This is a genomic window from Ancylomarina euxina (assembly GCF_003863355.1).
GTDB lineage: Bacteria > Bacteroidota > Bacteroidia > Bacteroidales > Marinifilaceae > Ancylomarina > Ancylomarina euxinus.
In genome coordinates this window covers 1-57,671 of sequence record NZ_QQWG01000016.1, presented here as the reverse complement: position 1 = coordinate 57,671, position 57,671 = coordinate 1, and the positions used below count along the sequence as shown (strand labels likewise).

Genomic DNA, 57,671 nt, shown 5'->3' with positions numbered 1-57,671 from the left:
AGTAGCTGAAGGAGAGTATTTTATTCGACTAGCACGTCTTGCAGGCTTTTGCTTGAGTCAGAGAGTCGAGGTTCTCCCTAATCCGGGCAAACCTGCCAAACGACTGCTCATAGAACTCAAATTAGAAAACACCGAAACAATTGAAAGCAAACTTTGTGTAGAAAATGGGCAGCGACATGTTTATAGCCCGGAGTATATTGACCTGTGCAAGGATTTTTATTTGAAGATGTAAACTGGTGCTTCTGCTTCGACTTCGCTCAGCAACCGACACATCTACATATCATCCAATCAACTCATCATTTAATCATCTGTTGCCAAACCAAAATTAATCCATTTCTCAACCAATTCTTGACGATTAGGGTCATCACCCGCCTTCAATCGGTTTAATCTTTTATTAATCACTTCTTTGCTAGAAAGGGATGAAAGATAAGCTTCTGTAGCCATAGTTGTACTAAAAAGACTAATACCAATTTTTTCTTTGCCCGATATTTTAAAATCAGATCCCATTAGTTTCTTTAGGCTGATTCTAATATGGTATGAAAACAGAATTTGATCATTGGAATTCAAGCGAACCTGACAAGCTTCATCCTGATCTAAAGTAGAAACACGTATATTTTCTCTCAAACGAACATCTTCATACTCATATTTCTGAAAGCGATCGAATAATTCCTCTTGTAGTTGATTCGAATCTAATCGGCTAATATAATTTTGAAAGGCAGTTCGTGAATAAGGTTTTTCAACGGGTAGTGGAAAATTAACGCCAAATATTTGTTTATTCTTACCCTGCGGGTCCAACCAAACACTAAGTCCCAAATTATAGATCTTATTTAGAGTCAACGGCGAGTTACTTGCAATAATAATATCGAGATAGTTCGCATCATTAGACAATTTTAGAGTCAACTTATCTTCATGGAAAAACACATTCGCTTCTTTCTCATCCAAAGAATTATTAATAGACGAAGTACGATTCCACGATGATTGAAGTGCAGGCAAACTGCTACATGATGACACCAAAATTAAAAGCCCTAAGAGGGAAAACAGAATAATATTTCTCATGAAGTTAATCGCTGATTGATCTACAAACTTAAGAAAATCAGAATAAGATTACTCACAATCTTCTATCGTCTCGGTGAAATAAACACCAAGTCTTTCTAATTCCTTTAAAACAGGTTCATAAATTTGTGCTGCGATTGGTATCTGCACACCGGTCAAATTAATTTTCGATTGTAAAATTAATTTAGCGACAATAGCCATAGGCAAACCAACCGTATAAGCCATAGCCGTATGTTGCTGATCTTTACCTTCATAACTCATCGAAGATGTAATTCTCTTTTGCTGACCATTCAAGGTATAAACAAACTGATGCTGCATCACCAACAAGTCCTTATCATCAGGATCAAGCGTCCATTTTTCCTCCAATATCTTTTGAAGAATTAAGGCCGGGGTTCCCTCCTTTACACCCACTTTCTTGTCAGAGAATAAATCCAACCATCGAAATTTTTCCAAGATTGGATCAGAAACCGAAACACCTATACAATCAGCAAATCGCTCTTCAACTGATCGTTCGTTATGAGGTAAAAAGCTCTCAATATATTCCACATAGGTCAGATTTTCAGAATCGCGCATCACATAAGATTCATCGGTACAGCCCAAGCTAACAAAGGCATTCCACGCCTGACAAAATCCTGGTCGACGCATCGTTCCTCTCAAAATACTTGGAATCGATTCTATATGGTACAAGTTTCTATACGAGAGAGAATCTCTGTTTGGATAAACCTCGAAATCGCCATATTCCGGCATACTTGTCTCTAGAGGATGTGCAAAAACTTGCTGATAAGGACGGTATTTATATTGCCCTTTCTCTTTATATGTAGCCACCCCTTTTCCTGCTGTAACGACATTTCTAGGATTCCATGTAAATTTATACTGCCAAATATTAGTTGAGCAAGATGGTGCTAGAATACCCCCACAATAGGATTTAAAACTCAACAATTCACCACCCTTTGCCTTAATTTCGTCAATAATTTTCATGGCTGACATATGGTCAATTCCAGGATCAACACCCAACTCATTCATTAAAAGAACACCTTTAGTCTTCGCCTTCTTGTGCAAAATCTGCATTTCTGGAGTGATGTATGAAGGACTTATAAAATGCTTAGTCTGTTTCACACACTCACGAGCAAGCATGGGATGCATAGGTGGTGGCAACATGGAAATCACCAAGTCAGCCTTTTCGACTTCATTAGCTCGCTCTTCCTTATCAAACACGTCAAACTTAAAAGCATAACCATGGGCATGCTGCTTAATTTTACTTTCCGCAAGCTCCAATGACATATCAGCTAAACGAACTTGCCACAGGTTTTCTTCTGCATGTTTTAAAAGGTATTCTATCAGGCTAGTGGATGAAAGGCCTGCGCCAACGATCAGAATAGTATTCATAGTATAAGGAAATTCAAATTGGGTTTTGGGGTTTTTATTGATCATTAAATATTGCAAGAAAAGATCAATATAAAAAGACATTGAGGTACTTTTTGCAAAATAATCATCTATTTAAAACGAAATTCACGTAAAGAGCACTAAGCTTTTCACCATAACACAAAGTTTATTTCACTTTACCAGTAAAGCTTTGCAATTTTGCATTTCATCTGCCTTCTCCGCGAAGAATTAGAAATTAAAAGCTTTTTTGTATCAATAAACCATCATGCTCTTTTTAATAAGTCTCAGCCAAAGCTTATATTTGTTCTAAATTTATTTTACCTTCCCTGATTCATTTTTCAGGTCGAAAAAGAAATTATTTGACATTCGCCCAAACTGTTGATTATAACAAATAAAGTGGAGATTGTCGGCAAGCATACAGTTAATAGAAGCAGTTCATTAGCCAGTTGAATTGTGATGAATTTCGCAAAGAAACAGGCCTTAAAATATCATTCCTTGGCAAAGCAAAGAAAAGCAGTTGAGACCCCTTTAATGAAACAGTATTACGACATAAAAGATAAGCATCCTGATGCCATCTTATTGTTTCGTGTGGGCGATTTTTATGAAACTTTCTCTGATGATGCCATTCGCACAGCTGAGATATGTGGAATTACTCTAACAAAAAGAGCCAATGGCTCTGCCTCCTATGTTGAACTGGCTGGATTCCCTCATCATGCTATTGATACCTATCTACCCAAATTGGTAAGAGCGGGTATGCGCGTAGCTATTTGCGAGCAACTGGAAGATCCAAAAAAGACCAAAACCCTTGTCAAGCGTGGCATTGTGGAATTGGTAACACCAGGAGTATCCTACAACGACAATATACTCGAGCATAAAGAAAATAATTTCTTAGCCTGCGTGCATCTCGAAAAGAAATCGGCAGGAATTGCCTTCCTTGATGTGTCAACAGGTGAATTCTTAACCGCTGAAGGGAGTTTTGAGTATATCGACAAACTGATGGGCAATTTCCAACCTAAGGAAGTACTTTATCAGAAAGGGAAAGAGAAACTATTCCATGAATTATTTGGTGGCAAGTTCTACACCTTCACCATGGACGATTGGGTGTTTACAGAAACCGCTGCTAAAGACCGATTATTACGACATTTCGAAACCAATTCCCTAAAAGGATTTGGTGTACATAGCTTGAGGGATGGAATTATTGCCTCGGGAGCTATTCTACAATATTTAGATTTCACCAAGCATTCGCAGGCTGGTCACGTCACACAAATTGCACGAATTGAAGAAGATCGCTATGTGTGGTTGGATAAGTTTACACTTCGCAATCTGGAGCTTTTTGGCGCACTCAACGAAGGGGCTCAAACCCTATCGCAAGTGATGGATAAAACCCTTTCACCCATGGGATCGCGTTTGTTAAAACGATGGATTTCCCTTCCATTGAAAGACCCTGCTCGCATTAACAACCGCTTGGATGTAGTAAAATACTTCCATACGAATGAAGAAAAATCCTGGGAAATAGAAGATGAAATTAAACAGATAGGTGATTTAGAGCGTATCATATCCAAAGTGGCAGTCGGTCGAATCTCACCTCGTGAGGTGGTACAGCTCAAGAATGCCCTTATTGCCATTGAACCTATTCAGGCCAACTGTTTGCAATCTGGCAACGAAAATCTGGTTAAGATTGGAGAACAGCTGAATCCATGTCAAAGCATTCGTGAGAAAATTGAGAATGAAATTAAGATCGATCCTCCGGCAATGGTAAGCAAGGGTGGTGTTATAGCCGATGGGATATCTGATGTTCTTGATGATTTGAGAAAGATTGCTTTTTCGGGTAAGGATTATTTATTGCAGATGCAAGTTCGTGAAAGCCAACGCACGGGGATTCCGTCCTTAAAAATTGGCTTTAATAATGTGTTTGGTTACTATATCGAAATTCGAAATACCCATAAAGATAAAGTGCCTGAGGAATGGATACGTAAGCAAACCCTTGTGAGTGCTGAGCGTTACATCACTCAGGAACTAAAAGATTACGAAGAGAAAATTTTAGGCGCTGAAGAAAAAATTCTGGCTCTTGAAACTCGATTATACAACGATTTAGTGATTAGCATCACCGATTACATCAGCTCCATTCAGCTGAATGCCTCGATGATTGCCCGACTGGATTGCTTACTTTCTTTTGCCAAACTGGCCAAGGAGAATCATTACAATTGTCCTGAAATAAACGACACGCAGGTGATTGATATCAAACAGGGACGACATCCTGTGATTGAAAAACAGCTTCCACTTGGAGAAAGCTATATTGCCAACGATGTGTATCTGGATAATGACAAGCAACAGGTCATCATCATTACGGGGCCCAATATGGCTGGGAAATCCGCCCTACTGCGTCAAACGGCTCTTATTGTGCTCATGGCTCAGATGGGTAGTTTCGTACCAGCTGAAGAGGCTAAAATCGGTTATGTGGATAAAATTTTCACACGTGTGGGAGCGTCCGATAATATCTCATTGGGCGAATCGACCTTTATGGTAGAAATGAACGAGGCAGCCAGTATTCTGAACAATCTCTCGTCTCGCTCTCTGATTCTGTTAGACGAGTTAGGACGAGGCACGAGTACCTACGATGGCATTTCCATTGCCTGGTCAATTGTGGAGTACATTCATGAACATCCGAAGTTTAAGGGCAAAACACTTTTTGCCACCCATTATCACGAACTAAATGAAATGGAGCATTCTTTCAATAGAGTGAAAAATTTCAATGTATCGGTTAAGGAGGTCAATAATAAGGTGATTTTCCTACGTAAATTGGTTCCTGGCGGCTCCAATCACAGTTTCGGGATTCATGTAGCCCGAATGGCTGGCATGCCCAAATCGGTAGTTAAACGTGCCGACGATATCCTGCTGCAGCTAGAGGGAAACAAAAATGGTGAAGCTTTGGCCAAACCCGTTGGTGAAATTGCTCAACAGCGCGAGGGTTTCCAAATGAGCTTTTTTCAGATGGACGATCCCGTTCTACAACAAATTCGTGATGAAATTCGTGGCATGGACCTCAATAATCTGACGCCATTGGAAGCTTTAAATAAGCTTAGCGAGATAAAAAAGATATCAGGATTGTAATCTTTCAAGGATTTGATTGGGCTGAGAAAAAGTTTTTCAAAAAAAAATATTTTTTTTTCAGCCTACTCATTTCAATAGTGATTCTCTGACTTTCAGCAAGTCACGAACCCTGCGGTTTTATTAGCATTCCGCGAAAGTGAAAAAAAAGAAGCTATTTTCATTTTTTCTTTTGCAGAATCAAAAAAAGCGCATATATTTGCAACGTCAAAACGAAAAAACAACGGCTACAAAGCCTTGTTGATTCACTAGAAGGGAGCAAAAAAGCATTATGCGAGAATAGCTCAGTTGGTAGAGCACAACCTTGCCAAGGTTGGGGTCGCGAGTTCGAGTCTCGTTTCTCGCTCAATCCGTTAAGGATGCCCGGATGGTGGAATTGGTAGACACGCTGGACTTAAAATCCAGTGGCTTCACGGCCGTGCGGGTTCAAGTCCCGCTCCGGGTACAAAAAGCCTCATAAACAGCAATGTTTATGAGGCTTTTGTCTTTTCAGGGGAACGGAATGGGGAACGCTAGAACATTATTTAAATTCCAATCTTTCGTTACTGGTTAATCTCAAAAAGCATTCTTTTTCATCTTTTAAAGAAACTTTTTCATGAAGCTTGCAACCTCTACCAAGTTAATACAAGACACAAAACAGAATAGTAGATCTAAATAAAGGGTTTTTAAGGGGTATTTATCTAGTTTCTAACTCGATCACCTATCCCGCTTCTATATCGATTATTTATCCTACATAATCGATCTTTCTGATAGCAAGGCAAATCAATTTAATGAAAACACCCATTTTACTAGGAAAATAAGCAATACAGGGAATAAAACGGAATATTCGAGCTATTACAAAGGGGGTATTAAGGGGTATTTATCCAGTTCGTATCTAGATCATATCCCGCTTCTATCTCGATCCAATACCGATTACTAGTATAATTAATTGGTTTTCTTTGAAATGCTATAATTCACAATGAGTTGCGGCATTTTTCTTTTGTGTTAGGCCGCAAATTAAAAGAAAGATGAACTAAAAATTAATGAAAATACCCATTTCACAAGGGGATAAGCCAATACAGGGAATAAAATCTAATAATGGAGCTATTGTAAAGGGTACTTAAGAGATATTTATCCCGATCGTATCTCGATTCTATCCCGATCACTTATCCTACTCAATCGGTCTTTCTGTACTCAATTATTTTTTAACTATAAAAACGAATCCCCGTAAGAAACTTACGAGGATTACATGTGCCCCCAACAGATCTTAAGTTAAAAAAAACTTAAGATTAACAGGCTGAAAATATTATTTAACTAATATGGGGCATAATTATCTATCTGAATGGTTAATGGTGTATCTGCTGAAACTTTAAAATAGCCTAAAGCTCCATTATTTATATTCCCTGGTGCCGAAGCTGGAGCAGGCTTATAGGCTCCTCCATCCTGTCCCAGAGATTCAGAAAGCTGTTTATAATAGTTGTAAGCATTCTCAGAGAGAGACGAAATCTTAACATCGAAAAAGCCAGTATATTTCCCATCCTTAAACTCATAACGAGGATCATAATTATCCGACCACCAATCTTTCGGGTAGCCATCTTCTAAAAAAACACCATTAACATACTCATTAAAATATTCCGTATCAAAAACGGAATAATACCACTGAGTTAAGTGGAACAAATTCATCAAATCATTTCTAGAATCTATATTAGAAAGGTAATATTGATGAATATCTGAAGGGTTCTTAAAATACAACAAAGGAACATAATGTCCATCTTTACCAGGTAAGCCTTTTTCATATCTATATGATGTTGAATCAATAACTAAACATGGAGGCATTTTTTCTTCAGCCTTATAAGTCTTATCCTTCCATTTTATCTGAATCGTGTAGGTATTTCCTGGTAAGCCTTCAATCTTACTAGTTTGGTATATTGAATTTTTATTCAAATCATATGAATCAGGAAATATAAAAACAGTATCGACACTGCCATTAGTTTGCTCAATTGTATAATAATATTTTTTTCCAAACTCAGTATCTTTATAGCTATTGAAAAAAGTATTATCGAGTTTTTTTAATGTGTCAACAACACCATTATTATCTTTTACAATTACTAAAGCATCATCAACAGGTTCGTCTACAGAATCTTCAGAACTTCCCCCCTTAAAATTGCCATTTTCAATTTTAGAATAACTTTTAGACAATCGAACAAAATGTGGTCCTTTTGAATTATTCACGCTAGCATCAACAACTAAAATTGGATCATTCTTTTCTAAGTTTAAAGGGTATTCTTCTTTACACGAAAATAAACTTGTAAAAAGAACACAAATCAATACATATCTATACATAAGAACAATGATTAAAATTTGATTTTATAAGTTAAAGAAGGGACCATTCTGTATAAGTACATCTTAAAAGCTTTCACTTCTCCACGGTCAACTGTAGCATAAAAGCTAAAAATATTTGCTCTACTATAGATATTGAATGCGCTTAATATCCATTCGCTTTTTAACCTTCTAGTTTTATTTTTTCGACTCTTATATGACAAAGAAAAATCAAGTTGATGAAAATTATCAAGTTTGAAACCATTTCGTTCAGTATAATATGGGAATGAACTGCCTTGATAAGTATAAAATCCTTGTGGAATTGTTACATATCCTCCCGACTTAAATTTAAAATTTGAAGACAGTGAAAATCTATCATCTAAATTGAATAATGCAACTAAAGCTAGATTGTGCCTCACATTATATTTGGCATTATACCATTCACTATTACTAACTCCCATTACTTTTTGTTTCACATCAGCCAGTGTGTAACTTAACCAACCTTGAAACCTACCAGAATTCTTTTTAAGATAAAATTCAAAACCCTTAGCCTTCGCTTTTCCTCTTAACAACTGTGTTTCGATATGTTCATTTACAAAAAGATTCGCATTATCCTTATAGTCAACAACATCACGAATATTCTTATAATACACCTCAGCAGAAACCTCTAATTGCTTACCCCAGATCTTTTTGTAAATGCCAAAGGAATATTGTTCTGAAGTTTGAGGTTTCAGGTTTTTACTCGATGGCAACCAAACATCGGTAGGAAGACCTGCCGACGAATTTGATATCAAATGCACATATTGTTTGGTCTTATTGTAAGAGAATTTTATAGAAGTTTTGTCATTTAATAAATAATCAACAGCTACTCTTGGCTCGATACCTGAATACGTGTTTATAATCTCACCTGCTTTATAATTTTTAACGGATATGACTTTATCGGTGCCTGGATTATAAGTATTAATATCCGCCTTTCCCAGATTAGTAAATAAAGTATATCTTAAGCCAGCATTCAATAAAAATTTATCGGTTATTTTTAGTTTGTCTTCAAGATAGATTGAGTAATCTGCGGTATTCCTTTTTTGAAGCTCAAGACTTTTAGTATTTGACAAGCTATTCCTTGGTTCAATCTTCCCTGGATGATAAATATGGCGATTAATCTCCAAACCAAAATTTAAACGATGTTTAGAGTTTAATATATAATCGTAATCAGATTTTAGTCCTAGCTGATTAATAGACGAGCTCCATGTAAAATTCAAGCTATTTTCAAGCAACACATATTCATAATTGTACTTACTATAAATTAGTGATGTATTGGAAAATAATTTTGTGTTATAAATATGGTTCCACCTTAGTGTTGATGTTCGATTTCCCCAATCCATCTGATTTTCAGAATTAATTGCGCCACTATAAAAATGATCTGAACCTGAATAAAGCGACCAATACAATCTATTTTTTGTATTTAAATTATAGTTCATTTTTAAATTGTAGTCATAGAAATTGATGTCGTTATCACTCAATGAGCCATTTTTGATATTAGGATCAGAGGCTCCAAATATACCCGAGTCAGAAAAAGCATTAACCAATGCTCCTAGGTAACTATACCGTCCCGAAATTAAGAAGGATCCTTTGCCCTTTAGAACAGGACCTTCGAGACATACTTTAGCTGCTGCAATACCTAAACTTCCACTTCCGCTTAAAGTTTGACTATTACCTTCTTTCATTTTAATATCGATAACAGAAGATAGACGTCCACCATATTTAGCTGGAAATATTGATTTATAAAAATCAATATTCCTAATAGCATCCGTATTAAATACAGAGAAAAAACCAAGTGCGTGTGATGGATTATAGACTGGTGCTTCGTCTAGAAGAAATAAATTTTGATCAAAGTTACCTCCTCTAACATGCAAATTTGTAGAACCTTCATTGGCTGACTGTACTCCTGGTAAAAGTTGGATACTTTTCAGAACATCAGATTCACCAGCTAACGAAGGCATCGATTTCACATAGTTTGTTTGGAGCGATTGTTGCCCTGGTAGAGAAGTCAGAATATTATTCACTTGACTCTCGGCAACCACCTTTACCTCATTGATCTCGGTCTGCTTAACTACAAGAAATATGTCAAAATTCAAATTTTCATGAGAATTAATATCTTTCTCGAAATTTTTAAAACCAACAAATGAACAAACCAGTTTACAATTTGTAGAAGGTAGTCTTAAAGAGTAAAAGCCATATGCATTAGAAACACAACCATTTTGGGTTCCTTTTATAAAAACGGTTGCATAAGGAATAACTTCTCCTGTTTCCTTTTCTTTGATAATGCCGTAAACATTGTGACTTTGTGCATGGCTAAGGTTATTAAAAGATAAAATTAATAATGCAATTAGTATAAATCTTAGACACTTAAAAATTGAAAGGCTAAATAAACAAACAATGGTATTTTTCACGTATTTAATATTATATGATAGTGAAATCTTATTACTATAAGATTATTGATTTTTGATTGCTTCTTTAATCAAATAATCTAAACCCGTTAAACTAACTTCTTTTGTAATTATTTTGTTATTCATTATAAATGTTGGAGTTCCATAAATACTCCTTTGAGAGATTTTTTTGAAATTTTCTTTAATATCTTTTTCAAGGTCTGGGCTATTCATATCTTTTTTTAATATGTCTAAGTCAATACCTGTTTGAGAAAGAAGATTATAATAATAAGTTGTATCACTAGAAATTGGATTTTCCATAATCAATTGATGGCATTCCCAAAACCGATCTTGTCTACTTGCAGCCTCTTGAACCAAACCTAACAAACTAATGTTATCAGAAAAATAAGAGTACCCAATTTGCATTTCATCCTTATTATTATCTACAATCTTTTTAATATCATTATATGTTTCTCTACAAGCTGTACAATTAGGATCTGATATAATTAAGAAGGTTGTATTTCTTTAAGGAAGAAATTAACGCTCATCGAAATAGTTTATGTTACGAAGTAAAGATATAAAAAAGGGAACGATGGGGAACGTTTTGGGGAACGTTTAAGTTACTTCAAGTGTGTTTTTTTATGAAACGCACTTCAAACACCCTATAAAACCTACCATTTTTACTGGCACTTCAAAAATTAGCATAAAAATGCATAGTCCCGCTCCGGGTACGGAAGAAAGCTTCAATCGAAAGATTGGAGCTTTTTTTATGCCCCAAACTTTCTACTTTTCCTTAAAATTGATGATGGCTTTAAAATCACAATTTCGGCATCGAATCGTTACTTCCTTAATAGGCCTCGACCTTAGCACCTCAAAAGCCAGGTACGTGAAAGCAAAGCCCGCTAAAAACGTGCCCCAGAAAAATGATTCATCTTCAATATAGATAATAGTTGAGAGTGAATCGTAAAAGCAGGTTATGGCTAAGATCGATAAAATAAGACCGATGCCATTCCTTATAATGGGACGAATACCAATACAGCATTCATTTGTGTGCTCCCAGTCTGATTCTTTCCCCTCTTCACATCTACACTTCGGATATATTACAGGTCGGTTAGTTTTTTTCATTATATCCAATTAACACACCAATTTACAAAAAAGCGAGATGCATTGACTCAGATATTTGATGAATGGTTTTTAGCCCCTACACTTTTATCTTTCATTTTTTTTATCAGAGCCTAATATATAAAACACTTAAAACTCTATATATTAACTCTCTGCACATGTAAACATAGCAACTTCAAGCAAGTCCTTCCATTTGTTTTGTATGTTGTTTCTCCTCCTTAGTTTAAGGAGAAGTACTCGAACTTGTTCGAGGGAGGTGGTCAGAAAGAAGCTATGTTTTTTTTGTTTTCGAGGTGAAATATTTTGTGCAATCTAATTGCTTCAATAATCTCTTCAAGAAATTCATAAACATATCTGTTTTCAAATCTTATGATAGTGCAATTGTGCTCCTCCAGTTTTCTATCACGAATTGGATCTTTCTCCTCAGATAGGTAGTTGTCGTGTGAAGCGCCATCTAATTCTATTATTAATCTAATTTCAGGACAGTAAAAATCGACAATATAATTTCCGATAGAATGTTGCCTTTGGAATTTCAGATTTTCAACTTGTTTATTTTTGATACTTTTCCATAAAGTAGACTCAGCAGCAGTAGAACGTCTTCTGAGTTTTTTTCTATATTCAAGAAGATTGGGTTTGTTGTGAATCTTTTTCATTTTGGTGTATTTGAGCAATACAATTTACATAAAATATTGATTAGATTTTAAACCACCCCGTCTTGCTTCGCAAGCCACCCCTCCTTAAAAATAAGGAGGGGAAATAGTTGGTTGGTAGAATTGGACTTGCTAGATTTTTGTTGCAAGTCCAAACACACAACTCCAGACTCACCATTGAAATAAAAATGAGAAAGTAATAGGTTATAATAAAAAGATGAGACCCCCAGTATGATCATCTGGAAATCTCATCACTCAACTGATGACTCAAACATAGTCGAGAAGTTTATTGGAATGCCGTGATTTAAACCACAGCACCAAGTTCAATTTTTATAATATTAGAACGCTTACCCACGATTTTATCCTTTATCACATAATAGGCGTAATATTCCCGTGTTTCAGGCTTAGAAGGGTCGATACGAGCTCGTGTATCCTTAAATTTGGTTTGGGTAATAATTTGCCCATTATCAAAATTCGCCTCATCGCCCACTCGTGTAAAAATTCGTATCCCATCGAAAACACTTTTGTCGTAACGAATTTGAGGAACACCAACAACTTGAGAATCTTTTAAAGTAGGCGATTGTTTATCGGTATCAATATATTTCACACGTGGTTTTAATCAATAGAAAATAGTAAAGCTAATTTATAATTTGAAAATGAGACTTTTCAATCAAATCTTCAAACAATTGATTATAACTTTGATAAAATATTAGCTGAAATTATAGTCCTTTTTTATTCAAATGAAATAAGTTCTGAAAATACAGTTGCCAAATTCACTAAAAAAGTATCAATAAGAAATTCGATTGGTTATAACCTTGCCATTAATTCTAAGATGTATGAATTAATAGTTAAGAAATTTTTAACTGATTACGCTTTGGGTATGCGTGCAGCTGAAGTTTGGACTCGCAATTATCAAGCAACTGGCGGATATTTAATTGTCAAAGATGATGGAGACTTAATTTGTTATCATTTCTATTTTCAAAGAATTTTGAGGATTATTTGTTTCAAAATACCAAACTGGAAACCCCTTCCGTGACAAAGCATAGGTTTGGTAAAGTTTATACAGAAAATGGAGTTCAGAAAATGAAACTTAACCTACAAATAAGATTTATAAAATAGTCATCCTTTCGCAACCATACAGGTGGACTACTGAGAATAAAGCACGAAGACCTAACAATAGATACAAGTCATTGGGCGGATAGTGCTAAATTTGGAATGAGTCCGAGAAATAAAACCTATAGTAGTTTGAAAAGGGATGGTTCTTCAAATCGCCCAAGCAACTTAGCAAGACCGTTAAAAAACCAAACCAATATAAGAACAATGAAAAACACACTAAGCATCCTAGCATTCTTCATGCTATTCACATTCTCGTCATTTGCGCAAAGTGATAAGGCTTATGAAAATACACTGTCTGAAATGTTTGACGTTTCAGGATCGGAAGCCACCTTCCAAGCAGCCATCAACCAAATGTTAGCAGCCTATAAGGGCCAATACCCACAGGTTTCTGCTGATGTATGGAAAGAGTTTGAGGCAGAGTTTCAAAAAACATCTATGAATGAGCTTGTGGTGATGTTGGCTCCTGCCTACAAAAAACATTTAAGCCAAACCGATTTGCAAGAGCTAATCAAGTTTTACAAAACACCTATAGGAATTAAATTTGCGGAGAAAACACCCCTACTCACTCGCGAGGCCATGCAGGTTGGTCAGCAGTGGGGCATGAAAATTGGGCAGAATTTTGCGGCGAAGATGAAGGCAAAAGGTTATTAATTCCATTCAACACCTTATGCAATTTGCTGCTTAGTTTCGTTACTTTGCAGCAAATTCTTTTTTAACACAAATCAAACTCATTTATATCCTCTCAAAACTATGAGCATTATTCGATTAATGACCTGTGAAACAGCTATTGAGGCAAACCTCATAAAAGGTCGTCTGAAAAATGAAGGTATCGAAGTTTTTATTACCAATGAGAATTTCTCAAATTTAATGCCGCATTACAATCACATTCTAAATTCTGGCATACAAATTATGCTGCATGAGACTGACTACGATAATGCCCGTACCCTTTTAGGGTTAAATGCTAAGACCGAGTTGATTTGCCCCAACTGTCAATCAAAAAACATAAAGATGGGATTGGGAAAAAATAAAATAAGGAAGATCATCGCAATTATCATGTCACTTCTCATTTTTACGCCATTCAATAATCTAAACAGTGTATATTATTGCAAGGATTGCAAATCTGAATTTTAAAAAATAGCAGGTTAAGATCCTTCACATAGCATGCAAATAGAAATTATGGAAACAAAAATCACCATACTTTGCGAAAACGACACAAGCAAAAGAGCCGCTCGATTTTGTCGATCGGAATGGGGCTTTTCAGCTTTTGTGGAAACAAATCAGGTCAAAATTCTCTTCGACACAGGACATACCAGCTTATACAAGCAGAATGCTAATGCCCTGGACATCGATCTAAATCAAACTGATTTTGTTGTCCTATCACATCACCATTGGGATCATACCAGTGGTATGCTTAGTCATGAGTTTAAGGAGAAGAAAAAATTGATTCTACACCCGCATATTCTTGAGAAAGTTTCGGAAGAGAAGGCACATTTATTTAATCGCGACTTTGAGCTTATTGCCTCAGAAACAAGTCTGGAATTCGCTCCTGGTATTTTCTATTTGGGCCAGATACCAAGAGTAATGAGTTTCGAAAAGGGAGAGCACAAGGGTGACAGCATGCTCGACGATTCGGCCATAGCCATAAAAACCGCCAAAGGCGTAATTGTATTAACGGGTTGTTCGCATGCTGGCATTTGCAATATATGCGAGTATGCCAAAGAAGTAACAGATCAAGATCTTTATGCTGTGGTGGGTGGTTTTCATCTCACACAAAAAATTCAAGCTACTGTAAGAAAAACCATTGAGTATTTTAAAGCGGAAAATGTAGAACACATCTACCCTATGCATTGTGTCGATTTCCCGACTCTGGTTCGTTTTTACGATGAGTTTAAGACCATTAAGTATGCCACGGGCGATGTCATTAATCTATAGATAAACTTATATCGAATACTTATATAACCGTTAGCAGACTTGCTAGCGGTTTTTTTTATTCTTTCGCTCAAGCCGCTGGGCTCATGAGCGCATTTGAAAATTTAGTTCGCGAATCAAAAATCAAGCCAGTCTGATCCTTGCCTCTTCCTCTTTCTACAAGAGTAGCAAGCCTCACGGCAGACTGACAAAGTGCGCTCAGAAGCACATCATTAAAATAAATGGCCTCTTTTTAAAGATATTTCGCTTAACGAAAGCTTTAGAAAGACCGGGAAGTTGAGAACTTTGTTCGAAAATCACCCGGCCGCACTTAAGCTTAAGGCAAATAAGAAAAATCTTTTAAAAGCAGCCTTGATCTTTTTTGCTTCGTTTTTTGGATCAAGCCAAAAAATGAAGTTTAATTTATACCAAGCTCGAATTCCACGCAAAGGTTTCAACCCATCTCTTTGCGCCCCGAAAACTTTCGGGGATTGCGCTTAAATTCTCTGCGCACTTTGCGTGAAATAGTCAGTTTTCCTAACTTCGCTTCATCAGATTGAAAAACGATTATGGGCAAGACGATTAAGACAAACGCATTACGAATACTGGATAAAAACAAGATTAGCTACGAGGCTAAAGACTCAATTGACTTGAGTGATTCAAATAATCCCGATGTAGATGCCTCACTCATTCACAAAACACTTGTGGCTCGTGGTGTAAGCAACGAACTCTACGTCTTTATTATTCCCCTTAACAACGAACTGGATCTCAAAAAAGCTGCAAGTGCAGCCCAAGAAAAAAAGATTTTGATGCTTCCTGAAAAGGAACTATTGCCAAACACGGGTTATATCAAAGGGGGCTGTTCGCCTATCGGCATGAAGAAACTCTACAAAACTTTTCTTGAACTTAGCTCAAGCAAAATGGAACAAGTCATTGTGAGTGGAGGGAAAGTCAAATTCAGAGTTAAACTAAAGCCTGGTGACCTCATGCAGGTTGTGAATGCAGAAGCTGTTGATCTTATAAAGTAGTTCCTTGATTCCCGCAGATTACAATGATGAACGCAGATAAAAACGTGTTCCTTTACGTTTAAAAAGAGAAAATGAAACTGTCCACAAATTACACAGATGAACACTAACATGTTAACGAGCTTGCGAGTAAATTAGAATTTTTCTCTTTGAGGGCCTGGCGTGAAAAACTTAGCGTCCCGAGTTTTTTCGGGATTAGCGGTAAAAAAAGAAGAGCAAATAATCAAAACCAAAATATCAATAACAACAAAATTCTTTTTTAGTTTTGCAACTTCAAACTTGGAAACAGAATCTCATGAAAGATTTCAATAACAGATTATTAATGTGTGTGAAACAGGCTTTACCTGTGGGTTTAAAAACCTCACTGTGGCTCATCAAACTTACCCTTCCCGTTTCATTCGCGGTTCTTTTATTGGATTACTTTGGTTTGCTGGTCATTATGGCCGAATACACCAGCCCTATCTTTCAAATCATTGGTCTGCCTGGGGTTGCGGCACTGGTTTTAATCACCAGCATCTTCACCAACATTTATTCGGTTGTGGCTGTTCTCACCACCTTGGCACTACCTGTTCGTGATGGTACCATATTGGCTGTGATGTGCCTTATCTCACATGGCTTCCTCATCGAAACAGCCATTCTTAAGAAAACAGGCTCTTCGGCAACACGCATGCTCTTGCTGCGCTTAGTCTCTAGTTTTATTGTTGGAGCAGTGCTCAATTTTATTCTCCCGGGCAGCCCTTCTGATGGAACATTCTCTTATCAGACTCAGAATGGAGATTTGACACAAGCCATCATCGAATGGCTACCTCAAATTGGTGTCACTCTACTTAAAATTGTTATTCTGGTTAATGCGCTTCTTATTGTACAGCGCTGCCTGGAGGAGTTTGGCATTTTAAAATATCTGACCAAGCCTCTATCCCCATTGATGAAACTAATGGGCTTACCCAAGGAGTCTTCTTTCCTATGGGTGGTAGGTAACACTATTGGCTTAGCTTATGGTTCTGCCGTCATGCTTCAGAAAGTTGAAGAAGGTCAACTTAAACAGAAAGAATGCGACCTTCTGAATCACCATCTAGCCATATCTCACTCACAACTGGAAGATCCTCTTCTGTTTTTAAGTTTGGGCTACTCTATTCCTGTTCTGATTATCCCTCGGTTTTTGTTTGCTATCATCCTAGTTTGGCTTAGGCGTTTGGAGAATTATTTAATAGAAAAACACCGACAACGAAAATTTACCGAAACACATCCCCAAGTCCTTCAGACATCTCCTCTAAAAGTGAAGAAATAAAAAACAACTGGCCTATTTTTGACAAGTAATCAAATTATGCTTAGGCATATCTGATTCAAATTGTTAATTTCAAGCTAGATAAACTAAAAATATAAAGTAATAAGCGTCATGAACCATCGATTTCTATTCATTTTTCTCTTTGTTTTCTCCTTCTCTTCACAAGCTCAGAAAGTTGATTTACTTTATTTTACTGATGCACATCAAATTTATCCTTTGGATGATGTAGAAGGGGGACGCGGAGGAATGGCTCGGTTAAAAACAATAGTCGACCAGATGAAGGAAACAAATCCCAATACAATCGTTTTGCATGGTGGTGATTTATGTGGTGGTGTTCTCTTTGGAGGAATCTACAAAGGATTTCCAATGATTGAAGCTTTTAATCAGATACCGGTGGATCTTTGCAATTTCGGCCAGCACGAATTCGATTATGGAGCCGCACACTGCATCCATTTAATATCAAAATCAAACGCACAATGGTTCAGCTCAAACCTTAAAAATAGAGATGGTGACAGCTTTGCAAATTTACCCACCTATATTATTAAGGAGGTCAATGATCTTAAGATTGCATTTTTGGGCCTAACCGATGCAATGAACACGAGTGCAAAGGATAATCATGTTCTGCAGGAAGATCTAATCGTAGCCCTTACAGAGGTGATGACGAATGAAGATTTAAAAAAAGTTGATTTCATCGTTGTACTGAGCCAAACCAATCTGGAAAATAACAGACAAATTCTGAATCAGTTTCCTGAGATTGATTTAATCCTTAGCGAAGAACAATTCGAACACGAGAGTAATATCTTTTATAAAGGAAGTACGCCAATTGTTTCGACTGCTGGTAATATGAGTTCTGTTGCCCGAATTAGCCTCTCTAAAAACGAGAATCCTAAAATTGATATCATCCCTTTGGATCACAAAGTTGCATCTGATTCTACTTTATTGACGCTAGAACAGTATTACCAAAAGGACATGGAACAACAACTATCGAGAACACTGAGCATACTTGAGGTTCCCTTAAGTTTTAGAAATGGTATCGAAAAAGAAAGTTTAGCTGGTAATCTCATTACGGATGCCTTTAGAGAATATCACCAATCGGACGTCGCCATTATCAATGGTTCTGGCATTCGTACTGATATCCCTGCTGGAAATTTCACGGTAAAATCCGCTCGTTCACTGCTCCCTTTTGGAAATAAAATTTGTCAAATCGCTTTAACCGTCTCCGAACTAAAAGAAATACTAATGAGCAGCGTTGAAGATAAAAATGGGAAACTACTCCACGTTTCAGGGATATCCTATATCTATTCAGCCAAAACCAAGGAGATTATAATCAAACACGAAAATGAAGAACTCAAGGATGAAGAGTGGCTCACTTTAAGTCTAAACAGCTATCTTCTGAATAAACTAGAAGGCGATTACGAAATTCTAATCGATGAATCCCAAGCTGAAACCGATTACAAAATCTTGTACGCCTACTGCGAAAAAAGAAAAACCTTGCATCCTAAACTAGAAAACAGACTCATTATCACTGAGGAATAATAACAAGATGAATTTCCTCACGTCTTAGGTTTCAAAACCAGAATAAGAGAACTGCAAAACAGATATTCAATCAGAATCGCCCCTAATTAACAGTACGGAATCAGCTTAAGGATAAAAAAGAATAAAATACAGGGGTGCGTTTTATTTTTATGCCTTTTTAGAGTAGAATTATTCAATTATTTTGCGACAAAGATCAAAAAAATGACGTTTTGCATGGGGTGTGATCAAAATGAGGGTGTTTTCAACAATTACTAACTTATAAAAGAAGACTACCATATCCCCAATAGGGATCAAGTATAGTAAAAACACATCCTTTTTAGTCACCCTACCATTAGAAAGGGGGGCTGTTCTTCAAATTCACTTTTTTAGGCTTGGAAAGCTCAAAAACAAAGTGCTGTACAACAGAAAAAAACTCTTCCTACAAGTAGTCATAAAACAGACAGAAACCCAATAAAGACAACACTTACAAGGCTTTTTTCATCAATATCCGAATTCTACTGTTCTGCTTGGAAAGCAAGGGGTAACTCCTCTATTTTAGCAATTGAAAGAAAACAAAGATGTAAGCATGCAATCGTTATAAGTCATATCTATTTATAATGAGTCAATAATAAAAATATGCCCGCATCAGATAAAAGCTAAAAAACACAAACATTAAATAAATAATTGCATCATGACAAATGCTTCAGTTGCTTTGAACCCAAACAAGTTGGTTCAGTACTTACAGAAAATGCCAAATGAATTCACTAAAGAGGATTTGATTCGTTACATCGAAGAAAATGGCATTCAGATGATTAACTTCCGTTACATTGCTAACGATGGTAAATTAAAAACATTAAACTTTATTATAACTGACCGTAACCACCTTGACAGTATCTTGAGTACAGGTGAGCGTGTTGACGGATCAAGTCTATTCCCATTTATCGAAGCCGGTTCTAGTGACTTATACGTGATTCCACGTTTCAAGACAGCTTTCTTAAATCCATTCTCAGAGATTCCAACTTTAGATATCCTTTGTTCTTTCTATACAGCTCAAGGTGAGCCTTTAGAGAGTGCACCAGAGCATATCCTTAAAAAAGCGCATAACTGCTTTAAGGAAAAAACAGGGATGACTTTCAAGGCTATGGGTGAGTTGGAGTACTATATTAAAAGTACAAAATCTGAGCTTTATCCTGGCGAAGACCAAAAAGGATATCATGATTCTCAACCTTTTACTCAGTGGGAGAACCTACGTCGCGAAGCAATGGTACTTATTGCTCAGTGTGGTGGTAAAATTAAATATGGTCACTCAGAAGTAGGTAACTTCATTATTCGTGAAGATGGTTACGAGCAGCACGAGATTGAATTTATCCCAGTTGAAGCAGAAGATGCCGTTGATCAATTATTGATTGGTAAATGGATCGTTCGTATGTTGGCAGCTCGCGAAGGAGCGCTAGTAAGCTGGGCTCCAAAAATTACAGTAGGTAAAGCCGGATCAGGTCTTCACATTCACATGATGCTTGAGAAAGATGGTAAAAACCTATGTGTTGAGAATGGTAAACTAAGCGATATTGCTAAAAAAGGTATTGCTGGTATCATGGATCTTGCTGGTCCTTTAACGGCTTTTGGAAATACAATCCCAACATCATACTTACGTCTAGTTCCTCATCAGGAAGCACCAACTTACGTATGTTGGGGAGATCGTAACCGTTCTGTTTTGGTACGTGTACCTCTTGGATGGTTAGGTTCTAAAGACATGATTAAAGAGGTGAATCCTCAGCAACAAGCTGATACTCGTGACTTCTCAAGCAAGCAAACTTTTGAGTTCCGCGTGCCAGATGGATCCGCAGACATTTATATGCTGGTTGCTGGTTTGATCGTAGCTGTACAACACGGTTTAAATGATGAAAAAGCATTAGAAAGAGCTGAAGCTTTATATGCTGATATGGATATCTTTAGTTCAAACTTCTCTGAGAGACTTGAGAAACTAGAGCAATTGCCAACTTGTTGTTTCGAGAGTGCTGACAGCCTATTGGCTAAGCGTGAAGTTTTCGAAAACAACAACATCTTCCCTCCTGGAAGCATCGATGCTGTTGCTGCTGGCCTTAAGGCATACAACGACAATGGTCTTAACGATCGTATCTTAGGTCATCATCAGGAAATTATGGCTATCGTGGAAAAATACATTCACTGCATGTAATCAAATTAATTATAAATTTCTTGAAAAAGAAAACCGACTAAATAAGAGTACCTACTAACAATCAAAAAGGGATTACGGTCATTGGCTGTAATCCCTTTTCTTTTTATGACTTCCTCCTAAAATGTTTCCCACAGATAACGCTGATTATCGCAGAAATCATCTTCAGATGCCACATCATCACACCACCACATCATCACATCATCACATCAGCAAATCGTTTCATCAATTAGTCGTATCTTCGCATAAAACCGAATAAATTATGAATAAAAATATAAGTGATAGCTGGAAAGCGAATCTTGAAACTGAATTTGAAAAGCCTTACTTTAAACAATTAGAACATTTTGTTGATACTGAATATCAAGAGAATGAGATCTATCCTCCTCAGGAATTCATATTCAAGGCCTTTAACACATGCCCATTCGAGGATATAAAGGTTGTTATCCTGGGTCAGGATCCATATCATGGCCCTAAACAGGCTAATGGTTTGGCTTTCTCGGTAAATGATGAGATGAGATTTCCGCCAAGCTTGAGAAACATTTATAAGGAGATAAATAAAGACTTAAAAATTCCCATATCGAGTAAGGGCAATCTAGAAGATTGGGCCAAACAAGGTGTTCTTCTGATTAATGCAACGCTAACAGTTAGAGCAAATGAAGCAGGATCGCATCAGAAAAAAGGCTGGGAAGAATTTACCGATGCAGCCATCAAAGCTTTATCTGAGAAAAGAGAAAAACTTGTTTTTATCCTATGGGGATCCTATGCTCAAAAGAAAGGGATACAGATTGATAGCAGAAAGCATCACATCATAAAGTCGGCTCATCCTTCTCCACTATCGGCACACCGAGGATTCTTTGGCAGCAAGCCTTTTAGTCAGGCCAACAACTACCTAATCAAACAAGGATTGGAACCAATCGACTGGGAATTGAAAGATAACACTGCACAAAAAAGATTAGACTTGTAAATAAATTAGGGGCTATCAAATTATCGATAGCCCCTAATTTTATATCCTTCATTTAAATTCTATTCGAGTTCTAAACTCAATCGATGAATGACCACCTTATCCCCATCTCCCTTTAACAAGAAAGTGGTTCTATAGTTGCCATTATTGGTGAATAAGGTTCCAATAAAGTAAGGCGAGTTAGGTTTACCCCCAATATGCTTTTTCTTTAGACTCTTAGGTTTACATTGCGCAAAAAACTTAGCCATTATCTGCTTAGCTTGCGATCGACTATAAATCGCTTCCTTGTTTTGAATCTTCAACTCAATTCTATCACTAAAGAAATTGGCCAAACTAATACTGTTCCCTTGTTGGAAAGCAGTTACCAATCCCTCGGGCAAATCTTGGCTCTGCTGCGCAAAGGCTGTAATACTCAAAACCTGAATAGTAATGATAAGTATGTATTTTAAAAATCTCATAAAATGAATGTTTATCTTAAATTCAAACTCACTAGAACAAATACCATGCTGAATTTAAAACGCAAGGTAATAAGAAAGTACTAAAAATTTATCTTTTCACTTTATTATCCTGATTAAAGGACACTTTATATTTTATTTCAGATCTTCTGATCCTATCTTTGTCCTATCAAAAACTTTGTCACTTATCATAGACGAATGAAAGAGTAAATAGTTTAATCTAAACTCTGAAATTTGTTTAATAAATCAGCATATCAAATATGAAAACCACCTTACTTGTCATTGGAAAAACAGATAAAGACTTTGTGATAAAAGGCATTGAGGAATATCAAAAGAGATTGATACACTACATGCCTTACGAGATGAAGATTATTCCTGATATCAAAAATACCAAGAATCTTTCGGAGCAGCAGCAAAAGCAAAAGGAAGGCGAATTGATTTTGGCACAAGTAAAAAGTGGTGATTTAATGATTCTATTGGACGAAGGTGGCAAAGAATTTTCGTCAACAGCTTTCTCGCAATTTATCGAGCAAAAAATGCTTAGCGGTATCAAGAACCTTATTTTTGTAATAGGTGGTCCCTATGGCTTCTCTCCAGAGGTCTACCAGCAAGCACAGGGTAAAATTTCCCTTTCCAAGATGACCTTTTCACATCAGATGATTCGCATGATATTTACAGAACAGCTTTACAGAGCAATGACAATCCTGCGCAACGAACCTTATCATCACGTTTGATCATCTCACTAAATTATGCTAATTTAAGAGCTGTATAAATTTCGATCTAAATCAGCTAAATAATTGATGTTTCAAAAGAATTGGCATCAAACTTGTTCAAAGGATCTGGATTGAATTCATCTATCATCACTTATATTCCAGGTCTTGAAAAAAAACAAACTCATCATCTTTCTAAGTATCCTCTTTTCTCTTTCAATCCTTATTGGAACAAGGATTGATAACCAGGCGAATACAGATAAGAATTCAGAAACTAAACTTTATCATTTTCAGAAAGTTTTCCTTGAAAAAGAAGCCTTACTTGATAAATATATAAGCTACCTGGCTGAGACTTTATCGAAACAAAATGAGTTTATTCCTGAAAATGATAACCTCAGTAAAGAAGAAGCTGAACTAAAAAATAAGGAACTATCATTATTTGCAGTTGAGAATGACAGCTTGATTTATTGGAGTAATAATTCAATCAACCTTCCGCTTTCCATTATCAATAAAGAATTCGAATCTCAAATTGAATTCATTGACAATGCCTGGTTTTACATCAAAAAAACGAAGCTTGCCCAAAAACAGCTTATAGGACTGATATTGATACAAAGGCAATATACTTATGAGAATAAATACCTAAAAAATCATTTTGCAAAAGCATTCAATTTATCCGATTCCTTCATTATACATATTCATGATAATGACCCGAATGCAATCAAAAATAGCAAAGGGAAAGCACTCTTCAGTTTAGAAAAAGAAAAGGACAATTTTCTATCTCAACCCGATTTTAATAAGGCGGTCTATTTCTACTTATTAAGTTTACTGTTTGGTGTTCTATTAGCTATTCAAATCATTAGGATGCGAAAAAAACTATGGTTCCGCAGCATCGGTATTCTAGCCTTTGGTTTTCTATTGATCTGGATCCGATATATCATGCTAAGCAAAGGTATTCCCAATATTTTTTCAAGTATGGAGCTCTTCTCACCGGTCCTTTTCGCATCTTCATTCTACTTTCCTTCCTTGGGAGACTTTGCCATAAACAGCTTCTTCATATTCAGTTTTATTTATGCCTACACTAAGTATTTCCCTTATCAGGTTATGCTAAGAAATAGAGCTCTGACATACAACTATATTTTCTTATTCATAAATCTGATATTCTTTTATCTTCTATATGCGACCATCAGCATTCTCTTTAAAAACCTGGTTTTAGATTCGAGTTTATCCTTCCAGATGTTTGAGATTAAAAGCAATTGGATCTATTCCATATTAGGTTTAGTGGTATTGATTCAACTATTTTATGGCCTTATTCTTCTTGGTAAACTCACCAATAGAAGTATTAAAGATAAGATCTCAATACCCTTTAGGTTTTTAGTAATCACCCTTTTCTTTGGCATCATATTCCTTTTAAAAAAAATAATGGGTATGCCTATTGATCGGTTGGAATTAGCTTTCGAATTCTCTTTATTATCAGCAATTATTCTCATCGATAAGTTTGTTAGGCCTAATTACTTTCACACCTTTTTCATCAGCTTACTACTTTGTGTTTCTATTTTTATTGGCAATCGAATAAACACATTTTCGGATCAAAAGGAAAAACAGGTGCGTGTTCTCGAAACACTTAACTTATATTCTGAATACAGTCCTACATCAGAAGCTTTACTTATAGAACTAGAAAAACAAATAACCTCTGATCCCAATTTAAAGCAGCTTTGTAAAAGTCTTGTTTCCAACGAGATTAAAATCACAGACTACCTGATAACCAATTTCCTAGTTGGCTACTGGGAACAATTCCACATACAAATCACAATTTGTGGTGAAAAAGATGAACTAAATGTAGAACCTGATAATCAAATTCGAAACTGCTATGAATTCTTCGAGGAAATGATTCTTAAGAACGGTGAAATTATCGTTGGCAGTAACTTCTACAACTTAAACGAATACGATGGGATGGTTTCCTATTTGGGGAAGATTGAAATTGAGTCATCAGGAAAGGATAGCCACCGTATTTTTATTCGTCTCGATTCTAAATCAAGATCGCAAGGTCTGGGTTATCCTGATCTTCTTCTCGATGAAAAACTTAGAGTTCTGGCAATGGGAAAAGATTATTCCTATGGAAAATACCGTAAGGGTAAACTAATTGCTTCGTCTGGCGAATTCAACTATTACCTAAACGATGCTGGTTTTGGCAACTCAAAAGACAGCCATGCCTTAAAAAAACTGGATCATTATTCACATCTGATCTACCGTTTCGGAGAGAATTCTCTTGTTCTCAGTTCGCCTGAAATTACCTGGTTTAAAAAATTCATTAGCATACCCTACATCTTTATTCTTTTCTATATTTTCACTATAATCATTGGCTTTATAGAGCGATTCCCATGGCGACTGAGATTAAAATATAGTTTTAAGTATCGAATACAATATTCGATAATTGCCGTTTTAATGCTTTTTTTCCTTCTACTAGGAGGAGGTAGTATTTATTATAATATTGAACAGTTCAACCATAAGCACAATAAAGAATTAGGTGAGAAATTACAGATTATAAAGCAGGAAATAATTCCGGAGCTCCAATTCAATCCTGATAAGAATAGCATTACCGAAAGATTACAACAAATATCTAATTTGATCTTTGCCGATATACATCTTTACAATATCAAAGGAGAATTAATTGCCTCATCGCGGCAAGAAATTTTTGATAAAAAACTGCAAGGCGAACAGATGAATTTTTCCGCGTTTTATCAACTCTTCTATAAAGAACGAACTCACTTTATACATAAAGAACAGATTGGTAATATGGAATATCTCTCAGCATATGAAAGCCTCGTTGATGCCGACAATCAGCGCTTGGCTTTTATCAATCTCCCTTACTTCATAAAAAGTCAGGATCTAAAATCAGAACTTTTTAATTTAATCCTTACAGGAATCAATCTGCACCTCTTTATGATTTTGATTGCCATTTTTGTTTCAGTCATCATCTCTAATAAGATTACTCAACCATTAAGGTTGATCGAAAACAAATTGCAAAGTACACGCTTGGGCACACACAGCACAGCCATTGAATACACTAAAAATGACGAAATAGGGAGTTTGGTAAGAGTATATAATAAGATGTTGGTTGATTTGGAACAGTCGGCAGAACTCTTAGCCCAATCAGAACGAGAATCAGCTTGGAGAGAAATGGCTCGACAGGTAGCGCATGAAATTAAGAATCCACTTACACCCATGAAATTGAGTATTCAATTTTTGCAACGTCGTTACGATGATCAGTCACCAGATTGGGGTAAGCACTTAAAGCAAGTCAGCGAAACACTTATCCATCAAATAGACACACTTTCGTCCATTGCTACGGCATTCTCAAACTTTGCTAAAATGCCTGAATTAAAATCAGAGGATTTGAATTTGGTCGAGATATTAAAACATGCATTTTCACTTTATCAAAACGACAAGCATGAAATTGAGTTAAACTTAAATGGAATTGAAAAGGCCATGGCTAGCCTTGACAGGGAGCAATTTGTTCGAATCTACGTCAATCTTTTAAATAATGCGATTGAATCTATTCCAAGCGATCAGGAAGGAATAATCTTAGTGGAATTGAAAGAAGAAAATGAGTATTGGATGACTTCTGTTAAAGACAATGGCAAAGGAGTTGACCCCAAAATAAAGGGAAGACTTTTCTATCCAAACTTCACTACAAAGTCAAGTGGAATGGGCTTAGGCCTTGCTATTGTGAAAAATAGCGTGGTACAAGCTGGAGGAGAAATATGGGTCGAATCAGAACTAGGTAAAGGAAGTTGCTTTTACATCAAAATACCAAAAAAAATAATTTAGTGAATGAGGACATGAGTTAATGAGTAAAAACACTTCTCAAATAAAGATAGCCTATAGATAATAAGATTAGAGTTTCTCGTTGTCAGGGATTAAACTTGGCAGAATAAGAACGTATAATTGATCAAAAGAAAAGTAAATCGGAAATAATTGGGAGTATCCTATAATCTCATTAACTCTTTCACTTACTTAACCTCATCCATGGCAATCAAATTATTCAGAATAGCATAAACCGTCAAACCTGAAACTGATTTTATACCTAATTTCTGAGTAATATTTTTTCGATGTGTAACTACGGTGTGGATGCTAATAAACAATTGATCAGCAATTTCTTTATTGGTTAAACCGAGAGCAATGTGTTTTAAAATATTTTTCTCACGAGCACTAATTGGCTCATCTGATTTTACATTTTTATTCTTCTTATCAATATCATCTTTCAAACTTTCTAAACAAGCTAATATCTTGTTTTGGTCATCATTATAATGGATAAATGCATCAGCAGAATACTTATTCTCGGCCTCATCATCATTAGAGATAATCACAAGCTTGCAGGCCTTTAATTTACCACACTCCTCATTAATCAGCTTGGCATTGGCGTCCAACAAATCAGGGTTTAAAATCAATATATTGGGCTTAAGCGTACTTAAACTTTCAAACAAACCTTCAGCCTTATCCATTTTCTGAATAACCTGATTATCACCTAGATTTTTAAGAATAGTATCCAACCCTTTTTGAATCAGGTATGAAGCTTCAGCAACTACAATCGTAATATTATTCATAGCTTCAAATTAAATCAGTTCAGTAATAATCTTTTCCATGGAAATCATCTTCGGTAGCAAAACCTTATCCTCAATTCGGGAATGGTAATTCAAATCCTGTTCCAGCATAAAGAGTAACTGAATAATTTTATGATATAGACTTGTATTCAAAGGTGGAGTCAAATATTTTATCATGATGGTCTTTAAGTCCATCAACTTTTCCTCCACATCATCATGAGCATCCTGGTATCTAGAAATTGAAAATGATTCATAAATCTTTTTATTGGAATCAGAAATAAAACCCGTACTGCAAATTTCCTCAACCGCCAATACATAAGGAAAAACAACTTCTTCCTCGTGCAAAATATGCTCTGTTAATTCATTTTTATATCCTTCGTAAAAATTTCTTATCAGGAGTATATACTTCTCATCTTCAGCTTCAGCATGCTGCAATGATTCGATTAAATCTTCAATCTCGGTAAGCTTCTCGTTCAAATAACTCGAGTGGGTCATTTTCAAATAAGCTACAATATCCTTTGATGGGATTGACTGCAATTCTTCCTTAGGAAAATAATCTTTATCATGGTATGTGTTAACCAATTGTAGAAAGAAATTAAGATCAATCTCAGTCTCATCACAAATCTCCTTCACCGTTTTATCACCGAAACCTAAATTGATTCCAAAACGATAAATTACAGGAATCAACATGTAATTCATTTGAATAACACTGGCCATTTTCATATCCTTCGTAATGCGCATATGATCGTTTTTTATTGATTGAAGATTTAAATTACACAATATTCTGTAGATAACAAGATGAGAGCTCAAAAACAGACATTTTAGTCTGAAAGGAGCTCTCAAATATGAAATAGAAAAACGGAAATCGAATGAAATATTAACACTAAAAAAGAAATATTATGGCAAAAGATTTCTCGATCTTCATTTGATTACGGCTTCTATAGCTTTGTTTTATTATGACAAAAATAACTTCAGTAAAACTGAACTGCAATACCAATATGTAGGTATATATAAAAACCAATAGACGGAAAAAACGTGTATTCGTATCCCTATCGATACCAATACACGTTTACTATTTTATTACAATAAAGCTTATAAAAGCAACAATTGCATTATTTCTTTCTCATTAAGACCTGAATTGGTACACCTGAAAAGTTCCAATTGTCACGAATCTGATTCTCAAGATAACGTCTATATGAATCCTGGATATATTGAGGCAGGTTACAATAGAACACAAAAGTTGGTGCGTAAGTCGGCAATTGAGAAACAAACTTGATTTGGATAAATTTCCCTTTCACAGCTGCTGGTCTATAGTGTTCTATAGCCTTAAGCATAATCTTATTCAACTCTGAAGTTTTAATTTTACGAACACGATTTTCGTAAACCTCAATAGCTGATTCCAAAACCTTAATCAGACGTACTTTTTCAACTGCTGAGGTAAAGATGATTGGCACATCGGTAAAAGGAGCCATTTTATTACGAATCTCGGCTTCAAACTCTTTCATGGTATTGGTTTCTTTCTGAAGTAAGTCCCACTTGTTAACCATGATCACACAACCTTTACGGTTTTTGATAATAATGTCTAAAACTGCCAAGTCCTGAGCTTCTAAACCACGAACAGCATCTAAAATCAAAACACAAACGTCAGAACTTTCAATAGTACGAATAGAACGCATTACCGAATAAAACTCAAGGTCTTCATTAACCTTTGGTTTCTTACGAACTCCAGCTGTATCTACCATGATAAAATCATGACCGAAACCTTGGAAACGTGTATGAATAGAGTCACGAGTTGTACCTGCTATTTCAGTAACAATATTTCTTTCAACACCCAATAAGGCATTCACAGTTGATGATTTCCCAACATTAGGACGACCAACAAAAGCAATACGAGGCAAATCCAATTCTTCTTCTTCTTCTGGCTTCTCAATAAAATCTCCAACCAAAGCATCAAGCATTTCTCCCGTTCCAGATCCATTTACCGATGAAACTGGATAAACCATATCGCCTATTCCTAAAGAATAAAACTCATTGGCAGTATAAATCAATTCATTATTGTCAGCCTTATTGGCAATAACATAAACCTTTTTCTTGGTACGACGAAGAATCTTCGCTACCGCCTCATCGAAATCGGTTATTCCATGTCTTACATCTAGCACAAATAAAATAGCATCTGACTCATCAATGGCTAACATGACCTGCTTACGGATTTCATCCTCGAAGATATCGTCTGAATTGACAGAAAACCCACCTGTATCAATTAATGAAAACTCGATTCCATTCCAATCTGCCTTACCATAATTTCTATCACGAGTTACACCCGCTGTTTCGTTTACAATCGCCTTACGAGTGCCTGTTAAACGATTAAAAAGTGTAGATTTCCCAACGTTTGGACGACCTACAATTGCAACTATATTGCCCATTTCTTAATTATTTTTCATTCTTACTTTCAAAAGAAAGCCAAGAATCCTTATTCAAATTTATTTGAGCGAATACATCGTCTCTCTAAGACTATTCAATCACTCATCCCTAAAGGATACTAATCAACTTTATTATTTCTGGTAACCAAAGCCCTTAAGCTGAGAATCTTTACTTCTCCAATCTTTAGCAACCTTAACATAAAGCTGCAAGAATACTTTTTTACCAAAAAATGCTTCTATATCTTTTCGAGCATCGGTTCCTACTTTTTTCAAAGCAAAACCTTTGTGCCCAATAATAATTCCTTTTTGCGAAGTTCTCTCAACATTTATAACGGCCATGATTCTAATGATCTTGGGTTCGTCCTTATATTCCTCAACTTCAACCTCAACACTATAAGGCACTTCCTTATCGTAGTTCACCAAGATTTTTTCTCTGATAATTTCTGTCACAAAGAAACGAGCTGGTAAATCTGTCACCTCATCTTTTGCAAAATATGGAGGTCCTTCAGGAAGTAATTCTAAAATACGGTTGAATAAGTTCTCAACGTTAAAATTCTCCTTAGCCGACATAGGGAAGATCTCTGCTTGAGGGATTTTCTCTTTCCAACGATCAAACAACTTAACCAATTTAGCCTGATCAGTTAGGTCAATCTTATTAATAATCAACAAAACAGGAACAGTAGCTCCTTGTACCTTCTTCAAAAACTCTTCGTTCTTGTCAATGGTCTCAACCACATCGGTTACGTAAAGAATAATGTCTGCATCAACTAAAGCCGATGTAGAAAATTTCATCATCGATTCTTGAAGCTTATAATTTGGCTTCAATACACCAGGAGTATCCGAATATACTATCTGGAAATCATCTCCATTTACAATCCCTTTAATTCTATGGCGAGTTGTTTGAGATTTCGACGTAATAATCGAAATACGTTCTCCAACCAAATTATTCATTAGGGTTGATTTACCTACATTGGGATTTCCAATGATGTTTACAAAACCTGATTTATGAGGTGTTTTTTCTGTCATGTTGTAATTATGAGGTTCCGTGACTTTAAAACTTAGGTTTCTTGTTTTTCATAAACAGCAACAAACCAAAAACTTATAGGCAAAATCTCGAAACATTTTGAATCTGCAAATATAAGTCTTTTTCTTGTAAGGCAAGAACAAGTGTTTGATTTAATTGTGTTTGAGTTTTACACCTTCATCAAATAAAATCAGACTGGAGGTTTTCAATAGAAAAAGCACCCTCAAAATTAATCGAGAGTGCTTAAATATTGCTTAAACTAAAAAATGAGTTTTAATTTGCTACAGCTTCAAACTTAAGAGTTTCAACGTCTGTAACTTCTCCTACAGTCACATCAACATTATCAAGAGTCACTTTTGTCAAACCACTCTCAACAGTAGGAATGCCAACAACTCTATATGTTCCTTGCTCTAATGCTCGAATTAGAAATTTTCCTTCTTCATTTGGATAGGTCGAAATACTATCTGTTCCAAGGATGGCATACACAACACAATCAGTCTCAATAGGATTAATCATACCTTTAATAGCTCCTGTTTGGGCTTCCATTTCAGCTCGAATGACAGGTTTCAGAATATATTTACCTGAATTACCTGCTTTAACGATCGATTTAGCTGCATCAAAATCTAAAACCAACTTGTAAGTAACACCAGCCTCAAGCATCGTGTTGAGTTTAATCTTAAGACCACTCTGAGATGCGGAAGGTGTATCTAAATCGACCTCTACATCATCTATACCAAGCTTGTTATTATCACCCAATATCAATCGTATCTCTTGCAATTCTCCTTCTGGCAATTCAATTTCACCTAGAATAGCTTCTTCTCCATTGGTTAATTTCAGTAGATCGTAAACTTTCTGCTCAACATTATCAAGTGAATGCCAACCTCCAGAATTAACTTTTACATCAGCTACATCAATTAGAACCGATTTATAATCTGCTGGAGCATCAACCAGACTTACCTTAATTTTTGCCATTTTACTATCATCACTCTCACAGGCTGAAAAAATTGACGCTGCCAGTAAACAGAAGCCAATCATTCGAAATAACTTTCTCATATCATTAGATTTTAAAATGTGTATATCGCAAGTATACGACTTTATCTATTACTGGACAAATGAAATTCCACATCTAATCACCTGAACACTACACATAATAACCCAACGATCTAATCGATCAAAACCTCTTTTTTTTCTTAATAATTTCAAAACTATTTCTCAGGATTGTAATAATCAGATCATTATTACACACGACTTAACTTTTGAGAGAAACTTATTATTCGAGTATCGTCGTTAGTGTATTTAACTAAGGATGAATTAAGCTATAAGCTTATTTATTCCTATTATTTTTTTACTCTTTACACAATAAAATTGAGGTCAAAAAAAAAAGCACCCTCAAAATTAATTGAGAGTGCTTTCTATTTTAGATATGAGTTTTGAGATCTGAGAATTGATAAATGTGATTAAATCAAACTCTCCTATCTCAAATCTTACTTTTTCATTAATTCAGCATAGTGCTTGTAGAACAATGGAATCGTATTAATTCCATTGAAGAATTGCTCCAATGGGAAGTTCTCATTTGGTGAGTGAATCGCATCACTTTCTAAACCGAATCCCATTAATACTGATTTGGTTCCTAGAATCTCTTCGAAAGTCGAGATAATTGGAATAGATCCACCCGAACGAACAGGAACAGGGCGCTTACCATAAACTTCGGTGTAAGCTTTATCTGCTGCCTGGTATGCAGGAATATCAATTGGACAAACATAGCCTTGACCACCATGAAGAGGTGTAACGACTACTTTTACTGAATCAGGTGCAATTGACTCAAAGTGATCCTTGAAAAGAACAGAGATCTTTTCCCAATCCTGATTAGGAACCAAACGAGTAGAAATCTTAGCATGTGCTTTTGAAGGCAATACGGTTTTAGCACCTTCGCCAATATAACCACCCCAAATACCACAAATATCGAATGATGGACGAATTCCTGTGTGCTCTGAAGGTGTATAACCTTTTTCGCCAGCCAATTCTTTTACATCAATTGCTTTCTTGTATTCTTCTACATCAAAAGGAGCTTTAGCCATCATAGCACGCTCTTCTTTTGATACCTCAATCACATCATCGTAGAATCCAGGAATAGTAATATGACCATTCTCGTCAACCATTTGAGTGATCATTTTAGCCAATACATTGATTGGATTTGCTACTGCACCACCAAACAATCCTGAGTGAAGATCACGATTAGGACCAGTCACTTCAACTTCCCAATACATCAAACCACGAAGACCTGTAGTGATAGATGGTATATCCGGAGCAATCATACCTGTATCTGAAACCAAAATGATATCAGCCTTCAGCATTTCTTTATGCTCTTGGCAGAATTTAGGAAGATTAGGTGAACCGACTTCTTCTTCACCTTCAATCATAAACTTTACATTACAAGGCAAGCAATCATTCTTAACCATGTATTCAAAAGCCTTAGCATGCATAAAAGCTTGCCCTTTATCATCATCAGCACCACGTGCCCAAATCTTACCGTCTTTTACTACTGGCTCGAAAGGATTGGTATCCCAAAGTTCGATAGGATCAACTGGCATGACATCCATATGTCCGTAAACCAAAACAGTTGGTAGAGCTGGGTCAATAATCTTTTCACCATAAGTTACTGGATTTCCCTCTGTTTCAAGAACCACCGCTTTATCAGCACCAGCATCTAGCATCAACTGCTTCCAATATTCAGCAGCTTTATACATTTCTGGTTTGTTAGCTTCAATCGAGCTAATCGATGGAATGCGAATCAATCCAAATAATTCATCAAGAAATCTATCTTTATTCTCGTCAATATACCCTTTAATGTTGTCCATGTAGTATGTGTTTAAATTGAGTTTAAATTTTAGAGTGGTAAATATACAAATCCGAAATTCAAAATTCAATTAAAGATCGTTAATTAAGCTTCAGTAAAGTTATTAAATAAGGTGATTCATCATTGGAAAGCCAAACTTCAGCTTATTTTTAAAATTAACAAATCATAATATTGTAATCTTTAAGTCTTATCTTGAAATTCTAAATATGAGAGAAACATGAACAATTCAAAAACTGGTATTGAAATATTAATCTTCAGATTAAGTATTCTTTGTCTAATTTATTTCGCGCTATTATTTCTAAACAGCTATCTATTTCATTATGACGCAACAATAATTGGGGTATTCCAGGAATTATTAACCATTCCCTTTTTATTTGGCACACTAATTCTTTTAGTTATTTCTGCGAGATCCATTTATTTAAAGAAGTTTGCCCTTAAAAACATTTCAAGCTGGTCTCTTATTATCTTAACGATTCTCTCAATCGTTGTTTTAGGCAGTTTCTTAATCAGTTAATAATTCGATTATTCAATAAAAATAAAATAGCCATAAATCTGGACATTCATCCAATTTACGGCTATTCATTAATCTTTATGAATCAGTCTGTTTAAACAACTAGTTTATCGTCTTATCTGATAGATTTCCTCTAGATTTTCAGCTGCATATTCCAATTCATTATACCAATCCTCGCCATATTTACGGATCAAAGGATCTTTTAAGAATTTATAAACAGGTGTTCCCATCTTAAAACCTAACTCACGAGCAGGTCCACAAATACTCCACTTGTTATAATTCACAGCATCGAATTCTGGGTATTTTTCAATTCTAATAGGATATAAAGAACATGAAATTGGTTTACGGTAGGTAATTTTTCCATCAAGAAAAGCCTTCTCTATACCACACAAAGCCAATCCATTTTCAAAAACGGTATAAACACATTCTTTATCATTAATGATTGGCGTCACCAAATCTCCATCAGCATCAATCACCGAAGTGCCTTGTTTCTCAATCTCCTCAATACCTTTCTCTGTCAGGTATTCTTTAATATCTGGATAAATTTCTTCAAGAATTGCCTTCTCATCCTCATCTAATGGAGCACCAGAATCTCCTTCAACACAACAAGCACCTTTACATTTGCCAAAATCACAAATAAATTTCTTCTCAATCACATCGAGACTTACTATGGCATTTCCTATCTGTAACACTATATAATATATTTAGAATTTGAGGTTTCTGATTTTAGATGAGCTATTTACAACAAACCCATCAGCTAAAAAAAAGAATCCGTACTATCGGCAAAGATAATACGGATTTTTATATTGCAGTAAACTTTTAGATATAAAGCCTGAGACTGATTTTGAGAATCTATATTCTCAGGCCTCACATCTAAATATTTTATAATCTATTTTACGATCAAAGACTTACCTGTCATATCAGCAGGCTGCTCAAGTCCCATAATATCAATAATAGTTGGAGCCACATCAGCTAAAATACCATCTTCTAATTTCTTAGGATTTTCAGTCACCCAGATACATGGAACTGGATTCAGTGAATGAGCAGTATTTGGTGATCCATCAGGATTAACAGCAAAATCAGCATTACCGTGATCAGCAATGATGATGACATCGTAACCATTCGCTTTAGCAGCTTCAACAACTTGCTTAGCACAATTATCAACTGCCTGAACGGCTTTTGAAATCGCTTCGTAAACACCCGTGTGTCCTACCATATCGCCATTAGCGAAATTCAAACAAACAAAGTCTGCTGATTGAGCGTTCAATTCTGCTGTAATCTTATCTGCAACCTCTGGAGCAGACATTTCTGGCTGTAAATCGTAAGTTGCTACCTTTGGTGAGGCAACCATCAAACGCGTTTCTCCTTCGAATTCAGCCTCACGACCACCTGAGAAGAAGAAGGTTACGTGAGCATACTTCTCTGTTTCAGCAATACGGATTTGTTTTTTACCAGCTTTAGATACAACCTCACCCAAAGTATTCTGAACATTATCCTTATCGTAAATAACATTCACCCCTTTAAAGTTAGCATTGTAGCAAGTCATGGTATACCAATCAACTTTCATGGTATGCATACCAAATTCCTGCTTATCTTCTTGAGAGAAAACAGTGGTCATCTGGCGCAAACGGTCGGTGCGATAATTGAAACAAATCACCACATCGCCTTCTTCAATTATTGCTAAAGGATTACCGTCAGCATCAACTGCAAAAACAGGCTTGATAAACTCATCAGATATCCCATCAGCATATGAATCCTCAACAGCTTTAACCATGTCAATAGCTGATTGACCTTCAGCCTTTGTATATAAATCGTAAGCTAACTTTACTCGCTCCCAATTATTATCACGATCCATACCATAATAACGCCCAATTAGTGATGCCAATTTAGCAGAACCTTCAATCTCGCTCATAAAGTTTTTAACAAACTCCAAGCCTGATTTAGGGTCGGTATCACGTCCATCAGTTAAACCATGAACGAAAACATCTTCTAATCCAGAATCTTTAGCAGCCTTACAGATTGCAACAGCGTGCGAGCTTAAAGAATGAACACCGCCGTCACCAATTAGACCAATTAAGTGAAGCTTGCTATTATTTTTCTTAGCAGTAGCAAAAGCTTTTACCAACTGCTCGTTTTCTTTAATCGTATCATTTTTAACAGCAAGGTTAATCTTCACTAAATCCTGATACACAACACGTCCAGCACCAATATTTAGGTGACCAACTTCTGAATTACCCATCTGTCCTACAGGTAAACCAACAAAATTACCCGCAGCTTGTAGAGCTGAGTTTGGATACTTTGCTAACAAACTATCAATATATGGTGTTTCTACTGTTGAAATAACATCCGAACTGGATTTATCCCCTATTCCCCATCCATCAAGGATCATCAATAAAGCTTTCTTATTATCAGCCATTTGTAGTATTTTGATTATTCAGTATTTGTATATTCCTTTTGCAAAACTACCTTAATATTCCCAATAATAAAAGAACTTACCATCCTGAAAACCTTTATTTTACATCGAAAACGTTTGCTTAAATAGAAATATTCAAAACCCCTTCAGATTCAAGGAAGGTATCTTTAACAACTTGTTTTTAAAATTCTACGTATTAATATTAACTTTGAAATTTAAATCAATATTCTAATCCAAAATTTCCCCAATGATCAAATTCAATAAATCGTGGCTATTCGCCATTTTACTTCTTTTTATTCTTACTGCTTGTAAAAAAGATGATGATAACGATAAACAAGAAGAAACAACAGTAGTTGAAGTTCTTGATGAAATTATGAAAGAATGGTATTTATGGAATGATGAACTTCCTTCGTTGGATGTCAGCAATTACAATGACTTAAACACCTATTTCAATGATTTATTGGTTGATCAGGATAAATGGAGTTTCATTGCCAATCTAGATGCGCTTTTGGCATTCCTAAACAACGGAACTTACACGGGTTATGGTTTCGATTTACAATTTGAAGAAGGAAATAATACGCCTCGAGTTAGCCTTGTTTACGATCAATCTCAACTCTATGATGCTGGTATTACGCGATCTTGGAAACTTTTAGAAATCAACAATCAGACTACCAGCTCGATGAATGAAGATCAAATTAGAGATAAACTTAGAGATAATTCTGTTTCATTACTTTTTGAAAACAATTCTGGTGAGCAAAAAACACTCGATCTTATAAAAAAAGAGATGAATCAAAATACGGTGATTAATAGTACCATGATTCCTGGTCAGAGCAAAAAAGTGGCTTACCTTGTATTTGACAGCTTTTTAGGAAGTTCTAAAGCAGAACTAAATGAAGCTTTCAACTATTTTAACGCTGAAGGGGCTGAAGAATTGGTGCTGGATATGAGATATAATGGCGGTGGAAGTACAGAAATTGCGAACCAACTTGCAGGCCTAATTTCAGGTAATACCTACCAAGGTGAAATTTTCTCAAAATACATTTTCAATGAATCTAAATCTTCAGAAAACTTTAATGAAGCCTTCTCAAATCAAGCTTCTGCATATGGTTTCAATCGAGTATTTGTAATCACAACGGCTGCAACTGCATCTGCCAGCGAATTGGTTATTAATTCTCTTAAACCCTATATGGGAGCCGAAAACATCAAGCTTATTGGTAGTAAAACCCATGGAAAACCGGTTGGAATGAACGTCTTCGAAGTTGAAAAATTCAACCTTGCCGTTTTGCCAATAACCTTCCATATTACTGATAAAAATAATATGGGGTATTATTTTAATGGTATTCCTGTGGATCATGCAGTAGAGGATGATACCACTCACGATTGGGGAGATATTGACGAAAGCAATTTAAAAGCAGCTCTCGATTACATCAACAATAACGCATTCCCAGCCGTGACTGCCAGAGCAAAAAAAGGATATAAACGTGAATTCGTTCGCAAAGGTTTAGACGAATTGATTAGTGCTTTTTAATCTATAGAGCAAACAAAATTAAAGATAAAGAGGTAGCCATTCTAGTTACCTCTTTTATTTTGTTGCTGATCAAAATACCATGCAAACAAAAAAGCCCTACCTTTGCGCCCTAATATTATCAGTAAGAATATAATAAGATTCACTTTCGATGGAAACTAAGAAGTTAACGCAATTCAGTCCGGGAGCCGGTTGTGGATGTAAAATATCGCCAAAAGATTTAGAAATTATTTTAAAATCGAGTGCGCCTCATATAAAAGATCCAAATTTATTAGTTGGTAACGATAGTAAGGATGACGCCGCTGTTTTCGATTTAGGAAACGGTACAGCTGTAATTAGTACGACTGATTTTTTCACTCCCATTGTTGATGATCCATACGACTTTGGTCGAATTGCAGCAACCAATGCCATTAGCGATGTTTATGCTATGGGGGGTAAACCCATTATGGCTCTTGCTATTTTGGCTTGGCCATTAGATAAATTGCCAACCGAATTGGCTCAACAAGTTATTGAAGGTGCTCGTGATGTCTGTGCTGATGCTGGCATCCAATTGGCAGGTGGTCATTCTATTGATATTTCCGATCCTGTTTTTGGTCTATCGGTAAACGGTATTGTATCAACTGACCGAATCAAACAAAATAATACGGCAACACCAAACTGTAGCCTTTTCCTAACAAAACCTCTTGGAATTGGTGTATTCACGACTGCTGAAAAGAAACAATTAATCGCTCACGAAGACAACCAGATTGTGGTTGATTTAATGTGTAGTTTAAATAAGGTTGGTCAGGTTTTTGGTAAACTTGATTACATTAAATCAATGACTGATGTCACAGGTTTTGGTTTATTAGGTCACTTAAGTGAAATTTGTGAAGGATCAAATGTTAATGCTACAATCAACTATGCAGATGTTCCAAAAATGAAAGGCGTAGAAGCTCTGATTGAACAAGGATCGACTCCGGGAGGAACGCGAAGAAACTGGGCTTCATACGGTCACTTAGTGGGTGAAATTACCGAAATGCAAAAGGCTTTACTTTGCGATCCTCAAACCAGTGGAGGACTGCTTGTTGCTGTTGAAAATGAGCACATTGCTGAATTTAAAGAAATAGCCAAATCAGAAGGATTCATTTTGGAATCAATTGGAGAGCTTTCAGCGCGAACAAATAATACAGAAGCTTACATCAACATAAAATAAGCCTAAATAAATATGAACAATTCAAATACTTTAGTTCAGATTGATAAAAACGGAATGGGAACTGGCAACGAAGAGTTAGGCCTTATCCTTATTTCGAACTATCTAAAACTAAGCCTAAGTAACGAACAACTGCCCAAAATTATCACATTCTATAATGCTGGCGTTCAATTAACCTGCACAGATTCTCCAGTTCTCGACACATTAAGAGAAATGGAAAAAGCAGGCGTAAAGATGATTATCTGCAAAACCTGTTTAAACTTTTATCAACTTGCAGATAAAGTAGAAGTCGGAATCCAAGGAACTATGCAGGATATTATCACTCTGCAAGCAGATGCCTCAAAAGTGATTAATCTTTAGGCTATCTTAATTATATAAAGAACAAGCCCATTTGACAATGTCAAATGGGCTTGTTTTATATCTATCTCTCAAGACTAATAATGTGTCAAGATATTGATCTCTTTTTGAGTTAAGAATCTAAATTTTCCTCGTGGTAAATTTTTCTTAGTCAATCCTGCAAAATAAACACGGTCCAGTTTCTCAACCTTATACCCTAAGTGTTCGAAGATACGACGAACAATTCTATTTTTACCTGAGTGAATCTCGATACCCACTTGCGACTTATCCTTAGGATCAACATAGCTAACTTCATCAGCCTGAATAAAACCATCTTCCAACTCTAAACCATCAGCAATCTTAAGCAATTCATCTCTGGAAATGTTACGATCCAAATGAACATGATAAATCTTCTTTCTCTCATAGCTCGGATGCGTCAATTTCTTAGTCAAATTACCATCATTGGTAAATAACAGTACACCTGTGGTGTCTCTATCCAATCTCCCAACTGGATAAATACGTTCCTCACAAGCATCTCCAATCAAATCCATTACAGTTTTTCTACCTGTAGGATCATCTAGAGTTGTAACAAAATCTTTAGGCTTATTCATCAAAAGGTAAACCTTAGCCTCAGCCATCAAACGAACTCCATCCAAACGAACATCATCATCTTTACTCACCTTAGTTCCAACCTCGGTGACCGTAATGCCATTTACCATGATCTGTTTATCAACAATTAATTTATCTGCCTCACGACGCGAACAAACGCCAGAATTTGCAATAAATTTATTCAAACGCAACATACCATCAGCAGGACCATTCAAGCGGTTATACTCCAATTGCTTCTTCTTCGAATAACGACTCTTAACCTGGAAAGTATCCTCTCCCTCTTCAGCCACTTTCTTTTTCTCAAAAGTTTCTTCTGAGCGATCAACATTATCTCTATGTTGAAATCTCTTCCTATCCTTATAGCTTCTTTCTGTCCCCTTATGAGAAAATTCATCCTTCTCTTGGCGAACAACTGATTTCCCAACACGCAAACCAGAAGGTCGTTTTTCTTCTCTTCTAGGAGTTGGTTGATTTTTACCTCTATAAGCTTTCTTATTTTTCTTATGTGTCGATTCAGAACTGTCAGACGATCTTGGAGCTCTATTCACTCGAGATTCGCTAGAACCATCCTCATTTCTTTTTGCACGATTATCATTATTTCTCCCCTGATAAGCTCGGTCACTTTTAGCAGCTCTATCAGCTTTCTTATGAGAAAACTCAGAATCAGATCTCTCTCCTTTTTCCGATGATTTTGGTCCTCTATTGAATTTTGATTCGTCAAAACGACCTTCTTCATTTCTTGATGAACGGAACGATTGCTTTCCTCTTTGCTTGTTTCCGTATTTCTTATCTTCCATTATTTTAACAACTTTTCGTTATTCTTCAGCCTACAAAGTTATTAAATATCAGCAAATATCTACTCTATATCAGGGAAAAAGGAAAAAGCAGAGATCTAGAAGAAAAAAGATGAAACTTTTTAATTTTTATTAAGCAGATAAGACTAGATCTGATGAAGGTATCAAGCAATAAATTGATAATCTACTTACATTCTTATGTTTTCAAACTAATAGTTTATTATTTTTACATGATTTTATAAAAAAATCCAGAGGAGATAACACGAAATACACTTCTCAATAAAAATTACAATTCAAAAAATACAAAATATGGCATTAATTAAATCAATATCAGGAATTAGAGGTACCATTGGTGGCCAAGTTGGAGACGGACTAAGTCCTCTCGACATTGTAAAATTCACGGCAGCATACGGTACATGGGCTATCAGACGTCATGCAGGTAAACGTGTAAAAGTTGTGGTAGGTCGCGATGCTCGTATTTCAGGTGAAATGGTCGATAGAATTGTTGTAGGTACTCTTATGGGATTAGGTATTGATGTGGTTGAAATTGGATTAGCAACAACGCCTACTACAGAGATCGCCGTAACCAGTGAACAAGCTCATGGTGGAATTATCCTGACGGCAAGTCACAACCCCAAACAATGGAATGCCCTTAAATTATTAAATGAAAAAGGGGAATTCCTTAACGACGAAGATGGTAAATTGGTTTTATCCATTGCTGACAATGAAGATTTCCTTTTTGCTGATGTTGATGATTTAGGTCAAGTTACCCACGTAACTGATTACAACGAAAGACATATTCAAGAAGTACTTGACTTAAAACTGGTTGATGTTGAAGCTATTCGAAAAGCAAACTTCTCTGTCGCTATCGATGCTGTTAATTCAGTTGGTGGAGTCGTACTTCCTCAACTTTTAAAAGCATTAGGCGTCGAGAATGTGATAGAACTTTATTGCGAGCCTAACGGTCACTTTCCACATAATCCAGAGCCACTACCTGAGCATTTAACTGCCATTGCTGATGTAATGAGAGAAGGTAAGGCTGATGTGGGTTTTGTTGTAGATCCAGACGTCGATCGTTTAGCTATGGTTTGTGAAGACGGTAGCATGTTTGGTGAAGAATATACACTTGTAGCAGTTGCTGACTATGTATTATCAAACACACCAGGAAACACGGTATCTAATATGTCTTCCACTCGTGCTTTAGCTGATGTAACAATCTCTCATAATGGAGAATATACAGCTTCAGCAGTTGGTGAAGTTAATGTTGTTACTGAGATGAAAGCAAAGAATTCTATTATTGGTGGCGAAGGTAATGGTGGTATCATCTACCCAGAATCGCATTATGGTCGTGATGCTTTGGTTGGGATCGCATTATTCCTAACGCATCTGGCTAAGAAAGGGAAAAAAGTATCGGAACTTCGTGCAGAGTACCCAAGCTACTTTATCTCGAAGAACAAAATTCAGTTGACTCCTGAAATTGATGTCGATGCTATTTTGGTAGCCATGAAAGAAAAATACAAGAACGAAAAGGTAAACGATATCGATGGGGTAAAAATTGACTTTGCTGAAGAGTGGGTTCACCTTCGTAAATCAAATACTGAACCTATCATTCGTATCTATTCTGAAAGTAAGGATGAAGCCAAAGCAAATGCCTTAGCTGAAAAGATCATCTCTGAAATTAAGGAGATTATAGCTTAACACAAGCAACGAATAATAAACTATAAAGGTGCTGAAATATTAATTTCAGCACCTTTTCTACAAACAACCCTATTGGTATCTAATTTTCATTAGAGTGGGAACTCCTTTGATACCAATTTTATTAACCACAACTACTTTTAATTCATTTATACCTTCTGGCAAAACAATGTCGCAACCATTATTTTTAACCTCAATCTCTTTATCATTCAAATAAACCTCATACTTATCAAACCAAGGCATATTATTCAAGAGTGATAGTTTAAAGTTTGGTCTTGCTGCAAAAAGACACATGTTCTCTTTAAAAGCTTCTGCTGTTTTAATATCACAGGCTTTCATTTTATTTCTTGAGCGTTTAAGCTCATTTTCGGGATAATTAATGATGACCATGCAACGATTTATGTCATGATAAATTAACTCCTTGTTTTTAGTAAATACATTCCTCCCACTGGGCATACTCTGAAATGTCAAATACTCATCTTTACCCTCCATTTGGAGAACAAGACCATAAGTATTGTTTTTTGCAATTTGATATACACCTATATACCCCAGATACCTTGTGATGAACTTTGGGTATGTTTCAGTCAATTCATTAATGCTGACATTAAGAAATTCAATATTTTTAAACTCAGCCTTTTCTTTCAATTTGAAAATATCGTAGATGTTTAAAATCTCATTTTGATATTTGGCATAAACATTGAATTGAGGATCTAGAAAAATCCATTTCTGCAGATTGTTTGACCATACTTCGGTAGCAACATGTCCCATACCACCACCACCATAAGCCACATCAACAGATCGTAAATTGACTGCTCTGGAAATATATCCAAAAGAAAGTAAAACATCTTTTAATACCTTTCCATATTCAACACACCTATATTGCTCGCCAGCCTTTGCATTTTTAAGGATATCAAGAGCTGTTAAACTTTTGTCAGCAGCATTCCATCCATTATGTTTCCACTGACTACTTACCCATGTCATTAGTTCAAAAAACATTTCTGGTTCACTCGTATTCTTAAGTTTTAAATCATCCAACACATATTTCTTCAGTTCTTCATAATCCGATGTCGAAAGAGAATCTGTTATTTTTTGGTATGTGTGATCAAATACCAGCTGAGTGTTATTACTACTTAAAACTTCAATTTTTTTCAGCTCACTTTGTGCTCTCAAAGAGTTACACAATAACAGTGTTAGGCCAAATAATATTATTCTTTTCATATCTTGTTTCCTAACCTCCTATTGTTTTTTCTTAATCAAATCAAGAACATATTTTATTTCAGAATGCTTATCAAAACTGTATTTTTTATAATCTTCCCAATTCATCATGTGTTCAGGATAGAAAGTTTTAGCACATCTATGAGTAGACGGCAAAAACTCTTGTAAATGATTTGATATAGAACCATTCAATTTTGTTAAAGGCAGAGTAAATGGCGTTGTTTCCATATATGTATTTGGCGCCTGACAAGAGGGTACTCCTACTACGGTTGCTCCCATTTTCCATAGATAATAAGCATAATGAAAGGCTGCACTAAAAGTTCGATCATTAGTAAGTACATAGATATTTTTGGGCTCATACAAGGGTTTACCATCATTCTCGTTTATAACAGGAGATAAATATGATTTTCCTTCAATAAAATTCTTACGCTTCACCTCTATTTTTTCTTTTTTATTACTTTTTTCTTTAAAAGCATAGTCACCAAATTTAAAATCAGACTCATTCTTTTTATTATACTCATCAAGTGTAGTACCAATTTTTTTCATATATAATGGCGAAATCAATCTATAATAATTAGTACTCATATCGGTTTCTAGATATCTATCTCCAAACATTTGGTAAAGCGAAGGACTTGTAATCGCTGTAAATCCACCTGTGTTATCACGAAGATCGATAATTAAGTTTTTCGAGTTATTTTTTTTCATCTCAATAAGCATATTATAAAATATCTCAATAAACGAAGGCATTTTATTTATCGCTTCAGCTTTATCCTTTGGTCTTTCACATTTCATTATTGTTTTATAAAAATAGTCGGTATACATCTCAAAATTAGAAAAGCCTCTCTCATCCATAAGAATAAACGCCCCTCTTGCCATCACCGAGGTCATACGGAGATGCATTGTCTCTCTCTTTTTATCAACAAATTGATATGATATATAATCATCCGAAATTTTATTCCAACTATCGGTCTCTACGATCTTTACCTCTTTATATTTATCGGAAGTCAAATAACTTATTAATATATTTTCTGTATCACCCGAAATAGTCTTTAACTCAAGATTAATTTCAGGTTCGATATTTGGAATTAATTTACCTGCATATATATAATCTGAAAATTTTCTACGGAAATAATGACATTTGCCATAATAGTTTTCTGTAGGATTTATCTCCCCTGCCTTTTCTAAAAGATCTTTTAGAGGAATGTTATTGACCGAAACTATACGACTTCCAAGTAAATGCTCATACTCTATTGGCAAAGCGGTAATAAACAAATTATCGGTTGCAGTAGATAAGCTTATTGGTAATTTCAGAGCATTGGGATCATTTTTTGGTCTAGCTACTCTCATGCCAGTATGACTATCGCCAAGCGTTGCAATAAACTCAGATATTATTGAAACAAATTCGTCTTTAGTATAATCGTTATTCTTTAATTTAGTTTCAACATCAAAAGCTCCTTTTTTAAAATAGACTCTTCCCCCATATGCCGAATAAGGATCAGGATGAGTCTCTTCAATTGCTGAAATAAAATACTTGAAATCGGACACTAATGTGTCTCTATTAAGTGTTTGTTGTGATTTTGCTGAACTTGCAATTATTAATAGTAGAACAATTGTGATAAATTTGATGTTTGGCATGGATTATTTTCTTTAAAATTTAATTATTACTGTAAAGATTAAATATTTTCTTCATAGGGTATTATTTTAATAGTTAGCACCTGTTTTTTCTTTTAGCCAACAATGGATTTCAACGATATCTGATTTCCAAACTTTTGCTTTATCGTTTTAACAGAATAAAAACGGTGATCAGCACCCATCAAAAAAATCAACTTCTTTCCGGGATGACGTTCAATTATTTTAATATGATATTTATGGTAAAGACAATTACTAACCCTACTGTCTTAGAGTTGACATAACATTTGACGCATTTATTATCTTTCAGGTTACAAGGAACTTTAAAACGAACTGCAAAACATGAATACAGTATAAATCTGTTTCGTTTTATATCATTTTATAAGGCTTTAATTCTCAACATCTACAAACTGAATATTATTTGAAATAAAATTCGGAATGCATAGTATCTGCTTATCCTTAATGATGAAGATATCCGCAGGCCCATCGTGTCCTTCCGAAATTAAAACTGGCGGATTCTTAAATGATGGATCGAAGCGATAAACAGAATTGCTCCCCCATGAGGAAACGTAGATATTTCCAGCATTATCTCTTGCTAAACCATCCAAATTACTCAGTTCAGTCGTAACTAACTCACATAAGGTAGAATCAGAAAGCTTAAAAGATTGGATTTTTGCATTAGCTCCCCAATTACAAATGAGAATAGAGTTTGTTCTTGAATCATACAATAAACCATTGGGACTTTTTATGGAGTCTACTAAAGTTGAATATTCTCCTGTTTTGATTGATATCTGAAAGATCACTCCTGTGCTCGTATCAGAAACCTAAAGCTTTCCCTTATTATCACTCGTAACGTCATTCATAAATACAGCACCTTCAATTACAACATTAAAGACTCTACTGGCATCGCACAATAAAAAGCCTTGAACGGAAGTATTATTAACAGATATTAATGTATCCCCAACAATCAACAGTCCTTTTGGAGCATTTAAATCGGTAGTTACGAAATCAGTCATCTTATTATCCGAGCCTAACTGAACAATTGTATTGCCAGCTTTATTTGATATAAAATACCGATCAGCAGCCTGATCGTATACAATACTTTCAGGATTATTATATGATTGCGACATAGAGATGCCACTTACCAGAAGAAGTAAACAAAGAGTAACAAAATATTTAATCATAATCATTTCTTTTAATTGGGTTGGGTTAGTTAACATTAATTAAGAGTACTGAAACAGCATATACCCTATCCATAAAAAGCTTATTTAATTTAAACGATTACCTCATTTACTATAAGGTAAAGCAAGCCTAGCGAATTATATTATTATACATATATATTTCTTTATCCTAAAGCACACCTTATTTTGTTAATTAATTCTTGGGTCTCTCTTTTAAGAACTAGGAATTGAATATTTCCAGATAAACATTAAAAGGATCCCTATACCAATTCGCTATCTGATACTTTAAAGAAAAAAAAGACAATATTATGGAAAACAAACACAATGGAATTTCAAACGATTTAAACCGGACATCAAAGTGCTTGTTTTCGTTTCTATTTCAAGACCTTAGGGTCTTTTTATAAAACAAGTCAAAAAGCATTTTTTTTACTTAGATTTTTATTTACTTTTGGCGCAAATGAAGTTCTAAACAAAACTCAATTTTAGTGCTTGGATGCAAGTCATCGTTTAAGAGATTCTTGAACATTGAAAAGCGATCTGACTGCTATAAAAAACACATAACAAATGCCAAAAATTTCGGATAAAGGCCGCTTAATGCCCGAATCACCAATTCGTAAATTGGTTCCTTACGCAGAAGCAGCAAGAGCTGCAGGTAGAACTGTATACCCATTGAACATTGGTCAGCCAGACATTAAAACCCCTGAGGTTGCAATGGAAGCGATTAGAAATTGTACTGAAAAGGTGATTGAGTATTCTCACTCAGCGGGTAATATTTCTTATCGTAAGAAATTGGCTAAGTACTATCAGAACATCGGAATTAATGTTGACGAAAATGAGATGTTAATTACAACTGGTGGTTCAGAAGCAATTACTTTCTCGTTGATGTCTTGTATGAATCCGGGTGATGAAGTTTTAATTCCAGAGCCATTCTACGCAAACTACAATGGTTTTGCTGTAGCTGCTGGTGTTGTGGTTAAGCCAATTACTTCTAGCATCGAGAACGATTTTGCTTTACCTTCAATCGAGGAGTTTGAAAAATTAATGACACCTAAAACTAAGGGTATCGTTATTTGTAACCCAAATAATCCTACTGGATATCTTTATTCAAAAGAAGAGTTGAATCAATTGCGTGAATTGGTTCTTAAGCATGATTTGTATTTATTCTCTGATGAAGTTTATCGTGAGTTCTGTTACGATGGAGAAGAGCATTTCTCAGCAATGAATCTTGAAGGCTTAGAGCAGAATGTCATTCTTATGGACTCAGTATCGAAGCGTTACTCTGAGTGTGGTGTTCGTATTGGAGCATTGATTACTAAGAACAAAGACGTGATCAATACAGCCTTAAAATTTGCTCAGGCGCGTTTGTGTCCTCCTGCTTTCGGTCAGATTGCTGCAGAAGCTTCTCTTGAAACTCCTGCTGAATATTTCACTGAAGTTTACAACGAGTATATCGATCGTCGTAACTTTACGGTTGAAGCTCTAAATAATATGGATGGTGTTTATTGCCCAACTCCTAAAGGTGCTTTTTATACGGTAGTAAAGCTTCCTATTGACGATTCAGATAAATTTGCTCAGTGGATTCTTGAAAACTTTGAATATAAAAACCAAACTGTAATGGTTGCTCCTGCTACAGGATTCTATGCAACTCCAGGTTTAGGTAAAAATGAGGTTCGTATTGCTTACGTTCTTAAAAAAGAAGATTTAGCAAACGCGATGGAAACATTAGCCGAAGCACTTAAGGTTTATCCAGGAAGAACAATCTAAATAGATATATCAGAAAAGGCTCCAAAATTATTTGGAGCCTTTTTTTATTCTATACGATATACGAACTATTTAACCAGTTCAAAATTCTTAATGTATTGATGCATGTTCCACAAGCCGTCCATGCCTTCAGGGATATGATAGATATAATGAACCTCCGTTGGAAAATGGTAATCCTTATCGTATTTCACTTTTATTTCCTTCAAGGAAGAATCGGCTAAACCATCATCAGGGTACCTATTCAAAATTTCTTCAAACAAGTCATCAATAAGGTATTTATCCGCATCTTGAATGCCATTCTCAACAAGAGCTGTAATATTTTCTGTTTCTCCATTCAATATCTCAACACTTATATGCGAAGTAATTCCTGAATAAGAATAGCCAGAATTAGAATACTCATATGTAAAATTCTGAAGATTCAATTCTTCCCACTTTGCTCTATTGGTCCGGAACTCTTCCTGATTAAATTCAACTTTTCTACTTGGATCATCATCACAAGCACAATAGGCTATAGTTAGAATTAGCAATATTATTGAATATTTAATTTTCATAGCATATCGATTTAAATTAACATACAATTTAACTCTAAGATGTTAAAAAACAAATCCAGTCGCGTCTTAAACAAAGAAAATTTAAGATTAAACAATTAATAGAGATCAAATTGCATAACTACACCCCTGGATTACATACTCAAAGCCACAAACATTCATATTTAACCTCTAGATCAAATCGCAAGCATCTGCTGGTATCCAATGTTTGTCTTTTCCATCCCATTTTACATTACAACCAATCGGGTTAGTTATAGGTACTGAGATAGGCTTCCCTGCCAGGTATTCATCAATCGCTCTTTCCAAATCACGAACTTCAGCCTTTGAAGTATCCTTAGGATTATCAACAGCTCGCCCCGTGTAAATCAGCTTTCTCCCTTCATCAAAAAGATAAAAATGAGGCGTTTTTAATGCGCCATATGCTTTTGCAACCTCTTGTGTTTCGTCGTATAAATACACCCATGGGAAATCATATTCTTCCATTCGATCTATCATATGATCGTAATCATCCTCAACATAGGTATTGGCTGAATTTGAATTTATGGCAACAAACTCAACACCATTAGGAATGTATTTTTCAGCTATTGCACGCGTATCTTCATCTGAACCGATCACATAAGGACAATGATTGCAAGTGAAAAAAACAACAAGCAATTTAGATGATTTAAAATCTGAAAGTTTATATGATATACCGTCGGTTGCTAGTAAATTGAACTTAGGAGCTTTGTCAGTTAATTTTAAGGTAAATGCCATTTTCTTAAATTTTTAAATAAATAAGATCCAAGTTATAGATTATTCTTAAATTTTCTAAATAAAATATTCAGAAAATAATCAACCAATAACATTCATTCTTTCCTTTTTGAATCAGGATAGATCAAATAATTCTTTCTGATTGACTTAAACTCATCTAGGTTCTTTTGCCACGTCTTTCTTATTTCATCTTCCGATTGACCTTGAATAATTTGTTGGCGCAAAAGCTTTGTGCCAGCCAACTTCTCAAAAAAGGAATTGAAGAACTCTGTTTGAGCATTTAACTCTGAGTAAGCTTTTAGTAAAAAAGATAAGTCAAGTTGTTTTTGTTCCCTTAAACGTTCAATATCAATTAAGCTCAAATCTTCACCTTTACATATTTGCCCTTTAAACTTGGGATTCTTGCTTGCACCTACAATACTTCTGGGTTTAAACTCAAACTTCCCTTTTTTCAATAGCGGATGTCCATAAACTTGAAAAGGGTAATCAGTGCCTCTACCAGCACTAACCACTGTTCCTTCAAAAAAACACAGAGATGGATAAAGTTGTATCGATCGATAATTAGGCAAGTTTGGAGAAGGTTTTACGGGTAATTTATAAACTGAATTTCGTGCCCAATTTTCACAAGGAATTACAGTCAAATCACATTTAATGCCATTATTTAACCACTTTTCACCATTTATCATTTGTGCATATTCACCTATTGTCATGCCGTAAACAATAGGAACAGGATGTAAGCCAACAAAAGATTTACAATCCTTTTCCAAAACAGGTCCATCAATATAATGAGCATTCGGATTGGGCCTATCCAAAACCATTAAAGGAATATCATTCTCAGCACAGGCTTCCATCATATAGTGCAAAGTCGATAGATAGGTATAGAAACGAACCCCCACATCCTGCAAATCGAAAACAACCAGATCTACTTTTGATAAATCTTCGGGATAGGGTTTCTTATGTTTTCCATATAATGAAACAATAGGCAATTTCGTCTTAGAATCTATAGCATCTTTTATTTTTTCTCCTGCATCAGCTTTACCCCGAAAACCATGTTCTGGACTGAATATTTTTATCAGGCTAACTTCCTTTGACAAAAGAAAATCTACCAAATGATCGTTCTCCACAAGTGAAGCCTGATTTGCAACAAGCGCAATCTTTTTGCCTTGCAAGATTGACTGATACTCAGAAAAACGCTCAGCAGCAGGAACAATTTTATTTGATGTCGTTTGGGAACAAGCCATTTGAAAAATCAAAAAACACAAAAGAAATGTGAAGAGATAGATTTTGTTTCGTAGCATTCTTCTAATTTTAGATTTACTAAGTGTGAAATTACTATTTTTGTATCTAACACCTGTTAGGAATTGAATTATTATTAACACTTAACTGTAGTTGATTTTAAAGTTAACTTTGATAAAAAATATCGATTTGAATTTAGAACTCTTCATTGCCAAGAAAATCACTTATAAGAATAAATCTGACCGTCAGATTTCTCGCCCTATCATTAGCATTGCTACTCTTGGAATTGCTTTAGGTTTATCTGTTATGATTCTTGCTATAGCTATTGTTACGGGTTTTAAAGCTGGCATTACTGAGAAAATTACTGGTTTTGGTTCTCATATTCAAATTAGCAACTACGACAATAACAATTCATTCGAAACCTACCCAATTGATATAAACCTGGTTCCTTTTGATCGTTTGTCCCAAATTGAGGGGATAAAACACATACAGAGTTTTGCCACCAAACCAGGTATTATAAAAACAAAGGAAGAAATTCAAGGTATCGTTCTTAGTGGAGCTGCCTTAGATTACGACTGGTCATTCTTTAAAGATAAATTAGTTGAAGGTGATACCATAAGCATGGTTCCTTCAAAAAAGAGCAATCAAGTTCTCATCTCTGAAAAATTAGCGAAACTTCTTCATTTAAATGTAGGTGAAAAACTAATTATGTACTTTGTACAACAACCTATACGCCAACGAGCCTTTACTATTTCAGGTATCTACAATTCGGGTATGGATGAATTTGATAAACTTTTCGTAATTTGTGACATGCGCCATATTCAAAAATTGAATAATTGGGACGACAATCAGGTTAGTGGCATAGAAATAACATTGGATGATTTTAAAAATCTGGATGAAACAAAGGATCTTATTCGTGATAATGTTACCGGTATATTTACTAACGATGGATCAACATTTAAAGTCAGAAGTATCAAACAGAGGCACCCTCAAATATTTAACTGGCTTGAGATGCTCGATCTTAATGTTTGGATAATCCTGGGTTTAATGATCCTAGTAGCAGGGTTTAATATGATTTCAGGTTTACTTATTATTATTCTTGAGAAAACCAACATGATTGGTATTCTTAAAGCTCTCGGTACAGATAATTGGTCCGTTCGAAAAATATTCCTCTATCAATCATCCATGATTATTGGCAAAGGAATGCTTTGGGGCAATCTTATCGGTATCGGAATCTGTTTGATGCAATATCAATTACAAATTATAAGTCTCGATCCTGTCAATTATTATTTGGACACTGTACCCATTAATCTAAATGTATTTCACCTTGTCTTATTAAATATTGGAACACTTATCGCTACGGTGAGTATGCTTCTTGTTCCTTCTTATTGGATTACTCGTATTACACCAAGCAAGGCAATAAAATTTGACTAAGCTAAAATACAAGGACATAGACTCATACCAATTATTGCACATTATAAGGCATAAATTATTCTAAACTCTTGGAAGATTGAATCGAGGTTTTCCTTATATTTAGTGGTAGTTTAATACACTATCGAAATGATACATCCCAATTCAATAAATAATATAGATCAGTTTGTAGAAGATTTTATTACAGCGTTTCAGAAGGGCTTACCTGGTTCTGAAGCTCAACAAAAGATGTCGCCATCAATTCGTAACCATTCTAATAAAATAAATGATCCCAGATTAGCAAGGGATAGTAGTGTTCTAATTCTATTCTATCAAAAAGGAGAACAATTATACTTCCCACTCATAGAAAGAAGCAATGGAGATCATAAGCATAGTGGTCAAATTAGTTTACCTGGAGGTAAATTTGAACTTAGCGATAGAAATCTTGTTGAAACAGCTATAAGGGAAACCGAAGAAGAGTTAGGCTTATTGGGAGAAAGAATACACATTATTGGGCCGATCACAGGTCTGTACATCCCAATCAGTAATTTCCAAGTTCAACCTATAGTTGCCTATTATGAAGGCTTACCTCAGTTCAAGGCAGATTCTTTTGAAGTCAATCAAATCATCGAAACGAATATTCAAGAGCTATTTAAAGCTGAGAATAAGCATGAAGAAATGATCTATAAAAATGGATTTGAAATAAAAGCTCCCTATTATGAGATAAAAGGACATAAACTGTGGGGAGCTACAGCAATGATTATATCGGAACTCGAGGAATTACTCAAGAGAGCTAGTCTCATCGAGTAAAACCGTATTTTGGTAATGCTCATAAACTAACAGAATATTTTTCACATAATTGTAAGGTTCTTTTCCTCTACAATAACCATATTTCACAACTGGATCTTTATAGAATTCCGGCTTTGATTTATTTAGGAGATAATAATCAACACTACCTTGCCATAAATCGGGATTCTGACCATTCTTTTTGGCCAAGCGTCTTGCATCAAGAATATGGCCTAAACCAACATTATAGGAACCCAATAGGAATTTCAATTTATCTGTTTTATCTATAAGTATTTTATCTAATCGACGACTTAAATACATCAAGTGTTTTGTCCCAGCCTTAAGATTTTCTTCAGGTTTAGAGTCTTCATCAACATCATAACGAAATGCAGTTTCAGGCATTAATTGCATCAAACCAAAAGCACCAACCCATGATTTAGCATTAGGATCGAAATGAGATTCTTGAGAAATTAAAGCTGATAATAATCTCCAATCCCAATCAATTAACTTAGAATTTTTCTTAATGAGATCATCATATTCCGAAATCTTACCACTCTTGAGTGTAAAATACTCGCTATTGTGACGATTTAAAATTCTTGAACTCAAAAAATACTTACTATATATTTGGTTGTATCTAGCTGTCCCTTTAAAATTTTCAAGCCAAGTATTAATCGCCTTAGTTAGCTCATCACTCCCTTTTCTCAATGCCCAAGCCATGTCTTGTGGAAAACTAATCTCAGTATCAATATCGATATTAGGGTAGTAGTTTTTATTGACAATAGCCACGTTTTGATCCGCTATTGTATAATCAATTTCACCTCTGGAAACCTGCTCAATAAGTTCTTCAACTTCGATTCTTTCTAACTTTTCTATATGGATAGAACGTCCAATTTCTTTAGATAGATTCTCCAATCTCTCGACATAAGCTGAAGCTTTCTGAACATGTATCAACTTATCACCAAGTTCCAATTGGTTTCTGATAATAGGCATAGAATCATTTACAGAAGACATTCGTTGAATTAAAACTTGCTTCGACTGACTATGAGGTAAAGTAAAATTAAACCGTTCTTGCCTATCTTGAGTAATAGCCAGGTTCATTCCAATAAGATCAATATCACCATTCTCTAAACTAGAAAAAGCTGAATGAAGATCATTTTCAACGCTCAACACTAATTTCACATCTAATTCTTCAGCAAGAGCACTCAGTAATTCATACTGAAAGCCCATAGCTCGTCCCTTGTAAATGAAATAATTGGTAGAATTATAATCAGTACTTACTCTCAATTTACCACGCAACTTAATGTGCTTTAATCCAAGCACAGTCTTGTCTGCCTGACGTAATCTTATCGTTTTTCGATGTTGATTACATGTCTGCAGGAAGATCATGAGTATTAGGGGGATGATTAACTTTATATATTTAAATTTAAACATATGCGATTTCTTACCGTTATTTAAATTAATTAAAAACGGACACCTAACCAAAAAACAGACAGTTCATTGGTCAAATTAATTTGATATTTTTTAATCGTAAAATGTCCATCGCAATCCATATTTAAGCATACCTGGATTGATTGGATAATGAAGAGAGCTGAAGTAGTTTTGACTACCCATTTTAGCATTTAAGTGTTCGTACATGATAAAAATACGAGTTCTCTTAATTCTAAAATTGAAATACAAATCAACTTTAGGATAATCCCCTAACTCTTGCTCATTCTGCAAGAAGAATTGTCCTGTTGATGGCATGTAATTCGGAGCGTAAAAAGAAGTATTGTAATAAACAGAAAAACCTGCTTGTATGTCTAAGGCACCATTAAAAAATGTGTTTGAATAATAATTATTACTATAGACTGATAGATCTGGTAAGGGCAGAATTTTTTCATTAGAACTCTTCTGACCTACAATTTTCTGACTTAAAGTAAACTTACCTAATCTAAAGTCCTTCTCAATATAAGCCGTTGCAACCTGGATAGATTTACTCGTTTGAGAAAGAATTGTATCGTATCCAAAATAGGTGTAATTCTCCAAGTTATTTATTTGTCCACCAATCTTAAATCCGTATTTATTTACTTGATATTCTAATCCTAAAGATAATTCTTTGCTTTTATCTAAATTTAACGACCATTGCTGATGGTTTCCATGATATTCAGTCATCAAGAAATCTGGCGTATTTGATTTAATCTGTGAGGTAATTTCAAGACTTTGTCTGTTTATTGAATCTCCAAACTGATAAACCAAATCCCCATCAAGTTGGTAATCATTTTGATTATAGCCCTCAAAAACATAAGAACCTGAGAATTTCCAATTCCAATCCTTTCCAGTTTGACGAAAGATACTTGTCATCAACTTGGTGTTGTGAATATTTTTATCCTTTTGAGAATATAAATTCTCACCAACTGGTCTACGCAGATTATAAGTTGAAAATTGATTCAATAATCCTAAACGTGCACCAAAACTCAACTTTTTATTCTGATTTTCATTGAAGACGATATGAAAACCGTTACTAAGCATCTTAAGCGTTGTTTCATCAGCACTCTTGTCATTATTCAAATAAGTACTCTTGAAAAAATCTTTATTGACTACACCTTCCTTAAATTCTCGACTATCTGATTCAAAATTAGAATCATGAATCAATTTAACTGGATAAATTTGACTGGTATCACCATCAATAATCAGATCTTTTCCTTTACCTAGATTGTAATATTGGTTTGCAGCAAAATTAAAATTCGACAGTTTATTTTTAGTTTCTGATAATTTCACCTGTACATTTTCAGGATCAATTACTGTGTCTCGAATCTGCCCATCATCATTGACTCCACCATTTTCATTTACCAAGATTCTATTCTGATTCAATATAAAATGAGCTCCATATCGTCCCTTCTCGTAATTCGAAAACAAATTAAAATCATACAACCTAGTTTTCTGATTTTGGTATTGCCCTTCGCTTGAAATCAAGTTAAAACTGATACCTACGTTCCAGAAAGGATTAATGTTCTGAGTATGTAAAACTCGAAGATTATTCTCAGCTCTGTCTTTAGAACCAGCTGTCTCATAAAAGAAACTTGTAAAAGGTGTCGTAGTATTAAAAAACAGGACTTCTTTGGGCATATTCATATAAGCCTCAAAAGTATTGAAGAACATAAAAGACTCCTCACGAACACGATCTTTGAAAATTAGGCTCTGATAAGGTGATCCTAGATTCCCAAGATATGAATTAGCAATAGTTCTTTGATAAATAGGATTAAAGTTGTGGATATTGCCCAACAAAGTATCCACATGAAGATTAAATTTTCGGGTACCATAATCTGAAAGTCGCCAAGTTTTAATGTGCGACTCAACACTATTATAGCCTAGACTATCCATTTCACTTTTTTCGCCATCACGCTTTAGTCCATCAGGCTTCAAACCACGATCTCCTTTGCTTCCTAACCTAAGAGATTTAGTTTCAGTTTGTGCTGCCAAAGACAAGCTTAGGCAGAAAGTAAATATGATTAATATGAAAATTTGTTTCATAGCCTGCAAATATAAGGAAAGTGTCAATAAGAAAATTATTTTTCAAGTATTAATCGGTTAAAAAACATTAATACTTGACGAAAAGATATTGCAAAATGACGAACGATACCAATATTAACTATACTACTAGTCAGAATATTAAACACTACACCCATTTAATAATAAGTTAAAGACATTAGATATAAATTCCATATCATATCGTAACTCTAAAGTCAAAATGATCAGCCCGATCTGCGGGAGAAGCAATTGGGAATTTATAACGCCTCTTTGTTTTTCAGAGATTAGGGCATAAAAAAAGCGTCTTGCTTCCATTGGAAACAAGACGCTTAAAGGTTGGCATCGACCTACTCTCCCACCTTTCGGCAGTACCATCGGCGCTAATGGGCTTAACTTCTCTGTTCGGGATGGGAAGAGGTGGAACCCCATTGCTATAGATACCTGAAATCTTCAGTTATCAGCATT

Annotated in this window: 47 protein-coding genes, 2 tRNA genes, 1 rRNA gene and 1 pseudogene (1 of these 51 running past the window's edge); 23 read left to right on the top strand and 28 right to left on the bottom strand. The window is 35.4% G+C overall.

Annotation, left to right across the window (positions count from 1 at the left end; all coding sequences use genetic code 11):
• Positions 1-232, top strand: the 3' end of a protein-coding gene (locus DWB61_RS13825) for a tRNA1(Val) (adenine(37)-N6)-methyltransferase (protein ID WP_125031503.1). 488 nt of this gene lie to the left of the window's left edge; only the last 232 of its 720 coding nucleotides appear in the window; its start codon lies off the left edge, out of view; its stop codon occupies positions 230-232.
• Positions 233-300: 68 nt separating this feature from the next.
• Here DWB61_RS13825 and DWB61_RS13820 read toward each other — a convergent pair whose 3' ends face one another.
• Both DWB61_RS13820 and DWB61_RS13815 read right to left on the bottom strand, forming a co-directional pair.
• Positions 301-1,056, bottom strand: coding sequence for a hypothetical protein (locus tag DWB61_RS13820; protein ID WP_125031502.1), 756 nt, complete (start codon positions 1,054-1,056; stop codon positions 301-303).
• Between the two features lie 48 nt (positions 1,057-1,104).
• On the bottom strand, positions 1,105-2,520 hold the full coding sequence (locus DWB61_RS13815; protein ID WP_225423399.1) for a saccharopine dehydrogenase family protein: 1,416 nt from the start codon (positions 2,518-2,520) through the stop codon (positions 1,105-1,107).
• 411 nt (positions 2,521-2,931) lie between these two features.
• Here DWB61_RS13815 and mutS point away from each other — a divergent pair, with 411 nt between their 5' ends.
• The 3 genes from mutS (at position 2,932) to DWB61_RS13800 (ending at position 5,989) form a co-directional block, all read left to right on the top strand.
• The gene (gene mutS, locus DWB61_RS13810; RefSeq protein WP_225423398.1) at positions 2,932-5,547 is read left to right on the top strand and encodes a DNA mismatch repair protein MutS; all 2,616 of its coding nucleotides are present in this window, start codon (positions 2,932-2,934) and stop codon (positions 5,545-5,547) included.
• 270 nt (positions 5,548-5,817) lie between these two features.
• Positions 5,818-5,890 (top strand) — tRNA-Gly (locus DWB61_RS13805).
• A 15-nt stretch (positions 5,891-5,905) separates the two neighbouring features.
• A tRNA-Leu gene (locus tag DWB61_RS13800) sits at positions 5,906-5,989 on the top strand.
• A gap of 848 nt (positions 5,990-6,837) precedes the next feature.
• Here the strand turns inward: DWB61_RS13800 and DWB61_RS13795 are convergent.
• The 6 genes from DWB61_RS13795 to DWB61_RS13770 all read right to left on the bottom strand — a co-directional run bounded on the left by DWB61_RS13795 (position 6,838) and on the right by DWB61_RS13770 (position 12,647).
• Positions 6,838-7,866, bottom strand: a complete 1,029-nt coding sequence (locus DWB61_RS13795; protein WP_125031500.1) for a DUF4249 family protein — start codon at positions 7,864-7,866, stop codon at positions 6,838-6,840.
• Between the two features lie 11 nt (positions 7,867-7,877).
• Positions 7,878-10,292: a TonB-dependent receptor gene (locus tag DWB61_RS13790; protein ID WP_125031499.1), complete on the bottom strand. Its 2,415-nt coding sequence runs from the start codon at positions 10,290-10,292 to the stop codon at positions 7,878-7,880.
• 42 nt (positions 10,293-10,334) lie between these two features.
• A complete protein-coding gene (locus tag DWB61_RS13785; RefSeq protein WP_225423401.1) occupies positions 10,335-10,772 on the bottom strand; it encodes a DsbA family protein in 438 nt (145 codons plus the stop codon).
• A 279-nt stretch (positions 10,773-11,051) separates the two neighbouring features.
• Complete coding sequence (locus DWB61_RS13780) at positions 11,052-11,393, bottom strand: hypothetical protein (RefSeq protein WP_125031497.1); 342 nt, start codon at positions 11,391-11,393, stop codon at positions 11,052-11,054.
• A 257-nt stretch (positions 11,394-11,650) separates the two neighbouring features.
• Positions 11,651-12,043: an endonuclease domain-containing protein gene (locus tag DWB61_RS13775; RefSeq protein WP_125031496.1), complete on the bottom strand. Its 393-nt coding sequence runs from the start codon at positions 12,041-12,043 to the stop codon at positions 11,651-11,653.
• Positions 12,044-12,344: 301 nt separating this feature from the next.
• Complete coding sequence (locus DWB61_RS13770; RefSeq protein ID WP_125031495.1) at positions 12,345-12,647, bottom strand: hypothetical protein; 303 nt, start codon at positions 12,645-12,647, stop codon at positions 12,345-12,347.
• Between the two features lie 57 nt (positions 12,648-12,704).
• Between DWB61_RS13770 and DWB61_RS17985 the strand changes: the two are divergent.
• The 10 genes and pseudogenes from DWB61_RS17985 to DWB61_RS13720 all read left to right on the top strand — a co-directional run.
• Positions 12,705-13,076: pseudogene (locus DWB61_RS17985) on the top strand (HpaII family restriction endonuclease); the annotation flags it as partial.
• Positions 13,001-13,159 (top strand): HpaII family restriction endonuclease, encoded by a 159-nt coding sequence (locus DWB61_RS17980; protein ID WP_125031494.1) that lies wholly within the window; start codon positions 13,001-13,003, stop codon positions 13,157-13,159. The pseudogene DWB61_RS17985 and the gene DWB61_RS17980, both read left to right, overlap by 76 nt.
• 201 nt (positions 13,160-13,360) lie before the next feature.
• Entirely contained in the window at positions 13,361-13,807 is a 447-nt protein-coding gene (locus DWB61_RS13755) for a DUF2059 domain-containing protein (protein WP_158614428.1), read from the top strand.
• Positions 13,808-13,906: 99 nt separating this feature from the next.
• Entirely contained in the window at positions 13,907-14,287 is a 381-nt protein-coding gene (locus tag DWB61_RS13750) for a putative signal transducing protein (RefSeq protein WP_125031492.1), read from the top strand.
• A gap of 45 nt (positions 14,288-14,332) precedes the next feature.
• Positions 14,333-15,088, top strand: a complete 756-nt coding sequence (locus DWB61_RS13745; protein WP_158614427.1) for an MBL fold metallo-hydrolase — start codon at positions 14,333-14,335, stop codon at positions 15,086-15,088.
• A gap of 545 nt (positions 15,089-15,633) precedes the next feature.
• Positions 15,634-16,092: an aminoacyl-tRNA deacylase gene (locus DWB61_RS13740; protein ID WP_125031490.1), complete on the top strand. Its 459-nt coding sequence runs from the start codon at positions 15,634-15,636 to the stop codon at positions 16,090-16,092.
• 292 nt (positions 16,093-16,384) lie between these two features.
• On the top strand, positions 16,385-17,377 hold the full coding sequence (locus tag DWB61_RS13735) for a nucleoside recognition protein (protein WP_191984783.1): 993 nt from the start codon (positions 16,385-16,387) through the stop codon (positions 17,375-17,377).
• Between the two features lie 108 nt (positions 17,378-17,485).
• Positions 17,486-18,910: a bifunctional metallophosphatase/5'-nucleotidase gene (locus DWB61_RS13730; RefSeq protein WP_125031489.1), complete on the top strand. Its 1,425-nt coding sequence runs from the start codon at positions 17,486-17,488 to the stop codon at positions 18,908-18,910.
• Positions 18,911-19,580: 670 nt separating this feature from the next.
• Complete coding sequence (locus DWB61_RS13725) at positions 19,581-21,086, top strand: glutamine synthetase family protein (RefSeq protein WP_125031488.1); 1,506 nt, start codon at positions 19,581-19,583, stop codon at positions 21,084-21,086.
• Between the two features lie 259 nt (positions 21,087-21,345).
• Positions 21,346-22,047 (top strand): uracil-DNA glycosylase, encoded by a 702-nt coding sequence (locus tag DWB61_RS13720; protein ID WP_125031487.1) that lies wholly within the window; start codon positions 21,346-21,348, stop codon positions 22,045-22,047.
• A 59-nt stretch (positions 22,048-22,106) separates the two neighbouring features.
• Here the strand turns inward: DWB61_RS13720 and DWB61_RS13715 are convergent, their stop codons facing one another.
• Entirely contained in the window at positions 22,107-22,502 is a 396-nt protein-coding gene (locus DWB61_RS13715) for a DUF4783 domain-containing protein (protein WP_125031486.1), read from the bottom strand.
• A gap of 257 nt (positions 22,503-22,759) precedes the next feature.
• Here DWB61_RS13715 and rlmH point away from each other — a divergent pair, with 257 nt between their 5' ends.
• Positions 22,760-23,233, top strand: coding sequence for a 23S rRNA (pseudouridine(1915)-N(3))-methyltransferase RlmH (gene rlmH, locus DWB61_RS13710; RefSeq protein ID WP_125031485.1), 474 nt, complete (start codon positions 22,760-22,762; stop codon positions 23,231-23,233).
• A 144-nt stretch (positions 23,234-23,377) separates the two neighbouring features.
• Positions 23,378-27,037, top strand: coding sequence for an ATP-binding protein (locus DWB61_RS13705; protein WP_125031484.1), 3,660 nt, complete (start codon positions 23,378-23,380; stop codon positions 27,035-27,037).
• A gap of 182 nt (positions 27,038-27,219) precedes the next feature.
• Here DWB61_RS13705 and DWB61_RS13700 read toward each other — a convergent pair whose 3' ends face one another.
• From DWB61_RS13700 to gpmI, 8 genes are all read right to left on the bottom strand, one after another.
• Positions 27,220-27,813, bottom strand: a complete 594-nt coding sequence (locus tag DWB61_RS13700; protein WP_125031483.1) for a response regulator transcription factor — start codon at positions 27,811-27,813, stop codon at positions 27,220-27,222.
• 9 nt (positions 27,814-27,822) lie between these two features.
• Positions 27,823-28,551 (bottom strand): hypothetical protein, encoded by a 729-nt coding sequence (locus tag DWB61_RS13695; RefSeq protein ID WP_125031482.1) that lies wholly within the window; start codon positions 28,549-28,551, stop codon positions 27,823-27,825.
• Positions 28,552-28,922: 371 nt separating this feature from the next.
• On the bottom strand, positions 28,923-30,233 hold the full coding sequence (gene der, locus DWB61_RS13690; protein ID WP_125031481.1) for a ribosome biogenesis GTPase Der: 1,311 nt from the start codon (positions 30,231-30,233) through the stop codon (positions 28,923-28,925).
• A 129-nt stretch (positions 30,234-30,362) separates the two neighbouring features.
• Positions 30,363-31,256 (bottom strand): GTPase Era, encoded by an 894-nt coding sequence (gene era, locus DWB61_RS13685; RefSeq protein ID WP_125031480.1) that lies wholly within the window; start codon positions 31,254-31,256, stop codon positions 30,363-30,365.
• 271 nt (positions 31,257-31,527) lie between these two features.
• Positions 31,528-32,307 (bottom strand): DUF4382 domain-containing protein, encoded by a 780-nt coding sequence (locus tag DWB61_RS13680; RefSeq protein ID WP_125031479.1) that lies wholly within the window; start codon positions 32,305-32,307, stop codon positions 31,528-31,530.
• 431 nt (positions 32,308-32,738) lie between these two features.
• A complete protein-coding gene (locus DWB61_RS13675) occupies positions 32,739-34,112 on the bottom strand; it encodes a dipeptidase (protein WP_125031478.1) in 1,374 nt (457 codons plus the stop codon).
• A gap of 617 nt (positions 34,113-34,729) precedes the next feature.
• Positions 34,730-35,314, bottom strand: coding sequence for a DUF3109 family protein (locus tag DWB61_RS13670; protein WP_125031477.1), 585 nt, complete (start codon positions 35,312-35,314; stop codon positions 34,730-34,732).
• A gap of 197 nt (positions 35,315-35,511) precedes the next feature.
• Entirely contained in the window at positions 35,512-37,038 is a 1,527-nt protein-coding gene (gene gpmI / locus DWB61_RS13665; RefSeq protein WP_125031476.1) for a 2,3-bisphosphoglycerate-independent phosphoglycerate mutase, read from the bottom strand.
• Between the two features lie 244 nt (positions 37,039-37,282).
• Here gpmI and DWB61_RS13660 point away from each other — a divergent pair, with 244 nt between their 5' ends.
• From DWB61_RS13660 to DWB61_RS13650, 3 genes are all read left to right on the top strand, one after another.
• Complete coding sequence (locus DWB61_RS13660) at positions 37,283-38,563, top strand: S41 family peptidase (protein WP_125031475.1); 1,281 nt, start codon at positions 37,283-37,285, stop codon at positions 38,561-38,563.
• Between the two features lie 148 nt (positions 38,564-38,711).
• Positions 38,712-39,752 carry a selenide, water dikinase SelD gene (gene selD / locus DWB61_RS13655; protein WP_125031474.1) on the top strand — a complete coding sequence of 347 codons (1,041 nt, stop codon included), beginning with the start codon at positions 38,712-38,714 and terminating at the stop codon, positions 39,750-39,752.
• A 12-nt stretch (positions 39,753-39,764) separates the two neighbouring features.
• Complete coding sequence (locus DWB61_RS13650) at positions 39,765-40,109, top strand: DsrE family protein (protein WP_125031473.1); 345 nt, start codon at positions 39,765-39,767, stop codon at positions 40,107-40,109.
• A 74-nt stretch (positions 40,110-40,183) separates the two neighbouring features.
• On the opposite strand, the gene DWB61_RS13645 is transcribed toward DWB61_RS13650, so the two are convergent.
• A complete protein-coding gene (locus tag DWB61_RS13645; RefSeq protein WP_125031472.1) occupies positions 40,184-41,491 on the bottom strand; it encodes a pseudouridine synthase in 1,308 nt (435 codons plus the stop codon).
• Between the two features lie 306 nt (positions 41,492-41,797).
• Between DWB61_RS13645 and glmM the strand changes: the two genes are divergently transcribed.
• Positions 41,798-43,186 (top strand): phosphoglucosamine mutase, encoded by a 1,389-nt coding sequence (gene glmM, locus DWB61_RS13640; protein ID WP_125031471.1) that lies wholly within the window; start codon positions 41,798-41,800, stop codon positions 43,184-43,186.
• Between the two features lie 69 nt (positions 43,187-43,255).
• Here the strand turns inward: glmM and DWB61_RS13635 are convergent, their stop codons facing one another.
• The 4 genes from DWB61_RS13635 to DWB61_RS13620 form a co-directional block, all read right to left on the bottom strand.
• On the bottom strand, positions 43,256-44,401 hold the full coding sequence (locus tag DWB61_RS13635) for a hypothetical protein (RefSeq protein WP_125031470.1): 1,146 nt from the start codon (positions 44,399-44,401) through the stop codon (positions 43,256-43,258).
• An 18-nt stretch (positions 44,402-44,419) separates the two neighbouring features.
• Complete coding sequence (locus DWB61_RS13630) at positions 44,420-46,033, bottom strand: S41 family peptidase (protein WP_125031469.1); 1,614 nt, start codon at positions 46,031-46,033, stop codon at positions 44,420-44,422.
• A 383-nt stretch (positions 46,034-46,416) separates the two neighbouring features.
• Positions 46,417-46,830 (bottom strand): NHL repeat-containing protein, encoded by a 414-nt coding sequence (locus DWB61_RS13625; protein ID WP_125031468.1) that lies wholly within the window; start codon positions 46,828-46,830, stop codon positions 46,417-46,419.
• Between the two features lie 21 nt (positions 46,831-46,851).
• Positions 46,852-47,211 (bottom strand): hypothetical protein, encoded by a 360-nt coding sequence (locus tag DWB61_RS13620; RefSeq protein WP_125031467.1) that lies wholly within the window; start codon positions 47,209-47,211, stop codon positions 46,852-46,854.
• 561 nt (positions 47,212-47,772) lie between these two features.
• On the opposite strand from DWB61_RS13620, the gene DWB61_RS13615 reads away from it, so the two are divergent.
• Positions 47,773-48,972, top strand: a complete 1,200-nt coding sequence (locus tag DWB61_RS13615; RefSeq protein WP_125031466.1) for a pyridoxal phosphate-dependent aminotransferase — start codon at positions 47,773-47,775, stop codon at positions 48,970-48,972.
• Positions 48,973-49,037: 65 nt separating this feature from the next.
• Here DWB61_RS13615 and DWB61_RS13610 read toward each other — a convergent pair whose 3' ends face one another.
• From DWB61_RS13610 to DWB61_RS13600, 3 genes are all read right to left on the bottom strand, one after another.
• Positions 49,038-49,520: a DUF6174 domain-containing protein gene (locus DWB61_RS13610; protein WP_125031465.1), complete on the bottom strand. Its 483-nt coding sequence runs from the start codon at positions 49,518-49,520 to the stop codon at positions 49,038-49,040.
• A gap of 168 nt (positions 49,521-49,688) precedes the next feature.
• Positions 49,689-50,270: a thioredoxin family protein gene (locus tag DWB61_RS13605; RefSeq protein WP_125031464.1), complete on the bottom strand. Its 582-nt coding sequence runs from the start codon at positions 50,268-50,270 to the stop codon at positions 49,689-49,691.
• Positions 50,271-50,362: 92 nt separating this feature from the next.
• Complete coding sequence (locus DWB61_RS13600; RefSeq protein ID WP_125031463.1) at positions 50,363-51,565, bottom strand: exo-beta-N-acetylmuramidase NamZ family protein; 1,203 nt, start codon at positions 51,563-51,565, stop codon at positions 50,363-50,365.
• A gap of 127 nt (positions 51,566-51,692) precedes the next feature.
• On the opposite strand from DWB61_RS13600, the gene DWB61_RS13595 reads away from it, so the two are divergent.
• Together DWB61_RS13595 and DWB61_RS13590 are read left to right on the top strand one after the other, a co-directional pair.
• Positions 51,693-52,937 carry an ABC transporter permease gene (locus DWB61_RS13595; RefSeq protein WP_125031462.1) on the top strand — a complete coding sequence of 415 codons (1,245 nt, stop codon included), beginning with the start codon at positions 51,693-51,695 and terminating at the stop codon, positions 52,935-52,937.
• A gap of 126 nt (positions 52,938-53,063) precedes the next feature.
• On the top strand, positions 53,064-53,723 hold the full coding sequence (locus tag DWB61_RS13590) for an NUDIX hydrolase (protein WP_125031461.1): 660 nt from the start codon (positions 53,064-53,066) through the stop codon (positions 53,721-53,723).
• On the opposite strand, the gene DWB61_RS13585 is transcribed toward DWB61_RS13590, so the two are convergent.
• From DWB61_RS13585 to rrf, 3 genes are all read right to left on the bottom strand, one after another.
• Entirely contained in the window at positions 53,694-55,085 is a 1,392-nt protein-coding gene (locus tag DWB61_RS13585; RefSeq protein WP_158614426.1) for an MltF family protein, read from the bottom strand. The two genes, DWB61_RS13590 and DWB61_RS13585, sit on opposite strands and share 30 nt — an antisense overlap.
• A gap of 135 nt (positions 55,086-55,220) precedes the next feature.
• Positions 55,221-57,209, bottom strand: a complete 1,989-nt coding sequence (locus tag DWB61_RS13580; RefSeq protein ID WP_125031459.1) for a putative porin — start codon at positions 57,207-57,209, stop codon at positions 55,221-55,223.
• Between the two features lie 331 nt (positions 57,210-57,540).
• A 5S ribosomal RNA gene (rrf, locus tag DWB61_RS13575) occupies positions 57,541-57,651 on the bottom strand.
• Between the last annotated feature and the right edge of the window lie 20 nt (positions 57,652-57,671).

Bases quoted from the DNA above. Each gene is read 5' to 3' on its own strand.
- DWB61_RS13820 (WP_125031502.1), bottom strand. From the start codon at position 1,056: ATGAGAAATATTATTCTGTTTTCCCTCTTAGGGCTTTTAATTTTGGTG.
- DWB61_RS13815 (WP_225423399.1), bottom strand. From the start codon at position 2,520: ATGTCTTTTTATATTGATCTTTTCTTGCAATATTTAATGATCAATAAA.
- DWB61_RS13795 (WP_125031500.1), bottom strand. From the start codon at position 7,866: ATGTATAGATATGTATTGATTTGTGTTCTTTTTACAAGTTTATTTTCG.
- DWB61_RS13780 (WP_125031497.1), bottom strand. From the start codon at position 11,393: ATGAAAAAAACTAACCGACCTGTAATATATCCGAAGTGTAGATGTGAA.
- DWB61_RS13775 (WP_125031496.1), bottom strand. From the start codon at position 12,043: ATGAAAAAGATTCACAACAAACCCAATCTTCTTGAATATAGAAAAAAA.
- DWB61_RS13755 (WP_158614428.1), top strand. From the start codon at position 13,361: ATGAAAAACACACTAAGCATCCTAGCATTCTTCATGCTATTCACATTC.
- DWB61_RS13750 (WP_125031492.1), top strand. From the start codon at position 13,907: ATGAGCATTATTCGATTAATGACCTGTGAAACAGCTATTGAGGCAAAC.
- DWB61_RS13745 (WP_158614427.1), top strand. From the start codon at position 14,333: ATGGAAACAAAAATCACCATACTTTGCGAAAACGACACAAGCAAAAGA.
- DWB61_RS13740 (WP_125031490.1), top strand. From the start codon at position 15,634: ATGGGCAAGACGATTAAGACAAACGCATTACGAATACTGGATAAAAAC.
- DWB61_RS13735 (WP_191984783.1), top strand. From the start codon at position 16,385: ATGAAAGATTTCAATAACAGATTATTAATGTGTGTGAAACAGGCTTTA.
- DWB61_RS13730 (WP_125031489.1), top strand. From the start codon at position 17,486: ATGAACCATCGATTTCTATTCATTTTTCTCTTTGTTTTCTCCTTCTCT.
- DWB61_RS13725 (WP_125031488.1), top strand. From the start codon at position 19,581: ATGACAAATGCTTCAGTTGCTTTGAACCCAAACAAGTTGGTTCAGTAC.
- DWB61_RS13720 (WP_125031487.1), top strand. From the start codon at position 21,346: ATGAATAAAAATATAAGTGATAGCTGGAAAGCGAATCTTGAAACTGAA.
- DWB61_RS13715 (WP_125031486.1), bottom strand. From the start codon at position 22,502: ATGAGATTTTTAAAATACATACTTATCATTACTATTCAGGTTTTGAGT.
- rlmH (WP_125031485.1), top strand. From the start codon at position 22,760: ATGAAAACCACCTTACTTGTCATTGGAAAAACAGATAAAGACTTTGTG.
- DWB61_RS13700 (WP_125031483.1), bottom strand. From the start codon at position 27,813: ATGAATAATATTACGATTGTAGTTGCTGAAGCTTCATACCTGATTCAA.
- DWB61_RS13695 (WP_125031482.1), bottom strand. From the start codon at position 28,551: ATGCGCATTACGAAGGATATGAAAATGGCCAGTGTTATTCAAATGAAT.
- der (WP_125031481.1), bottom strand. From the start codon at position 30,233: ATGGGCAATATAGTTGCAATTGTAGGTCGTCCAAACGTTGGGAAATCT.
- era (WP_125031480.1), bottom strand. From the start codon at position 31,256: ATGACAGAAAAAACACCTCATAAATCAGGTTTTGTAAACATCATTGGA.
- DWB61_RS13680 (WP_125031479.1), bottom strand. From the start codon at position 32,307: ATGAGAAAGTTATTTCGAATGATTGGCTTCTGTTTACTGGCAGCGTCA.
- DWB61_RS13675 (WP_125031478.1), bottom strand. From the start codon at position 34,112: ATGGACAACATTAAAGGGTATATTGACGAGAATAAAGATAGATTTCTT.
- gpmI (WP_125031476.1), bottom strand. From the start codon at position 37,038: ATGGCTGATAATAAGAAAGCTTTATTGATGATCCTTGATGGATGGGGA.
- DWB61_RS13660 (WP_125031475.1), top strand. From the start codon at position 37,283: ATGATCAAATTCAATAAATCGTGGCTATTCGCCATTTTACTTCTTTTT.
- selD (WP_125031474.1), top strand. From the start codon at position 38,712: ATGGAAACTAAGAAGTTAACGCAATTCAGTCCGGGAGCCGGTTGTGGA.
- DWB61_RS13650 (WP_125031473.1), top strand. From the start codon at position 39,765: ATGAACAATTCAAATACTTTAGTTCAGATTGATAAAAACGGAATGGGA.
- DWB61_RS13645 (WP_125031472.1), bottom strand. From the start codon at position 41,491: ATGGAAGATAAGAAATACGGAAACAAGCAAAGAGGAAAGCAATCGTTC.
- glmM (WP_125031471.1), top strand. From the start codon at position 41,798: ATGGCATTAATTAAATCAATATCAGGAATTAGAGGTACCATTGGTGGC.
- DWB61_RS13635 (WP_125031470.1), bottom strand. From the start codon at position 44,401: ATGAAAAGAATAATATTATTTGGCCTAACACTGTTATTGTGTAACTCT.
- DWB61_RS13630 (WP_125031469.1), bottom strand. From the start codon at position 46,033: ATGCCAAACATCAAATTTATCACAATTGTTCTACTATTAATAATTGCA.
- DWB61_RS13620 (WP_125031467.1), bottom strand. From the start codon at position 47,211: ATGATTAAATATTTTGTTACTCTTTGTTTACTTCTTCTGGTAAGTGGC.
- DWB61_RS13615 (WP_125031466.1), top strand. From the start codon at position 47,773: ATGCCAAAAATTTCGGATAAAGGCCGCTTAATGCCCGAATCACCAATT.
- DWB61_RS13610 (WP_125031465.1), bottom strand. From the start codon at position 49,520: ATGAAAATTAAATATTCAATAATATTGCTAATTCTAACTATAGCCTAT.
- DWB61_RS13605 (WP_125031464.1), bottom strand. From the start codon at position 50,270: ATGGCATTTACCTTAAAATTAACTGACAAAGCTCCTAAGTTCAATTTA.
- DWB61_RS13600 (WP_125031463.1), bottom strand. From the start codon at position 51,565: ATGCTACGAAACAAAATCTATCTCTTCACATTTCTTTTGTGTTTTTTG.
- DWB61_RS13590 (WP_125031461.1), top strand. From the start codon at position 53,064: ATGATACATCCCAATTCAATAAATAATATAGATCAGTTTGTAGAAGAT.
- DWB61_RS13585 (WP_158614426.1), bottom strand. From the start codon at position 55,085: ATGATCTTCCTGCAGACATGTAATCAACATCGAAAAACGATAAGATTA.
- DWB61_RS13580 (WP_125031459.1), bottom strand. From the start codon at position 57,209: ATGAAACAAATTTTCATATTAATCATATTTACTTTCTGCCTAAGCTTG.